The 53,893-nt window shown below is 60.7% G+C and carries 49 protein-coding genes and 1 pseudogene (1 of these 50 cut by a window edge); 26 read left to right on the top strand and 24 right to left on the bottom strand.

The genetic code is table 11. The annotated features are described in order from the left end of the window. Both BACI9J_RS22270 and aztD read right to left on the bottom strand, forming a co-directional pair. Positions 1–101, bottom strand: a pseudogene (locus tag BACI9J_RS22270) (DoxX family membrane protein); the annotation flags it as partial. A gap of 94 nt (positions 102–195) precedes the next feature. After that, on the bottom strand, positions 196–1,509 hold the full coding sequence (gene aztD / locus BACI9J_RS22265) for a zinc metallochaperone AztD (RefSeq protein ID WP_236558819.1): 1,314 nt from the start codon (positions 1,507–1,509) through the stop codon (positions 196–198). A gap of 297 nt (positions 1,510–1,806) precedes the next feature. On the opposite strand from aztD, the gene BACI9J_RS24715 reads away from it, so the two are divergent. The 6 genes from BACI9J_RS24715 to BACI9J_RS22235 all read left to right on the top strand — a co-directional run bounded on the left by BACI9J_RS24715 (position 1,807) and on the right by BACI9J_RS22235 (position 11,708). After that, positions 1,807–6,168, top strand: coding sequence for a rhamnogalacturonan lyase family protein (locus tag BACI9J_RS24715; protein WP_328699817.1), 4,362 nt, complete (start codon positions 1,807–1,809; stop codon positions 6,166–6,168). 101 nt (positions 6,169–6,269) lie between these two features. Beyond that, positions 6,270–6,602, top strand: a complete 333-nt coding sequence (locus BACI9J_RS22255; RefSeq protein ID WP_159736279.1) for a PEP-utilizing enzyme — start codon at positions 6,270–6,272, stop codon at positions 6,600–6,602. After that, positions 6,599–7,162, top strand: coding sequence for a hypothetical protein (locus tag BACI9J_RS22250; protein WP_159736278.1), 564 nt, complete (start codon positions 6,599–6,601; stop codon positions 7,160–7,162). Before BACI9J_RS22255 ends, BACI9J_RS22250 begins: the two co-directional genes overlap by 4 nt. Before the next feature lie 63 nt (positions 7,163–7,225). Beyond that, complete coding sequence (locus tag BACI9J_RS22245; RefSeq protein WP_159736277.1) at positions 7,226–8,200, top strand: acyl-CoA thioesterase; 975 nt, start codon at positions 7,226–7,228, stop codon at positions 8,198–8,200. A gap of 349 nt (positions 8,201–8,549) precedes the next feature. Continuing rightward, positions 8,550–11,078, top strand: a complete 2,529-nt coding sequence (locus BACI9J_RS22240; RefSeq protein ID WP_236558818.1) for a helix-turn-helix domain-containing protein — start codon at positions 8,550–8,552, stop codon at positions 11,076–11,078. Positions 11,079–11,150: 72 nt separating this feature from the next. Beyond that, positions 11,151–11,708: a hypothetical protein gene (locus tag BACI9J_RS22235; protein WP_159736275.1), complete on the top strand. Its 558-nt coding sequence runs from the start codon at positions 11,151–11,153 to the stop codon at positions 11,706–11,708. A 32-nt stretch (positions 11,709–11,740) separates the two neighbouring features. Here BACI9J_RS22235 and BACI9J_RS22230 read toward each other — a convergent pair whose 3' ends face one another. From BACI9J_RS22230 to BACI9J_RS22205, 6 genes are all read right to left on the bottom strand, one after another. After that, complete coding sequence (locus BACI9J_RS22230; protein WP_159736274.1) at positions 11,741–13,120, bottom strand: UDP-glucose dehydrogenase family protein; 1,380 nt, start codon at positions 13,118–13,120, stop codon at positions 11,741–11,743. 69 nt (positions 13,121–13,189) lie between these two features. After that, a complete protein-coding gene (locus BACI9J_RS22225) occupies positions 13,190–14,110 on the bottom strand; it encodes a nucleotidyltransferase family protein (protein WP_159736273.1) in 921 nt (306 codons plus the stop codon). Positions 14,111–14,143: 33 nt separating this feature from the next. Further along, positions 14,144–15,109 carry a GDP-L-fucose synthase family protein gene (locus BACI9J_RS22220; RefSeq protein ID WP_159736272.1) on the bottom strand — a complete coding sequence of 322 codons (966 nt, stop codon included), beginning with the start codon at positions 15,107–15,109 and terminating at the stop codon, positions 14,144–14,146. After that, positions 15,106–16,143 carry a GDP-mannose 4,6-dehydratase gene (gene gmd, locus BACI9J_RS22215; RefSeq protein WP_159736271.1) on the bottom strand — a complete coding sequence of 346 codons (1,038 nt, stop codon included), beginning with the start codon at positions 16,141–16,143 and terminating at the stop codon, positions 15,106–15,108. The genes BACI9J_RS22220 and gmd overlap by 4 nt, the downstream gene beginning before the upstream one ends. A 45-nt stretch (positions 16,144–16,188) precedes the next feature. Then, positions 16,189–17,415, bottom strand: a complete 1,227-nt coding sequence (locus BACI9J_RS22210) for a glycosyltransferase family 4 protein (RefSeq protein WP_159736270.1) — start codon at positions 17,413–17,415, stop codon at positions 16,189–16,191. Between the two features lie 67 nt (positions 17,416–17,482). Further along, the gene (locus BACI9J_RS22205; protein ID WP_159736269.1) at positions 17,483–17,689 is read right to left on the bottom strand and encodes a hypothetical protein; all 207 of its coding nucleotides are present in this window, start codon (positions 17,687–17,689) and stop codon (positions 17,483–17,485) included. 680 nt (positions 17,690–18,369) lie between these two features. Between BACI9J_RS22205 and BACI9J_RS22200 the strand changes: the two genes are divergently transcribed. The 10 genes from BACI9J_RS22200 (at position 18,370) to BACI9J_RS22155 (ending at position 28,154) form a co-directional block, all read left to right on the top strand. Beyond that, positions 18,370–18,936, top strand: a complete 567-nt coding sequence (locus BACI9J_RS22200) for a DapH/DapD/GlmU-related protein (RefSeq protein ID WP_159736268.1) — start codon at positions 18,370–18,372, stop codon at positions 18,934–18,936. Continuing rightward, the gene (locus BACI9J_RS22195) at positions 18,933–19,829 is read left to right on the top strand and encodes a hypothetical protein (RefSeq protein ID WP_159736267.1); all 897 of its coding nucleotides are present in this window, start codon (positions 18,933–18,935) and stop codon (positions 19,827–19,829) included. The genes BACI9J_RS22200 and BACI9J_RS22195 overlap by 4 nt, the downstream gene beginning before the upstream one ends. A 72-nt stretch (positions 19,830–19,901) precedes the next feature. Further along, complete coding sequence (locus BACI9J_RS22190; RefSeq protein WP_159736266.1) at positions 19,902–20,261, top strand: hypothetical protein; 360 nt, start codon at positions 19,902–19,904, stop codon at positions 20,259–20,261. Between the two features lie 8 nt (positions 20,262–20,269). Continuing rightward, entirely contained in the window at positions 20,270–21,622 is a 1,353-nt protein-coding gene (locus tag BACI9J_RS22185) for a lipopolysaccharide biosynthesis protein (protein ID WP_159736265.1), read from the top strand. Then, positions 21,606–22,502, top strand: coding sequence for a hypothetical protein (locus BACI9J_RS22180; protein WP_159736264.1), 897 nt, complete (start codon positions 21,606–21,608; stop codon positions 22,500–22,502). Before BACI9J_RS22185 ends, BACI9J_RS22180 begins: the two co-directional genes overlap by 17 nt. 32 nt (positions 22,503–22,534) lie before the next feature. Further along, on the top strand, positions 22,535–23,782 hold the full coding sequence (locus tag BACI9J_RS22175) for a glycosyltransferase family 4 protein (protein WP_159736263.1): 1,248 nt from the start codon (positions 22,535–22,537) through the stop codon (positions 23,780–23,782). 70 nt (positions 23,783–23,852) lie between these two features. Then, positions 23,853–24,860 (top strand): glycosyltransferase family 4 protein, encoded by a 1,008-nt coding sequence (locus BACI9J_RS22170; protein WP_159736262.1) that lies wholly within the window; start codon positions 23,853–23,855, stop codon positions 24,858–24,860. Between the two features lie 7 nt (positions 24,861–24,867). Then, positions 24,868–25,467, top strand: a complete 600-nt coding sequence (locus BACI9J_RS22165) for a glycosyltransferase (RefSeq protein WP_159736261.1) — start codon at positions 24,868–24,870, stop codon at positions 25,465–25,467. After that, positions 25,460–26,449 (top strand): PqqD family peptide modification chaperone, encoded by a 990-nt coding sequence (locus BACI9J_RS22160; RefSeq protein ID WP_159736260.1) that lies wholly within the window; start codon positions 25,460–25,462, stop codon positions 26,447–26,449. Before BACI9J_RS22165 ends, BACI9J_RS22160 begins: the two co-directional genes overlap by 8 nt. Positions 26,450–26,579: 130 nt before the next feature. Continuing rightward, complete coding sequence (locus BACI9J_RS22155) at positions 26,580–28,154, top strand: polysaccharide biosynthesis tyrosine autokinase (protein ID WP_159736259.1); 1,575 nt, start codon at positions 26,580–26,582, stop codon at positions 28,152–28,154. A gap of 446 nt (positions 28,155–28,600) precedes the next feature. Here the strand turns inward: BACI9J_RS22155 and BACI9J_RS22150 are convergent, their stop codons facing one another. Beyond that, the gene (locus BACI9J_RS22150; RefSeq protein WP_201296645.1) at positions 28,601–30,079 is read right to left on the bottom strand and encodes a sugar transferase; all 1,479 of its coding nucleotides are present in this window, start codon (positions 30,077–30,079) and stop codon (positions 28,601–28,603) included. A gap of 668 nt (positions 30,080–30,747) precedes the next feature. Here BACI9J_RS22150 and BACI9J_RS24520 point away from each other — a divergent pair. Next, the gene (locus tag BACI9J_RS24520) at positions 30,748–31,143 is read left to right on the top strand and encodes a hypothetical protein (RefSeq protein ID WP_236558817.1); all 396 of its coding nucleotides are present in this window, start codon (positions 30,748–30,750) and stop codon (positions 31,141–31,143) included. Between the two features lie 379 nt (positions 31,144–31,522). Here the strand turns inward: BACI9J_RS24520 and BACI9J_RS22140 are convergent, their stop codons facing one another. From BACI9J_RS22140 to BACI9J_RS22115, 6 genes are all read right to left on the bottom strand, one after another. Further along, complete coding sequence (locus tag BACI9J_RS22140) at positions 31,523–32,074, bottom strand: transcriptional initiation protein Tat (protein WP_159736257.1); 552 nt, start codon at positions 32,072–32,074, stop codon at positions 31,523–31,525. A 122-nt stretch (positions 32,075–32,196) separates the two neighbouring features. Then, positions 32,197–33,495, bottom strand: coding sequence for a hypothetical protein (locus BACI9J_RS22135; RefSeq protein ID WP_159736256.1), 1,299 nt, complete (start codon positions 33,493–33,495; stop codon positions 32,197–32,199). 296 nt (positions 33,496–33,791) lie between these two features. Then, positions 33,792–34,448, bottom strand: a complete 657-nt coding sequence (locus BACI9J_RS22130; RefSeq protein ID WP_159736255.1) for a GntR family transcriptional regulator — start codon at positions 34,446–34,448, stop codon at positions 33,792–33,794. A 114-nt stretch (positions 34,449–34,562) separates the two neighbouring features. Then, the gene (locus BACI9J_RS22125; RefSeq protein ID WP_159736254.1) at positions 34,563–35,582 is read right to left on the bottom strand and encodes a transketolase family protein; all 1,020 of its coding nucleotides are present in this window, start codon (positions 35,580–35,582) and stop codon (positions 34,563–34,565) included. Next, positions 35,582–36,481 carry a transketolase gene (locus BACI9J_RS22120; protein ID WP_159736253.1) on the bottom strand — a complete coding sequence of 300 codons (900 nt, stop codon included), beginning with the start codon at positions 36,479–36,481 and terminating at the stop codon, positions 35,582–35,584. The genes BACI9J_RS22125 and BACI9J_RS22120 overlap by 1 nt, the downstream gene beginning before the upstream one ends. 63 nt (positions 36,482–36,544) lie before the next feature. After that, complete coding sequence (locus BACI9J_RS22115; protein WP_159736252.1) at positions 36,545–37,882, bottom strand: MFS transporter; 1,338 nt, start codon at positions 37,880–37,882, stop codon at positions 36,545–36,547. Between the two features lie 205 nt (positions 37,883–38,087). On the opposite strand from BACI9J_RS22115, the gene BACI9J_RS22110 reads away from it, so the two are divergent. The 4 genes from BACI9J_RS22110 to BACI9J_RS22095 are packed head-to-tail and all read left to right on the top strand — an operon-like array spanning position 38,088 to position 41,976. Beyond that, on the top strand, positions 38,088–38,963 hold the full coding sequence (locus BACI9J_RS22110; protein ID WP_159736251.1) for a sugar phosphate isomerase/epimerase family protein: 876 nt from the start codon (positions 38,088–38,090) through the stop codon (positions 38,961–38,963). After that, positions 38,960–39,733 (top strand): SDR family NAD(P)-dependent oxidoreductase, encoded by a 774-nt coding sequence (locus BACI9J_RS22105; protein WP_159736250.1) that lies wholly within the window; start codon positions 38,960–38,962, stop codon positions 39,731–39,733. Before BACI9J_RS22110 ends, BACI9J_RS22105 begins: the two co-directional genes overlap by 4 nt. A gap of 32 nt (positions 39,734–39,765) precedes the next feature. After that, a complete protein-coding gene (locus BACI9J_RS22100; protein WP_159736249.1) occupies positions 39,766–41,508 on the top strand; it encodes a dihydroxyacetone kinase family protein in 1,743 nt (580 codons plus the stop codon). A 9-nt stretch (positions 41,509–41,517) separates the two neighbouring features. Continuing rightward, positions 41,518–41,976, top strand: coding sequence for a ribose-5-phosphate isomerase (locus BACI9J_RS22095; RefSeq protein WP_159736248.1), 459 nt, complete (start codon positions 41,518–41,520; stop codon positions 41,974–41,976). Between the two features lie 162 nt (positions 41,977–42,138). On the opposite strand, the gene BACI9J_RS24515 is transcribed toward BACI9J_RS22095, so the two are convergent. Further along, positions 42,139–42,441 carry a hypothetical protein gene (locus BACI9J_RS24515; RefSeq protein WP_236558816.1) on the bottom strand — a complete coding sequence of 101 codons (303 nt, stop codon included), beginning with the start codon at positions 42,439–42,441 and terminating at the stop codon, positions 42,139–42,141. 282 nt (positions 42,442–42,723) lie between these two features. Beyond that, positions 42,724–44,112, bottom strand: a complete 1,389-nt coding sequence (dnaB, locus tag BACI9J_RS22085; RefSeq protein WP_017197290.1) for a replicative DNA helicase — start codon at positions 44,110–44,112, stop codon at positions 42,724–42,726. 589 nt (positions 44,113–44,701) lie between these two features. Between dnaB and BACI9J_RS22080 the strand changes: the two genes are divergently transcribed. Both BACI9J_RS22080 and BACI9J_RS22075 read left to right on the top strand, forming a co-directional pair. Next, positions 44,702–45,175 (top strand): hypothetical protein, encoded by a 474-nt coding sequence (locus BACI9J_RS22080; protein WP_159736604.1) that lies wholly within the window; start codon positions 44,702–44,704, stop codon positions 45,173–45,175. A gap of 7 nt (positions 45,176–45,182) precedes the next feature. Then, entirely contained in the window at positions 45,183–45,758 is a 576-nt protein-coding gene (locus tag BACI9J_RS22075; RefSeq protein ID WP_159736247.1) for a hypothetical protein, read from the top strand. 3 nt (positions 45,759–45,761) lie between these two features. On the opposite strand, the gene BACI9J_RS22070 is transcribed toward BACI9J_RS22075, so the two are convergent. From BACI9J_RS22070 to BACI9J_RS22050, 5 genes are all read right to left on the bottom strand, one after another. After that, on the bottom strand, positions 45,762–46,118 hold the full coding sequence (locus tag BACI9J_RS22070) for a TFIIB-type zinc ribbon-containing protein (RefSeq protein ID WP_236558815.1): 357 nt from the start codon (positions 46,116–46,118) through the stop codon (positions 45,762–45,764). Between the two features lie 58 nt (positions 46,119–46,176). Next, positions 46,177–46,497 carry a hypothetical protein gene (locus tag BACI9J_RS22065; RefSeq protein ID WP_159736245.1) on the bottom strand — a complete coding sequence of 107 codons (321 nt, stop codon included), beginning with the start codon at positions 46,495–46,497 and terminating at the stop codon, positions 46,177–46,179. A 57-nt stretch (positions 46,498–46,554) separates the two neighbouring features. Beyond that, positions 46,555–47,181, bottom strand: coding sequence for an FMN reductase (locus BACI9J_RS22060; protein WP_159736603.1), 627 nt, complete (start codon positions 47,179–47,181; stop codon positions 46,555–46,557). Between the two features lie 94 nt (positions 47,182–47,275). Beyond that, positions 47,276–48,235: an alpha/beta hydrolase gene (locus BACI9J_RS22055; RefSeq protein WP_159736244.1), complete on the bottom strand. Its 960-nt coding sequence runs from the start codon at positions 48,233–48,235 to the stop codon at positions 47,276–47,278. A gap of 60 nt (positions 48,236–48,295) precedes the next feature. Then, entirely contained in the window at positions 48,296–49,312 is a 1,017-nt protein-coding gene (locus tag BACI9J_RS22050) for an alpha/beta hydrolase (protein ID WP_236558814.1), read from the bottom strand. Positions 49,313–49,707: 395 nt separating this feature from the next. On the opposite strand from BACI9J_RS22050, the gene BACI9J_RS22045 reads away from it, so the two are divergent. Both BACI9J_RS22045 and BACI9J_RS22040 read left to right on the top strand, forming a co-directional pair. Then, positions 49,708–50,958: a CaiB/BaiF CoA transferase family protein gene (locus BACI9J_RS22045; protein ID WP_159736242.1), complete on the top strand. Its 1,251-nt coding sequence runs from the start codon at positions 49,708–49,710 to the stop codon at positions 50,956–50,958. Next, positions 50,955–51,908, top strand: a complete 954-nt coding sequence (locus BACI9J_RS22040; protein ID WP_159736241.1) for a hydroxymethylglutaryl-CoA lyase — start codon at positions 50,955–50,957, stop codon at positions 51,906–51,908. Before BACI9J_RS22045 ends, BACI9J_RS22040 begins: the two co-directional genes overlap by 4 nt. Here the strand turns inward: BACI9J_RS22040 and BACI9J_RS22035 are convergent. Continuing rightward, positions 51,905–52,354, bottom strand: coding sequence for an SRPBCC family protein (locus tag BACI9J_RS22035; RefSeq protein ID WP_159736240.1), 450 nt, complete (start codon positions 52,352–52,354; stop codon positions 51,905–51,907). The two genes, BACI9J_RS22040 and BACI9J_RS22035, sit on opposite strands and share 4 nt — an antisense overlap. A gap of 154 nt (positions 52,355–52,508) precedes the next feature. Here BACI9J_RS22035 and BACI9J_RS22030 point away from each other — a divergent pair, with 154 nt between their 5' ends. Beyond that, the gene (locus BACI9J_RS22030) at positions 52,509–53,414 is read left to right on the top strand and encodes a hypothetical protein (protein WP_236558813.1); all 906 of its coding nucleotides are present in this window, start codon (positions 52,509–52,511) and stop codon (positions 53,412–53,414) included. Between the two features lie 6 nt (positions 53,415–53,420). Here the strand turns inward: BACI9J_RS22030 and BACI9J_RS22025 are convergent, their stop codons facing one another. Continuing rightward, positions 53,421–53,893: the 3' portion of a diacylglycerol/lipid kinase family protein gene (locus BACI9J_RS22025; protein WP_159736239.1), read on the bottom strand. It continues 427 nt past the right edge of the window; only the last 473 of its 900 coding nucleotides appear in the window; the start codon falls outside the window, past its right edge — the gene reads right to left on this strand; its stop codon occupies positions 53,421–53,423.

Here is a 53,893-nt window from a genome sequence, read left to right as displayed (position 1 = left end):
GCGAAAACGCGGGTCAGGAAGCCGATGATCAGCGCAATGCCGCCCACCAGTTCAAGGGTTGCCACTACCGGGGCAACTGCGGAAGCGCCGGGCACGCCCATCAGATGACTAGCCCTTCAGCCTGACGCTCTATCACTCTCTTGAGGAAAGTGATAGAGCGTCCGGCTTTAAGGGCGCGGGATGTGAGAGAACGTTCTAGCCCGCGACGCCGGTCAGTTCGTTCGGCACATGCTCCAGCTGAGCGGACTTCTTCACTTTGCCCGCTTTCAAGTCCACCGCGTGAATGGTGCTGGTGGCAGGTTCGGTGACAAACGCCGTCGAGCCTTGAACGAAGAGCGTGGGCCGCGGGTCCTGCCAAGTGAGGGATTCTTCCCATGCACCCACCACAGGAATGGTGGAGGTGATCGCACCGGAGATCGGATCAATTACGCGAAGTCCGCCATCGGTGCCGAGCACCAGCGCCTCACCTGAAGGCCCGCGCCCCAACGACCGGAAGGAGTAGCTGGCGCCGATGTCCACCAGCTTTAACGTGGCCGTCTCAGTGTTCACGAGCGAGATCCGGGTAGGCCGCTCAAGCTCAGCGGCCTTGTCCACCTTGTAGTCGGCCAAAATCACGGGCGACTCTTCAGAGCCCGCCTGATTGCCCATCCGGCCATACGCATCCGGGCTGGGCACCTTGGTAATGGCGCCGTCCTTGTAGATCAGCATTCCGTCTTCGCATCCGACCGCCACGGCCTCGTGCGCGGCAACAGCCTCGCCATGCACCCCCGGGCATTCCTCGTTGCGCAACACTTCCTTGCGATCCTGGCCCTTGCCTTCGGAAAGGACTGCGATTCCCGAGCGCCTTTCGTCATTGCCGAGGGTCACCAGCAGCTTTCCATCTTCAAGCCCCACAGCCACTCCGTGATGCGCTTCCGGCGTCACATAAGTGTCTGTTTCCGGCAGCTTTCCGTCGTCCACCGCTGGACCCAGAGCCGAGGTTGCAAAGCTCTCCACCTTGCCCGAACCGTCGTTGAACAGCACGGTCTTGTCTGCGTGAAGCACTACGTGACCGGCCTTATCAGCAGGAAACGCCAAAGCTGTCAGCTCGGGCTCGGAGGTGTAGTGGTGGCCGTGATCACCGTGCGGCTCGGTCCAAGCTCCGGCGTCAAAGAGGCGGAAGGCATCTCCCGTGGACACGAAGACATGCCGACCGTCCCCCGCCGGGTTCAGACGGCTAAAACCGGACATTTCCACACTTCCAACGCTCTCAAGCGTGGCGGCATCCAGAACCCCGATCCCGGCGTCATGGGTGTAAACGAGGCGGGGCGTACGGGCACCCGCTTCTTGGGCACTGGGTTTTGGCGATGCCGAGGCCGGCGCCTCCGCGGCATTTCCGGCAGAGCCGCCGGGCGCTGCGCAGGAAGTCAATAACAGAGCAGAGAGCCCGACGGCGGCTATCGGTCGGGCGCGGAACCCGCGCTTGCGAGTGGTGAGGACGGGGGACATGAGGGTGAGTGAATGAGGCATTCCTTAATGATATTGATTCTCATTTATGCAGCAAATTCACCCTGAAGTGAAGTTGTCATACTTCACGACTGTGAACACAAAACAACAAATTCTCCCGTCAAATCCTTGACTCGCGTTTTCGAAGACTGGTAGACATGTCCCACCGGGAAGCGTTTTCCAGCCGCTCCACTCACACTCCCCCCGACGGCAATCCATTGAGCCAAAAACCCTTCTGGATCCCTCTCCCGGCTGATGAAACGATACAAATTTAGACCGTGTGGTTGGTACCCACCCCACGCACCATCAAAGGAGATGTTCGTGAAGCACCCACCTCAAAGCGCGCTCAGAACGGGCGCTACAGCCCTGACTGCAGCCGTCGCCTCGGCTGCCCTGGCCTTAACCGGGCTTCCTGCAGCCCACGCCGAGACGTCACTTCCCCCAACCGGAAGCGGCTTCAAGTTCGATTTCGGACCTGGCGCTGTAGCCGACGGCTACACGCAAGTGACCGCAGCCAGCGCCTATACCGCCGCCACAAAGTTCGGTTTCACGGACACCGCCGTCACCTCCGGCACTGACAGGGGCACCGCGGACGCCCTCCGCAGCGACTTCATCCAAGCCCAGGGCAGCTCCTTCCAAGTAGACCTCCCTAATGGCGACTACACGGTAAAGCTCATTGCGGGAGACACAACGGAAGCCACGAACATCGCCATCACGGCCGAGAAGATGGCCAAGGTCCAGCCCACCGACAAGCCGGCCGGCCAGTTCCTCGAGATGGAGTTCCCCATCTCCTTGGTTGATGGCCAGCTCAACCTGGACATCACCGGCACCGCCGCCAAAATCAACTCACTGGTCATCGCAGCCCGTGCTCCCCGCACCGCAACAACGGACCCTGGCGTCTACCTGGCAGGCGACTCCACCGTCCAGACTTACGACCCCGGCTACGCTCCGCAGGCGGGTTGGGGCCAGATGATCGACCGTTACCTGGACGACAAAGTTCCCGTCTACAACCACGCAATCGGCGGCCGCAGTTCCAAGAACTTCATCAGCCAAGGGCGCCTTGACGAGATCCTCCGCGTGATCAACCCCGGCGATTACCTCATGGTCCAGTTCGGCCACAACGACGCAACCATCGGCGTCGATGACCGCTACGCGTCCCCCGCCGACTACAAGGAGTACCTCCGGACTTACGTCCACGGTGCCCGCCAGCGCGGTGCCACTCCCATCCTGGTGACCCCGGTGGGACGCCGGGACTTCGACGCCGCCACCGGCAAGTTCCGCGTCAGCTTCCCCGAATACGTGGACAAGATGAAGGAACTCGCCGCGGAAGAGAACGTGGCCCTGGTGGATCTGTCCGCCCTGAGCCGTGGCTATTACGACCAAATCGGTCCGGAAGAAACCAAGTCGGTCTTCCTCCACGTCGACGCCGGCGTGTACCCGGGTCGACCGGACGGCACCGTTGATGACACCCACTTCCAGGAATACGGTGCCATCCAGATTGCCCGCCTGCTGGCCGGAGGCATGAAGCAGCTCAGCGTTCCGCTGGCTTCGCGTATCCAGGAGGTCACGCCGCCGTCGAACGTTCCTGCCAAGCCGCAAGGCCTGGTGGCCGGCAGCGTCTCCAACGCCGGCGCCCTGCTCAAGTGGCAGCAAGTAGAGGGGGCGGACATCTACAAGATCTACCGCAAGCTGGCTACGGAACCGGACAGCGCCTACAAGCTGGCCACCACCTCCACCATTCCCACCACCAACCTCAACGGTCTGGCGGAAGGCACCGCCTACAACGTCCGCGTGGCAGCGATGAACGCCAAAGGCCTTTCCGAGTACAGCGACGCCTTGGCGTTGACCACCAAGCAGGCCACGTACAAGTTCGACTTCGGACCCATCGGCGCCCCTGTGGAAGCAGGCTACACCGAGGTCAACCGGACCATGGCCTACGCTGCCGAGCGCGGTTACGGCTTCAAGGACACCACGGTCCTGAGTGATCGCGACCGCGGCGCCACCACCACCAACTTGCTCCGGGACTTCGTCCTCAGCGGCGCAAGCTTCGAATTCCAGCTGGATGTTCCCAACGGCACCTACGCCCTGAAGACGTACCACAGCGACTGGATCGGCTCCACGCGGACTGACATCGCCGTGGAAGGCAAGGGCTTCGGCACCGTCACCTCCGGCAAGGCTGCGTCCGCCACAAAGGTCATCAACGAGGTCCTGGTAACGGACGGCCAGCTCAACCTGAGCATCAGCGGATCCGGCCAGCGCCTCAACGGGCTCGAGGTCACTCCCCTCCTGGTCGGCCCAAGCAACCTCAAAACCACGTCCGTAGACGCGGCCGCCCAGCCGCCCGTCGTCGGGCTTTCCTGGGACGTTGTTGGCGATGCAGCCAGCTACCGCGTATTCCGTCAGGCACCGTTCGAGACGTCGGCGCAGCTGATCGCGGAGAACGTTACCGAGCCGGCGTATTCGGATACCACCGCCGCCGCGGGCCTGCCCTACAAGTATTACGTCACCGCCGTAGACCGCACCGGGCTGGAGTCCGTCCCGTCCAACACTTTGGACGTGCCGCTGATCGACCCCTCAACCCCAGCGCCCGCCGCACCTGAAAAGCTGAAGACCAAGAAGGTGGAAAAGACCAGCGTTTCGCTTCAGTGGGGTGAGGTTAAGGGCTCGACGGCGTACCTCGTCTACCGCTCGACGGCACCTGACGGGGCATTCACCTATGTGGGTAAAACCGATGACAAGAAGTTCACCGACACCACCGTCCTGACCACGATCAAGTACTACTACCAGGTCACGGCACTGAACGCCGGCGGAGAATCGGCCCCATCGGAGACCGTCGGAACCGAGGACGTAGTAGTCCTGGACCGTCAGATGGAGAAGCTGGACCGGGCCCCTGTAGCCATTCCAACCGCTGAGGGCATCCGGATCGGCTGGCGGATGCTCGGCCTCGATGAAGACAAGATCGGCTTCGACGTCTTCCGCGACGGCAAGAAGATCACGTCCTCGCCCATCACCAACAGCACCAGCTACCTGGACACCACCGGGACCGCTACCTCAAAGTATGTGATCAAAGTAGCCGGCGGTGGAAACAGCGGCGAGAAGGAGACCAAGGAATTCAGCCCCCTGGCGCAGGACTACCTGGCCATCAAGCTGGATAAGCCGGCTGACGACTACACCAAGGACGGGCAGCCCTACAGCTACTCGGCCGGTGACGCCACAGTAGCCGACCTTGACGGCGACGGACGCTACGAGATCATCCAGATGTGGTCTCCGTCCAACGCCAAGGACAACTCTCAGGCCGGCTACACGGGCACCGTTTATGTGGACGCGTACACCATGGAAGGCACCAAGCTTTGGCGGATCAACCTTGGACCGAACATCCGGGCCGGTGCACACTACACACAGGTTCTGGCCTACGACTTCGACGGTGACGGCAAGGCTGAAGTGGCCATGAAGACCGCCGATGGGACCCGGGATGCCGCAGGGACTGTAATCGGCAATGCCAACGCGGATTACCGCAACAGCAGCGGCTACGTCCTCACCGGTCCGGAGTTCCTCACTGTCTTCCACGGACAGACAGGAACCATCATGGACACCGTGGCTTATGACCCGCCGCGGGGCGACGTGGGCGCCTGGGGTGACACCTACGGCAACCGCGTGGACCGCTTCCTGGGCGCTGTTGCCTACCTCGATGGCGAGCACCCGTCCATGATGTTCAGCCGTGGCTATTACACCCGCGCAGTCCTGGCCACCTATGACCTGGTGGACGGAAAAATCGTGAAGCGCTGGGTGTTCGACTCCAACGTCTCCGGCGATCAGTACCGGAGCATGGGCAACCACAACCTGTCCGTGGCTGACGTCGACGCCGACGGCAAGGACGAGTTCATCTTCGGCTCCATGACCATCGATGACAATGGCCAGCCGCTCTACACCACCGGGCTCGGCCATGGAGATGCCATCCACACCAGCGACTTGGACCCATCCCGTCCCGGCCTGGAAACCTTCGCAGTTCACGAAGACATGGCCTCCAGTGGCAACCTCGGAGCCACCTTCCGCGACTCCTCTACCGGTGAGGTGCTCTGGAGCATCCCGGCGGCCAGGGATACAGGCCGCGGCGCCGCAGGCGACATCGACCCCCGCTATCTGGGAGCTGAGGCCTGGGCCGTCGGCGGTGACGCTGCCTGGAATTCCCCGGTAGGCGAACTCCGCTCGGCCAAGGGAGAGCTGCTCTCCACCAAAATCCCGGCAGCGAACTTCCTGGCGTGGTGGGACGGCGATTTGCTCCGCGAAATCGTGGACCACGATTGGGACGTTGCTGCCAACAGCGGCACACCGAGCATCAGCAAGTGGAACTGGAACACCCAAAGCAGTGACCGCCTGCTGACTGCGTCCGGCGCTCTCAGCAACAACGGCACCAAGGGGAACCCGGCCATCCAAGCCGACCTCCTGGGTGACTGGCGGGAAGAAATTGCCTGGCGTTCGGCAGACAGCACGGAACTCCGCATCTACACCACCACATCCGGCACTGATGTCCGGCTGCGGACGCTGATGCACGATCCCGTGTACCGGCTCTCAGTTGCGCGCGAGAATATCGCCTACAACCAGCCGCCGCACCCGGGCTTCTATATCGGCGTGGGCATGGACGCGCCTTCTATGCCGAATATTGCATATACGGGCGCTAAGTAGTCCTTTCAAGAGTTCGTCCCTGAAAGCACGGCCCCGGTACCTTGTGGTGCCGGGGCCGCGCTTTTACATCCCCGGAGCTTTCAGGTGGTAGAAATAGCCAGATGATGACCATGCTTACCGGCGTCGGCGCCAGCAGCGGAACTGCCCAAGGCACAGCCAGGCTCATCCACGGTCCGGACGAGTTCACTCGCTTCGAGACCGGCGATGTCCTGGTGTGCCGCACCACCGACCCCGCGTGGACACCCCTCTTGGGCATGGCATCTGCGGTGGTCACTGAGACCGGCGGGATGTTGTCGCACGCTGCGATCGTCGCCCGCGAGTTCGGGATCCCTGCCGTGCTGGGTGTTCGGGGTGCTTTGGAGTTGCTTGCCGACGGAGAGCCCCTTGCCATTGATGGCGCACAGGGCACTGTCACCCTGATGGACAGCGAATGACCCTCCTCACCTTGCACGCCGTTCGCCTCCTTGGTTTCGCAGATACGAGCGCGGTGGCCGCCCGGTTCTCCAGAGATCCGGGTTTGGTGGAGTCCCAGCTCATCGACGCCGGAGTGAACGGCTTGGTTTCGCACAGCACCTTCGCGGGGACCAGCGGTTGGTCCCTGTCTGGTTTGGGGAGAACTGAGAACGAGCGGTTGCTGGCCGAGGAACTGGACCGGGCCGGGGCCCGCGACCCGGTCCTGGCCATTCATGACGATTTCGCGGACCTTAACACCGGCGTCGTGGAGGCCTGCAGTGCCATCCAGCTGCAAATCCCTGCCAGTGAAGAGGCCATGGACGTCCTGATAGGGGCCTTGGCTTCGTGGCGTCCACTCGAAAGTCAGCTCACCGGCATGCTGCCCCGCTTCCAGGGCTACTCGGAGCGCCTGCTGGGCGCACTCAAGCACGCTGTCCAGGACAAAGCATGGCTCACGGCCACGGATCGCGACTCCTTCCACAAGGTCTGGTTCGAACTCCACGAGGATCTCATCGCAACCCTCGGCATCCAGAGACGGTAGCCAGGCCGTCCGTGGCCAGACTTAGTCACGTAACAGAAACCTGGCGACAGTAAGATTCCAACCATGAGCGATGATGCCGCCAACTCAGTGACCCTCCGCTTCCTCGCGGCACCAATGGACGTCGGACACAGCGGATCTGTCGACGCCGGAACGGTCCTCGAGTGGGTGGACAAGGCAGCGTATGCGGCAGCGGTTGGCTGGGCCAAGGCATATTGCGTCACGGCGTATGTGGGCAACATCCACTTCAGGGATCCCGTGAACAGCGGAGACATGGTGGAAGTGACATCCACCATCGTTTACACGGGGCGCTCCTCCATGCACATCCACACCGTTGTCAGCTCCCGGGATCCCAAAGGCGGCCCGGAGACCATGCACAGCCAATGCATGGTCATCTTCGTCGCCGTCGGTCCGGACGGCAAGCCGGTTCCCGTACCCCAATTTGAGCCGTCCACGCCCGCGGAAATCGAGCAGCGGGACCACGCCTTGGCACGCATCGAGGTCCGGGAACAGATCGTCAACGCGATGAACGCGCAGGAATATACCGACGCCGGGACCGCCGAGCGCGTCGTCCTGAGGTTCATGGCGTCCCCCACTGATGTGAACTGGGGCGGAAAAGTCCATGGCGGCATCGTGATGAAGTGGATTGATGAAGCCGCCTATGTTTGCGCCTCCCGCTACTGCGGCATGGACACTGTTGCTGTGTTCTCCGGTGGTGTCCGCTTTTACCGGCCCCTGCTGATCGGGCACGTTGTAGAAGTGGAGGCGCGCTTGGTTTATACCGGCGCCAAAGGCATGCACATCGCCGTTCATGTCCGCTCGGGTGACCCCAAGACCCGGATCATGAACCTGACCACCTATTGCCTCACCGTGATGGTTGCGCGCGATGAAACGGGCACGGCTGTCCCCGTACCGGCCTGGATACCTGTCTCGGGTGAGGACAAGAAGCTGCATGCACACGCCCGCGAACTGTTGGAGATCCGGGGCCGGGCGCCAGGAAACCGGCTGCCGGACCATCTCCGGAATCTGGCTGGAAGCTAGAGCGGACTTTCACTTCTCCTTTTAACTGCCACCGTAGAGGTGCCGGGGTGTATTCGGCGTGCCCTTAACTGACATTCGAAAGTACTAAGGAACGTCACCATTCCACGACACGAATCAAGTCATTGGTCCACTTGAGACTTGAGTAATAGGGGAATGGGACAAAGGTATGGCCCTGGAAGGGCCGGTATTTTCCTTTCTTTCTTCGATGACTCTCGGACAAACAGGTAGGTCGAACAGAAGCAGGCTTTTGGCAGCGTCAAGTGGTCAAGGAGCCGCTTCCATAAGGGGTCAGCAGTTGTATAAACGGAAGATCACGAGCGTCCTGGACTATGTCGCCAAAGGTCTGGGCGTGAGAATCGTCGGGGCACCCGGTAGTGGCCGAACCAGTCTCCTCAAGAGCGTCGTTACCAAACTGGAAGAAGACGGCGCCACGGTCTACACCATGTTCGCTGCGCCGGCACTTGCTGCCGTGCCATTCGCCGGCGTGCTCTCACTGGGCCTGGATCTTCGTTCCAGGACAATCGGAATTCTTGGCATCGTAGACCTCCTCTCGGTCCAAATGGCCAGGTCCGGGATGCATCTGATAGCGATCGACGATCTGGAGAACCTGGACCGCGAGTCCTTGGCAGTAGTGGACGTTTTGCGGAGAAGGACCAACGTTCCGCTGATTACAACCACGAATGACCGGCCGTTCCACCCCAGAAGCTCCGGCTATCTGGGAAGCATTCCCGAAGCGACGGTCTCACTTGCGCCCCTCGAATACGAACAAATAAGCAAACTCATCGTGGAAACACTTGGCCATCCGGCCGAAGTGGATGTGGTGGCTAACGTGCTGACCAAATCCGGCGGCAACCTACGCTTGGCGATCCGAATCATCCAGACTTCGGCCCTTAGCGGCCGCGTGATCCTCAAGGACGGCCGTTGGTGCATGAACGGCACCGAGTTGATCAACGAACATCTTCACGGGACGGTGGAAGCCCTGCTCCAGGGTTTGCGGCCGGAGGAAGTCCGCGCGTTGAACAAGATGTCGCTTCTTGGTCCCAGCCCCGTAGACCTTCTGGTGGCAGCTGTCGGTGAGGACATCCTGGACAACCTTGAATACAACGGGTTGATCTCGGTTATTGAAGGCCCGGATGGAGCGCTCCTTGCTGCTGTCTTTCCGCCGATAGTAGACGACTACCTTCGTGCCCACACCTTGAGCTCACGGAGGATCCTACGGAGCGCAGTAACGGATCATCTCGTTGCAGAGCCTGTACATCACGCCGTGCAGGCGGCCACAGATGACATGTTGTCCGCTTCGATCTCCGTCCTTCGCAGGGAAATGGGAAGCAACCACGCCGCTGCTAGCCGGTACTTCCAGCAGCGCCGTGATGCTTTCGAAGAGTTGTGCTACCAGAGGTGGCAAAGCGACCACAGCCTGTCCAATGCTGTCGCCATCCTGAGGGTCTATTGGGGGGCGCCTGCAAACCCTCATCGAATCCAGGAGGTGCTGCTTCAAACACACACCGATGGCGGTGAACCCGGAGACCTCTTCCTTTTCACCATGTCCGTGGCTTGCTGGCAGTTCTCACATGAGAAGAACCTGCCCGGCGCGATTGCCACCCTGGAGGCTCTGTCTGCCAAAGAACCGGGTCTGCGGCACGAAGCCGAAGCGGTCACCGCATTCCTTCGCGCATCGCACGGCAGCTTCCCCGGCACCATGGATCCCCTTCTTGGTGATACCCCCGGGCCCGGGTCACCGGACGGCATTGGAGCAACCATCAAATCAATGCTGGAGCTTTATCGTCTCAGCCCCCAGAAGGCTCAAGAGACCATGGACGCAGCCGGGGGAACCCCCGTTCACCCGCCTTTCGAGTCTTTCATCCGCGGAATGGCTATGCTCTCCAGCGGTCGGGAAGAAGCGGCCCTTGTGATGGCACTCGAATGCCGGGAAAAGGCTTTGCAGAATGCCGATCAGCTTGCCTTCGTCAGTCAAAGTTACGTAGCTGCCCTTTCCCTCCTTCATCACGGCCTATTTGACGAAGCTGAATACCTCATGGGCCGGGCTTTTTCCCTGGGAAAACCCGGGTTTCTGGTCGAGTCGTTGCATCTGGCCATGTTGCGCCTATCCTCACTGCGGGACGCTGTTCCAGCAACTTCCCTGGGAGTGACGGCCGGTTCCGGCGGCACGGAAAATGGTCCGTTTCCGGGTTTAGGAACGGGTTTGCACGATCTCGCCGCCAGCCGCCCCGCGAGCGCCAAAGCCTTCGACGAACGAGCCAGCCGAATCATCGAAAAGTCCCTTGCGAGCGGTTTCGCCCTCGAAGCCATGCACACGGGGCTTTTCGCTTTGGGGCTCCTCCCGGGTCCCCGCGTCCGCGGTCTCCTGCAAAAGATGCTGGAGGACCGCGGCATGACAGTGCACCATCAACTCCTGGAGGTGGCGGGCGCTGCCATCGAGATGGATCTTCCCCGCCTGCGCCGTTTGCTGGACTCTTACGTGCTGGACGGAGACACCTTCCAGGTGTCCATGCTCCTTCGCGGGGCAGAGCAGAGGTGCCAACTCAGTGGTGAGCCTGCTGTTGCGAGCGAGATCAGGAAGGCGGCCAAGAGTTTCGTTGCCCGTTTCGGCGTGGTGGGGACGTTGCTTGATTTCAGGTCGGAGCCACCCGGATCTTCTTTGACCTTGAGAGAAATAGAAGTTGCACTCGTCGCGGGGCAACAGAGCAACCAGGACATCGCTGAGCAATTCGGCATCAGCATCCGGACTGTGGAGAGCCACATATCCAACGCTTTGCGAAAAACGGATACGACCACCCGAAAACAACTCGCAGATCTCATTCGTAATGCGCCTAAATCCCTGACATCGGGGGCCGTAGCGGCTTCACAAGTCATTTGATGACGCAGTTGCGAGAACTTTTTGATCCACCAAAACAGGAGTACAGAGTTGCCCCAGATTTTAGTTGTCAGCATGCATCGGCAATTCACGGCGTTGATCCATTGGGCCACCCATTCGCTGCATTCAGTGTCTTCAGGCAAAGTAGCTGTGGTTGACGGGACGTTGCCTGAACTTGAAGTCGATGTGGTGGACTTGGTCAATGACAGCTATAGGGTGCTTGTCTACGGCGGCGTGCTTCATAGCTCACGGGTCTTACGACTGATGGATCTTGGCGTACGCGGCTACGTGCCTGAAACAGCCACGCTCCCCGTCCTGCTGGCCGCGGTCAAGAGCATTGCCGCCGACGGCACGCATCTGCCCTTTGATCCTGCTTCCGGGCGGAATTATGTACCTCTGACCACTGCTGAAGAAGTAGCGGCAGATGCTTACTTCCTCAATGACGAGGAACTTCCTCGAATTGAAGTGGCGAAGAGACTGGGTATTGCTGACTCCACTTTGCGTAACCAACTGGCCTCGGTCCGACGAAAACTGGGAATCCCCCCGCAGGCCAGCCGCACGGCAGTGAGCCGACGGTACCGCGCTACCGTGAGGCAGGCAGTACCGTCGAGGCAGTCGGTCCAGTCCCCCTAAGGGGCGCAGTTCCCCTAAGAGGCGCAGTTCCCTTAAGGGGCAGGGCTGGAACTCATCTGCAGTTGCTCACTGGGAGTCCCCTCAATCGCTTGATCCGCTACATAGCGCCGGCCGAGCGAACCAACGGACCATCCCGAGTCTGCCCATACTTGGGGGCGCAGAATGTTGCGCCCGTCAATTATTTTCCGGGTTCCCGTCTGCACGGAAAGTCCTTCTGGGGTCAGGGCTTTGAACTCGTCCCACTCGGTGAGAAGAAGAATAAGGTCCGCTTCCCTTACCGCATCCTCTGTGGAGGATACGTAGTGATGTTGGGGCGACCGCCGGGAGGCGTTGAGGTTGCCTGCCGGGTCAAAGATCGACACCTCCGCGCCTTCGTCAAACAGCCTGTTGGCGATGTCCAGGGCCGGTGAGTCACGGACATCGTCGCTGTTGGGCTTGAACGCAACGCCCAGGATGGCGATCCTGCTTTGCGAAAGCGAACCAAGCATCTCACGGGCCAGATCAACAGTGCGCTCCCGGCGCCTCAAGTTGATCCCGTCCATCTCGTCGAGGAATCGCATGCTGTGATCCACACCGAGCTCTGCTGCGCGTGCCTGAAGCGCACGTATGTCCTTGGGCAGGCACCCACCACCGAACCCAATTCCTGCGTTCAGGAAGCGACGCCCGATTCGCGCATCGAGGCCGATGGCATCGGCCAGTGTGGTGATATCCCCACCGATGACTTCCGTTACCTCGGAGAAGGCATTGATGAAGGATATTTTTGTGGCAAGGAAAGCGTTGGCAGCCACCTTGACCAGTTCGGCGGTTTCAAAATCGGTGCTGATCAGGGGCACGCCACCTGCAAGGGCTGTCGCATAGACCTTTCGCAGGACTGCCTCGTCCTCAGGGGAATCGACGCCAATGACCAGCCGGTCAGGTGTCAGGGTGTCCACTACGGCGAAGCCTTCTCTGAGGAATTCCGGGTTCCAGGCAACGTTCACTTTGACGCCGGGGCGCTTGTTGTCACGAACCAGGTTTTTCAACCGCCTCGTGGTTCCCACTGGAACGGTCGACTTTCCCACAATGAGAGCGTCCTTGGTGATGTTCCTTGCAAGGGAAATGGTGGCCGAATCAACGTATGACATGTCGGCGGCACCTTCTCCGGCACGCTGTGGGGTTCCCACGCCAATGAAGTGCACGTCCCCCCAGGCTCCCGCTTCCTGGTAGGACGTGGTGAAGCGAAGGCGTCCACTCTTCACATGCTTTTGAAGAAGAGCCGGCAGGTCGGGCTCGTGGAACGGCAATAGTCCCTCGGAAAGGGACGCTACCCTCGTGGGGTCTATATCGAGTCCAAGCACTTCAAAGCCGAGTTCGGCCATACAGGCGGCGTGGGTAGCACCTAGATAGCCGGTGCCTATGACGGTGATACGCATGAGTTCTCGCTTTTCGGAGTGACAAGGATGATCGAAACTATGGGGGCCGCAAGGGGCGGCGGGGTCCGTCTATTTCTGCAGGCGCGCACGGATTTCGCGTACTTCCTTCACGGTTTGGACGCCTTCGGTCAAACTCCGCCATAGTCGGCGGAATCGGAAAGAAGTCTGTCGCCAGCGCTTCATGTCGCGTAGTTCCAGGTCATGCCAGCTGATCGACTCACGGGAGGGAACCAGCGCTTGCCACAGCGCCGCGGGCTTCCTGGACCAAGGGATCTCCATGAGGTGGAAGAGGCGGAGCGTTGCAGACCTTTGCGCGGTGGTCCGTAGAACCCAATCAAAGGGCGGCTCACCAAGATCAAAGGCCCGTGTTTCCGGCAACGACGCAAAAAACGGCCCCAGAGGACCAATCGCCCCCAGCTCCAAGGCCCGGTCATAGTGCACTTGCGGGGATGACCTTATTTTGTTTAGACAGAATGTAACGTCGTCGTGGAGGACACCCTTGGCTGGACTTCGCAATGCATGCAGGAGGGTGACCAGCAGGGCGTCGTTGTGCGACAACGTCCACACCGGACGACCGCCGAGCTCGACGCTTTCCCTGGCAGTCCATAGACGTTCGAAAACCACGGACTCCTTCTCGTAAAACCCCGGGAACCGCCAGTGAACGTCAATATCCGAGGGCCAGCCCGGATTGATGAGGGTGGTGGAGTGCTCAGGGAACGCCTCAGAGACCTCCGGGATCCTGGCCGCCCACCCCCGCTGTTCAAGGGCAGCCAGCAGAGCCTTCAAGTCCGAGCGCTGGAGGAGGACGTCGATGTCCAGGGATGGTCTTACGGGGCGGGCACCTACCAAGGTGGCCGCTGGCCCCTTGATGAGCAGAACCCGGATGTTGCAGTCCGCCGCGACATGGGAAATCAACGCAGCAGAGAGCACGATCGACTCATTGATCCTGAGAACTTCGCCCGGCGGTATTGCCGGGGCCGACGGTCTCATGACCGCCAGCAGATGTTGAAGCGGCGCCACAAGCTAGTCCCTGAGGCCGTTTCGGTTCGCCTTGAACCAGGCGTAGGTGGACTCGATCCCGTCCTTCAAGGGGATGCGGGCGGTCCATCCGAGCGACTCCAACTTTCCCACGTCCATCAGCTTGCGGGGAGTGCCATCGGGTTTGGTTGAGTCCCACTCAATTGCCCCCTGATAGCCGACCGTGGCTGCGACCAAGCCTGCGAGTTCTTTGATGGTCATATCCGCCCCTACGCCAACATTGACGTGTTGCGGACCGTCGTAGTTTTCCAGCAGGTGCAAGCAGGCATCAGCCAAATCATCCACGTGAAGAAACTCACGACGGGGTGCGCCTGTTCCCCAGTTGGTTACCGACTCATCTTCCCGAACCCGGGCCTCGTCCAAGCGGCGGATCAGGGCCGGCAAAACATAGGAACCCTGGGCAGAGAAATTGTCTCCGGGGCCGTACAGATTGGTGGGCATAGCTGAAATCCACGGTAAACCGTACTGCTGTCGAACAGCCTGGACCTGCATGATTCCCGAGATTTTGGCTATGGCATAAGCGTCGTTGGTCTCCTCCAACGGACCCGTCAGAAGGTACTCCTCCTTGAGGGGCTGGGGTGCCAGCTTGGGGTAGATGCAGGATGACCCCAGGAACAGCAGCCGTTCCACCCCGTATTCCAAGGCTGCATCCATAACATTTACCTGAATTCGGATGTTTTCGCTGAGGAAATCAACGGGGTAGGTCTTGTTCGCCAGAATGCCGCCAACCTTGGCGGCGGCGAGCGCCACATAACGGGGCCTCTCCTTTTCGAAGAACGCGAAAACAGCGGCACGATCCTTGAGGTCCAGCTCCTTTGACGTTCGGCCTATAGTGTTCGTGAACCCCTCCGTCGAGAGTTTCCGCCAAAGGGCAGATCCCACCAAACCCCCGTGCCCTGCGACATAGAAGGGGGAGGATCGGTCAAGCTTCCCGGGAGTGAAGTCTGTCATCTGGCCAGAGCCTTCCAGGTCTCCAGGTCAACGGCATCGATCCACGGGTTTCCACCGTGCTGCAATGCCTCTATGTCGGCGTCCACCATGAGGCGAGCCAGTTCAGGTGTTCTGACTGTCGGTTCCCAGTCCAGCTTTTCCTTGGCCTTGGAGTAGTCGCCAATGAGGGCTTCAACTTCTGTGGGGCGAAGGTAGCGCTCATCAAAGCGGACGTAGTTTTCCCAGTTCAAGCCGGCGTGCTCGAAGGCATTTTCAAGAAAGTCCTTGACGGTATAGCCCACGTTTGTCGCCAGAACGTAGTCGTCAGGCTCATCCACCTGAAGCATGCGCCACATGCCTTCTACGTATTCCGCGGCATAACCCCAGTCGCGAACAGCCTCCAGGTTGCCCATGTACAGCTCGGACTGTTTTCCTGCTTTGATGGCGGCCACAGCACGGGTGATTTTTCGGGTCACAAACGTCTCGCCTCGGCGGGGTGATTCGTGATTGAAAAGGATGCCGTTAACGGCGAACATGCCGTAGGCCTCCCGGTAGTTCTTGGTCATCCAGTAGCTGTAGACCTTGGCCGCGCCGTAGGGGGAACGGGGATAGAAAGGAGTGGCCTCGTCCTGCGGCGGCGGGGTGGCGCCAAACATCTCGGAGGAGGACGCCTGGTAGAACCGGGTTTCGATTCCGGCCATGCGTACAGCTTCCAGAAGCCGGGTTGTACCAATTCCAGTGGTGTTGCCCGTGTGTTCGGGCTCGTCAAAGGAGACCCTGACATGGGACTGGGCCCCAAGGTTATAGACCTCGTCGGGACGGATATCAGCCAGCAGCGTCACCAGCCGGGCCCCGTCGGAGAGGTCACCGTAGTGGAGGAAAAGGCGTGCTTCGCTGTTGTGCGGGTCCACGTAGAGGTGGTCGATGCGGGAGGTGTTAAAGGAGGAAGAGCGGCGGATCAATCCGTGCACCTCATAGCCTTTGGAGAGCAGGAGTTCGGCAAGGTACGAGCCGTCCTGCCCCGTGATTCCTGTGATTAACGCTTTCTTGGCCAAAGTTTTTTCCTTCTCGTCGTACAGATAAATGTGGCAAATCCCGTATCAGCGCTGGCGTTTTCGCGATGCCAGATCGCTCAACCACCGGACGTAGCTGTCTACAGCCACATCTTCGGTAAGGACCCTGTCGCTGTACTGCCGCCCCGCAGCTCCGAAGTCCTTGGCGGAGTCAGGATCCTTGCGCAAACGTTCGATGGCGGCCACCAGGTCCCCCGGTGATCCGGACTCAGCCCGTATGCCGGCCCCTGCAGCCGATAATTCGTGTGCCGTTGCGCTGCCTGCCTCGGTGGCGGCAATGATCGGAAGACCCGTCACGAAGTAACTTGTCAGCTTGCTCGGCACAGACATCTCTTTGACTCCCGGACGCTCGTTGACGAGCAGGACATCGGCCGATCGGAGGGCCTCGGAATAGTCACGGTCAGGAAGCGGCTCCAGAAATTGCAGCCTGTCGATGCCCACAGCCTTGGATTCGAGGGAGCGCCGCTGATTGCCGTTGCCCAGCAAGACAAAACGAACGTCACTTCCGCTGTGCCCTGCCAGGCGGGCGGTATCAATGACGTTCTCCAACCCCTGTTTGACCCCCATATTGCCCGCATGGAGTGCCACGAAATCCGTTGCCGCCCAACCGAGTCGTTTGCGGGCGGCCGATCTGTCAAAGGAATGATGGTGTTGAACGTGAGTCCAGTTTCGAATCACCCGGACACGGTGCGCGGGAACCCCCAGGTCATTGATCACGTGCTCGCGAAATCGTTCGTGAATCACGTTTACTCCGTCCGCGGCGTTAAGGATCGCGGATTCAAGTCGCTTCATGAGCGAAGCCAACGGGGAACGCGCATTGCCCGTTTCCTCGATGCCCTTGCTGTAGAGATCCTGGACCCAGATGCCAACGGGAATACGGAAAAGGCGAGCCCGAAGAATGGCGAATGCTGCGGAGAACAGGGCGGGACTCACTACCAAAACCACGTCGGGGCGGTCCCAGCGCGCAAGCATTGTGCGGACTCCGAAGGTTATCTCCATGAGTAGACGGCCCAGTCCGTTGGGGCGTTTCGGGACGCTTGACCTTAGTCGAGTGACGGGCACGCCCGAAAGGTTCTCGTCCATGGAGAGGCCGGTGTAGCCGTCCCTGATCTTCCATTCGGGATAGTGGGGGTAGCCGGTCAGAACTTTGACCGAAACCCCGCGCCGCGCCAGCCCTTGGGACAGTTTGGTGGTGTACGGAGCGTTGCCGCTTGGTTCCGGGGCATAGTTCAGCCCCACGATCAGCGCTTTCACCAACTCTTACCGTTCAAATGAAATCCGATGGCACGGGCCTTTGTCCGGTGCGGAGCAGTTTTGTACGTCACAGGGGTGCCAGCGGCCAGCGGCCAAGCAGCTGCGGCCCAAACAGGGTCACTGCATGCCCCATGACGATGCCCGCAATCAATGCAATCCGCCGCCCCTTGCCCTTCATCCCTGAAGAGGGTTCAGTCAGGATTTCCCGTTCAGTATGAATAGCCAGGGTTGCAGCCACCGATTGATGTTCCAGGGCATGGGTGTTGCCCGTCATTGATGCTGAACATGCAGGCGCCCTCGTCGTGGTGTCCATTTGTCCTCAGCCTTCTGTCATTCGTTTACCACTCGATTGTGGTTGCGGGCTGACACCCCCTAGAGCGGCGGGGCGCCGGTTTCTCAGTGGAAACCGGCCGCGGTTCCTTCCGGTAGACGGCAGAGCGCCAGCAGAACTTCCCGCACCTTCGCTTTTCTCCGTGGAGATCCGCCCCGCATTAGGTATGGCCGCCGAAGACATCTGCGTGTAGTGGAAGAAGACTGCTCGCGATCGAGGCAACCCATGCCGCTCTGGTGGTCGTCAAAGCCGAGGCTGGGTGGACGCAACCTCGGCGCCTCGCCAGGCGCCGCCCGTCAAGGGCCGTTCCCTGACACGCAGGTGACCTGTGCTTCTATACGCAATACCCCTCCACCTCCACGGAGGTTCGGGAGGGCAGCGGCGATGCAACCTCGTGGTTGAGGCACAGAATCCCGCCTCCGGCTGTCCCTAAAGGTGACCCGGCGGATGGTCTCACCACTGAGAAAGTGAGGCCGTACCGCTCTAAGGGGGCGCGCACCGCAACAACAATCGGGGAGTACCCGAATGACAGAAGGCCGAGGACACATGGACACCATGACAAGGGCGTTGGCATGCTCAGCAACAACCGCGGGCCACGCCCATGCCCTGGAACACCACCGAGGATGAGCCGCTTGGATCTGGCCGGGTTCACCGGCGCCGGCTACCACAAGGGCCGTGGACTACTTTGGCAAGCGGCCTGGTTTTCCGTTCAAAATCTGGTCTTCAGTTCGTGGTGGTGTCCGTCGTCGTTACGTGTGCGCATACTTAGGGCCTTTGGCGCTTCCATTGGACGGGGAGTGAAGATCCGGCACGGTGTCAAAATCCATTGGCCTTGGAAGCTGACGCTGGGTAACAACGTGTGGATCGGCGTCGACGCCTGGGTCCTCAACCTTGAGCCGGTCACCATAGGTTCCGATTGCTGCATCTCCCAAGGAGCGTTCATTTGTACCGGCAGCCATTCATACGACTCCCCTACCTTCGAGTTCGATAACGCTCCGATTGTGGTTGGTGACGGTAGCTGGATAGGTGCCCGGGCAATAGTGCTGCGCGGCGTGAACGTCGGCGCTTCGTGCCTGGTAGGGGCCGGCGCTTTGGTAGTGAAGGACGTACCGGACGGAACGCGCGTGCTGGCATCGACGGGCACCACGTGGTCGGCACGGGTGGGCAGGGCAGGCGGAGAGCCGCGTTGAGCACTCTGATCGTCTGGTTGGGACTCTGCCTGGTTCTCAACGTCGTCTTCGTACGTCGCATGCACATAGTTTTAGCTGTTGTCATCGTGGTGCGGATCCTGGTCCCAGGTGTGGTTCAAAACGAAGTCATGCCCGGGCTGCATCCATCCACGTACCTGTTTCTCTGCTTCATGGTTGTCCAGCTCGCATTCGCTCCAAGCACCTTCGGACGTGCGCTCCGTTCTGCAGGTGTTTGGCCCCAGGCAATCATCGGCGGCATCGCGGCAGTCATGATGACCGACGTCGGAAACCCCGGCAGCGCTGGACTGCTGGACACTGCGATGTTCGTGTTCGGAATCGTCTGGGCGCCTTATTACGCCTTCGTGTTCATGCGATATTCAATCCGCTCCATACCGGGGGCAGGAAGAGTATTCCTGGTGACGTTTACGCTTCTGGCACTCGCCGAAGCAGTGCTATCGCAGTTTCAAGTGGCTACTGGTAAGCCCATAGTTTGGGAAAGCGATTTCTCCAGGATCTGGCTGTCTGGCACGGTTTCCGAACTTGGTGCCGCAATCGGAACCTTCGGGCACGGAATCCAAGTCGGGGTCTTTTTTGCAGCCGTCATGCCGCTTCTTGCCCTGATCAGATCGATGCTGCTGCGCTTCGCATTGGCCGCAGTACTCCTCGTCACTGTGCCGCTTGCCTATGGCCGCATGGGTCTTGTTCTCACCGTGGTGGGGTTCGTTTTCCTGGTGATCATCGGAGGGCGGAAAGTCCTTCGAAGCATTCTCTTCGCCGCCGTTGTACTCGTTGCCCTTGTTGTCAGCATTCAAGGTGTGGCCGGCGAGAAGCTCCTGCGGAAGTTCGAAGATGACAATGGTTCCGCCGCGCTTAGGGTGGCGGCTTTCGACTAGTTTTGGGAACATACCGCGGAGTTTTTCGCTGGCGGTTATCCGGGTAGCCGGGACCTCAAGGGTGTGGGCACCTTGGGCTCCAGCCTTGAGAATGGTTACTTCATGCTGGCTCTCATGTTCGGAATCCTCGCCGTGATTGCGTTCATCATCTTCATGGTGTGCCTCCTTTTAAGCCAGATCGACATCAGGAAAAGGGACAGCTGGCCCGGCGTCGCAGCAGCAGCTTTGATCATGGTTGCGATCAACGGCTACAGCTCCATTGGCGCGAATTCCATAGACGTTCATCTCTTCTGGTTCGTGCTCGCCATGGCGAGCTACCGATCCACCCGCACTCCTCAGGTGAAGGAGGACCCCCTAAAGACCTCCTCAGATCGGTTTCCGAATCCGGCCGATTCATCGGTCTTTCCTGCAGGGCGGGTACTGGCTACATGAAGGCTCGAATGCTCCGCAAGAGGAGCACGGACGCTGCTCAGGGGGAAAGTCATGGAAGCCGCATTTTCTATGCTGTAGCCGGCTCAGCCGTCACCCCTCTGATGTCCCTGGCTACGGCTCCTATCCTGGCTCAGTCACTTGGTGTCAGCGGCCGGGGCGAGCTTGCTGCCGGAGCGGCTCCCATGCTGTTCGCTGTGGCAATTGGAGCGCTGGGCATACCCGAAGCGTTGACGTTCTATATTGCAAGGCAGGCAAGGGGCGCCCGCAGGGCAGTGCTGCGGGCGTTCGGCATTCTGACGTTGCTTGGCGCCATTGCAGGTGTCTTTGTGGCCTTAAGTGCCCCGATCCTCGCCGATGGCAACACTGCGGTAGAGCAGCTCATCATGATGACGGCGATACTGACTATCCCCACATTTTGGGCTTCCGTTCCCAACAGCGTCCTTGCCGGTACACATGCATGGAAGCAGTCAGCTCTGATGGATTTCGCTCTCTCCATATTTCGGCTGCTACTCCTATCCGTTCTGGCCATGTCCGGTCACTTGATCCCCCTGACAGCAATGATCGTCATGCTTGGGCTTCCTTTGCTTAAAGGTCTCCTGACTTTGCCGTATCTCATCGAATACCGGCGAGGATCCACGAACGCCACCGCAAAGAGAGTCCGGCTGTTCCACTATGGGAGTCGACTATGGGTTGGCTCCTTGGCGGGCGTCGTGCTGCTGCGGCTGGATCAACTACTGATGATTCCACTGGCGGGCCCGGTGCAGCTGGGACTCTATGCGGTTGCAGTCAGTGTTGGCGAGGTTCCAGCAGCGCTGGCGGGAGCAGTACGCAATGTCGTATTTTCCGCAGATGCGGGAAGCTCCCACGATCGCGAGGACATGCGCCGCCTTCAACAGACAGCCCGTCTAACTTCAGCCGCCGCGGGCTTGGCGAGTATCGGAATTGGTGTGCTCCTGCCATGGGCAATTCCAATGTTTTTCGGAGCATCTTTTGTGAGCGCGGTCGCTGTCACCTGGGTGATCCTGACGGCGGTCACTTTGGGGACCCCCGGCTCAGTAGCCGGCGCTGGGTTGAGTGCCCGCGGGCGTCCCGGCCTCCGGAGTTGGGGAATGGTGATCGGAGCAGTAGCCAACACGGCAGTCCTCTTCATTACGGTACCAACGATGGGTGCAATGGGAGCAGCCCTGTCCACTCTGGTGGGCAGCATCGTTGCGGGGACCATGAATATTGTCTGGCTGCGCGCACACTTCGGGATGGGCATCCAAGGCTTCTACGGGCTTAGGTCCCAAGACATTCAGCTGGTCTTGAAAACGTTAACAAGAACAATAAGAAAGAAGAAAGTACATGCGCTTTCCAACTAGTCCAGGACGTCATCTCACGCTGGACATTGCGCTACCCAGGGTGCCTCGGCTGCTCTACAAGTCAGCGCTGATCTCCGGGCTACGGCTCCGTAACCGCTTCTCCCGACGACTAGTCACCGGTACGGCCGGAGTCGCCGTAAGCATGACCTCGTATGGGCGCCGACTGGGAATCGTGGCCCATGCGTTGGAATCCATTGCGGCCGGCTCGATCCGCCCATCCCGCTTGATTCTCTGGGTCGACGAGCCTGACTTCGACGTGTCCGCATATCCCATGCTCCAGCGTCTGGAAAATAGAGGACTTGAAATTCTCCATTGCGAAAAGCTTGGGCCGCACAATAAGTACTTCCCGTACTGCCGCGATTTCGCTGACCAAGGCTTGTCGCTCGCTGTAGCCGATGACGACATCATGTATCCGCACCATTGGCTTGAGGGCCTCATGAACGCCGCTGGACAGGAACAGATTCCGGGTTACCGGGCACACAGAATCACCACCGATTCCACTTCCGAAGGCATAACGCCCTACAACACGTGGCAACCGGCACCAGTAGATTCAATTAGCCACGCCAATTTCATGACCGGAGTCGGAGGAATGCTTCTTCCACCCCGGTTTCAGACCGTGTTGAGAGATTGCGGCACTTCGTTCATGGCAGTGACTCCTCGAGCGGATGACATCTGGCTGAATGCCCTGGCGATCCGCAACGGTTATCGACGCCATGTAATTGGCGCGGCCGGGCAACACCTCACGATTTACCCGCGATCACAGGAACAAGCCCTGCACAACGAGAACGTGAGCGAAGGCAAGAACGACACCCAATTGGCTGCGGTCTTTGGTCCGGATGACATCGCATCGGTGGCCGCAGACCTGGCCAACACACCATAATGGGAAGCACGCCAAGTACATATATCGACGCCATGAGGACGGTCCTTGTACACCCCTTTGGCAACGAAAACGTCCGGCAGACCCTGACGGCGCTAAGCGAACACGGCCAGTTGTCTGCTTTTGTCACCGCGATCGGCTGGACAGATTCGGAGGCATTGCCTTGGCTTCGGTCCGCAAGGTCTCTGGTTGAACGCCGGCTGTTTCCCATGATCGAAGACCATCAGCTGCACGTCACGCCGGCGAGTGAGCTGGTCCGCAATCTTCTTCTGCGTGCGCAGCCGCCAGCCATCCGGCGGCTTGGATCAGGATCAGGTCCTCTTTCCGCCCACTGGGTCGCAGAGCAGGTGCAGACCAAGGCGGTCCAGTCGCTCGGTCGCCTGAATCAGCCCACAGCGGTCTACGGATACTCAACCTTCGCTTCAAGGGTGTTCAAAGCGGCCAGGGAACGCGACATGGAAACCATCCTGGAAGTTCCGCACGTTCACTGGGCCACCACCAGGAGCTGGGCCGCTCAACTCGAAAGCCGGGCACCCGGCTGGGCGGTCACGGCACGCCAGGACCTGGTCCGGAACAAGGTCCACGCTATGGAAGACCTCGAGCTTTCGTTGGCGACCCGGCTGATCTCACCGTCCGCCCAAGTAACCAAGAGCTTGCGTGCGGCTGGGGTGAACAGTCACATCGTGGAGATACCTTACGGCTGTCCTGATGTTAGCCCCGGGCAAACCCCGCTGAACTGGGACGGCAAGGGGCCTCTGAAGGTGTTGTTCGTGGGCCGGATCGTAGGCATGAAGGGGATCGCGGACGTGGTGTCTGCGGCCAAGGCCCTTTCTTCTGCCGTGCACGTTACTGCCATTGGCCAGTTGCCTGGCGAGACGTTCCCTGCCCTTGAGGACATGCTGGGAGCGGTGGATTACCGCGGGACGATGCCCAGGAGCGAGATTCTCCAGGAAATGCGCAGGCATCACGTGCTGTTGCTACCGAGCCTTGTTGAAGGCCGTTCCCTTGCAGCGTTGGAAGGATTGAGCCAAGGACTGCCGGAGGTGGTTACAGCAGGAAGCGGAGTAGAGGACCTGGTGGCCCAAGGTGCGGGAACTGTAGTGGAACGCTTCGCGCCTGAGCAGATCATTGCCGAACTCCACCGCTTCCTGGACGATCCCGGACTGGTTGAAGAGCGAAGTGCCAAAGCGCTGGAAATTGCCAGAGCATCCGGGTGGGGGCCTTTCCGCGAGGGAACAGCGCAATTTCTCCAACAGATTGGGGGTGGCGTACGTGGCCAATGAGCTGAAAACCGGCCAGCGACCACCGCGAATCGTCTTGGTGGCGCATGTGTTCCATCCGAGCGTCGGAGGAGTGGAAATTACGTCCGACATCCTTGCGCGTGGATTCATGCGGCACGGGGCTGAAGTAACCGTCATCACCAATACACCGGAAGACCGCCCTACACGGGTTTTCCCTTACGACGTCTTCAGGCGGCCATCCCCATGGCGCCTGTTGGCGTTGGTGCGCAGGGCCGACGTCGTTTTCCATAACAACCCGGCCATCTCCTTGTGGTGGCCGCTGGTGCTGATCCGAAAGCCCTGGATGGTCACCCTCAGAATGTGGGTGACCATGCCGGGTGAAAAACTGTCCCGCTTCCAACGGCTGAAGTATGCCGCCAAGTATCGGATCATCGAGCGGGCGGATGTCCTTGTGGCAAACAGCAAGGTGCTGGCAAATCACGTAAAAGGTGACGTTGAAGTCATCCCGAACAGCTATCGGGACGAGTTCTTCTCCGTCCTCGACGACGAGGTGCGCGCTCCGCTGGGAATCGTGTACTTGGGTCGTCTGAGCCAAGACAAGGGCGTTGACCTGTTAATCCAGGCAACAGCTGAGCTCGTAGGAGAAATAGATGGCTTCACACTGACAATCGTGGGTGATGGCACCGAACGTGAGGCGCTTGAAACCCTCGCCGAAAAGAGCGGTTTGGGCGGCGCGGTGAAATTCCTGGGCTCTTTGGGACCTGAGGAGGCCAACCGCATTCTGAACCGGAATTCCATCGTCGTCATACCAAGCCGGATGCCTGAACCTTTCGGAACCGTGGCTCTGGAAGCGGCCGCCGCGGGCTGCGTGGTGGTTTATGCGAATCATGGCGGGCTGCCTGATGCCGCCGGAGAGCAAGCAATTGCCTTCACACCACTCGACCCGGCATCGTTGAGCAGCCACCTCCGGACACTGCTCAGCAATCCGGAGAACGTCGCTGCCCGGCGGAAAGACGCCTTAGCCCACGCTGACCGACATAAAGAAAGCGTCATGGTGGAGCGCTACTATGCGGCGATCGAACGCACTCTAGCGGAGACCGGTCATGGCAGGAATCACTAGGAACCCCATGAAAATTGTTCAGGTAGTAACCCTGGTAAGTCCGGATGGAGCCTACGGCGGCCCCGTTCGGGTTGCGCAAAACCAGGCGACGGAACTTTCAAAGCGTGGACACCAGGTCCAGATATTCGCTGGTGCACGCGGGGACGTGGACGGGGCGTACTTTGGTCCGGAGGTGCGAACCCGGCTTTTCAGGGCCCTGCGCATCATTCCCGGTACCGGGTTCGCCGGACTCTGCGCTCCGGCAATGCTGCCGTCGCTGTGGCGGACACTGAAGAACGCAGACGTCGTCCACCTCCACCTTGCACGTGACTTGGTAGTGCTTCCGGCGGCCCTCCTTTGCCTGGTTCGAGGCACACCCTTTGTAGTCCAAACCCATGGCATGATCGACGAATCGGAGAAGATGCTGGCAAAGATCCTGGACAGGCTGCTTACTCTTCGAGTGCTGCGGGCCAGTCGACGGTGCTTTTGGCTGACGCCCGAAGAGCAGACATCCTTGGGCGAACTTCTGGGCGATAGTCCCCAAACACTCGAACGGCTCGTCAACGGAGTGCCCTTGGCCAAGGTCATGTTGAACGATGTGGCAGCGGTTGAGGGTCACCGTGGATAAGGAGACGAAGTCCATCCAATTTCTTTACCTGGCCCGGCTGCACAGTCGAAAACGGCCGGCTGTTCTTGTCGACGCGGCTGCCATGCTGGCCAAAACAATTGACAAGCCCGTGGAGGTGGCTTTTGTGGGGCCGGACGAAGGCGAAGTTTCCAAAGTGCGGGGGCTGATTCAGTCCACGGAAACTTCGGACTGGATCCGGATTGAAGGGCCGTTGGCACCCGGCAGCACTCTTGACCGTATGCGACAAGCGTCCGTGTATGTGCTGCCCTCAGTTGATGAGCCATTTCCCATGAGCGTCCTTGAAGCCATGTCCGTGGGAGTCCCTGTTATCGTGACCGACAGCTGCGGGCTGGCGCCCTTTATTGCCGAGTCCGGCGCGGGGATTGTGGTCGACTCAAGCGTGGAGGCTCTTTCCGCAGCCATGCGCCGCTTTGTGGTAGAACCAGGGCTGCGAGCTTCCTCCGCCCAGGCCGCCCTCGCACTGGCAAGGGACAGATTCTCAATGTACGCGGTCACCAGTCAGCTCGAGGGCGTTTATCAGAGTCTTACCGGCCCCGCCGGGGAACGGCCGCATTCCTCCATGGAGCGTCTGATGGGGAGAAAGGGGGATCCCCCAAAAGCTACTGACAAAGCGGGAGGCGACTACGCAGAACCACCTCGGCCACAACACGGATGCGATGATGCGAATGGGTTCTGGCACAGGATGAAAGCCGTGGCTGAAGTCCCGGCCTTCGGTGAAGACCGCTTGGTCGTCCTAAATCTGGAGCGCGGCTCGCCCCTCGTCCTTTTGGGGTCCGCGACAGCGATCTGGGAACTCATTGACGGAACACACACTGAAGCGGACATTCTCAACGAGCTGCTGAGCGCCTATTCGGGAGCGGATGAACCGTCCATGGCAGAGCAAGTGAGCAGCTTCCTGACCGGACTCTCATTCCATGGCCTCGCTGAGAGAAGCAGTACTCCCTCTGCAGAAAATACTTAGTCGCAACACTTTCGGGGTTCTCAGTGCCCTAAGGCAGTACCGAGACTGACACTACAAGTCTTGGAATAGTACGCACCTGGCATGCATGGAGAGGACCACACAATTGCTGCAGGACGATAAACCTCAAGGGATGTCAGGCAATGACCTCCTTTCCGTAGTCCGCTCACGTTGGCTCGGGATCCTTATCATCACAGTGCTCATGGTGGGAGGATCCTTGGGATGGTACATCCTCCAGCCCAAGGTCTACTCCGCTGAATCAAGCGGCATAGTGGTAACAGCAGGGGCCGAAAACCTTGGCATGTCCCTCGCCGGAGACAACCTGGCCAAGTCCAAAGCCAAGGGCTATCAGTCTGTTGGCGAGTCCATTTTGGTAGCTGAAAGCGTGATCAGGACGTTGGGGTTGAAGGAATCCGCCCCGGACATCACCAGATCGATCAGCGTCAGTGTCCCCCTCGATTCAGTGGAAATCAGGGTCAGCGCACGATCATCTGATCCGCAGACCGCCCAGAATGTGGCGGATGCGTGGGTGACTGCCTTGGCCTTGCAGGTCTACGAACTGGACAAAGGAAACTCGAGCCCCGGCACAGAGCCTGTCACCAAGATCGTCCCGCTGGCCAAGGCGAGCCTGCCCTCGGCCCCCGTTTCACCGCTTCTCACGGCAACGCTTGGGATTGGACTGGCCGCAGGATTGCTCATCGGTCTTGGTTACGCACTCGCACGGAACCACCTGGACCGTAGGATTCGCGCGGCCAGCGAGATTGAGCGACTATTCGGCCTGGCAGTCGTGGGTACGTTGCCTCTGGACAAACGGCTTAACGAAAAGTCGAGCGTACTGGAAAATACTGCGGAACATAACCGGGTTCCAGGCGGCCATGCCATGGCTGAAGCGTTGAGGGAACTGCGCACTAACTTGGACTTCATTGATGTAGACAACCCTCCACGAATCCTGCTGATTACCAGTTCGCTACCTTCCGAGGGCAAGAGCACAGTTACCAGCAATCTGGCCGCCACCATCGCCGCTGCAGGCAGGGATGTCATTGTTGTGGATGCTGACCTTCGCCGGCCCACAGTTCACCAGGTCTTCGGTGTCTTGCCGGATGTCGGCGTGACAGACATCCTCTCAGGCCGGGCGGCAATCGATGACGTACTTCAGGAATGGGGTCCGAATCCCCACCTCCGGATCCTCACCGCGGGTCGCATCCCCCCAAATCCGTCAGAGCTCCTTGGTTCCCGGGCCATGGAACACCTTCTTAATGAACTTTCGCAGAGAGCAATTGTGCTCATTGATGCGCCGCCGCTGCTACCTGTCACGGATGCAGCTGTGCTTTCCCGCGTCGCAGACGGCACACTTGTGGTTGCGAGGGCACGCAAGACAACGCGGGACACCCTGTACCGGGCTCTCGGCAACCTCAGTCGGGTTCGCGGACGAGTGCTGGGTGTCATCCTCAACTGCGTGGCCACCAACGGACCCGGAGACGTCAACTACGGCTACTACGGAGCGTATGGCAGCGTAACTGACCCCCAGGACCCCAATCCTCTGGTGCCGGTCGCCACCCCTGTGTCAGCGGCGGCCGGTGCTTCGAAGGAACACTCCGTGAGTCCCTTGCCTGAACCACGGGAAGCTACGACGTTTCTGGATCCCGCAAGCCGATGGCGCGCTCCCCAGGATGGGTCCCGGGGCAGGCGTTCAGCACCTCCCAACTAGGTTGTCCTGCCAGCCCAAAGCTACCGGCAGACCCCTGCCTGCTCCCGAGTCGAGCTACCCCCAGGCTGTACCTTGCGTATGATCCGGTTCCAACCCGGTCCAGGCGCTGTAAGGTCAGCCCGGGGGTGCTCGGCTTTCTGCCGTGCAGCCCAGGCGTACTCGGCTTTCTGCCGTCAGTTCCAAGGGCAAGGGGCACCTCGTCGCCTTCGTACCCTTCCGGGCTGGAACTTGTCTTTCCCGGGGGCTGTGTGATCCGCTGGGCGGTACTGAGGGAGCTGGGGTTGCTGAGTCTGCTGCACCGGCCATGGCTAGCCACCCACGGCAATTTGCTGCTTGGAAGCGGTTGATCATGAGCGCAGGACGTGACTCGCGCTGGACTCCTGAGTCGTCCTGGCCGCGGCCTCCGCGTACTACCGCCCCTGTCGCGTGGCGGTGAGGCGACTTCTTTAGTAGGCCCCGTCTTTGGCAAAAACTGCTTTGACGGTTCGCAGGAGATAGATCATGTCCTGGAACATGGACCAGTTCTCCACGTAGTAGAGGTCCAAACGAATGGAATCGTCCCAGGAGAGATCGCTGCGCCCGCTTACCTGCCAAGGGCCCGTCAGGCCGGGCTTAACCAAGAGCCGGCGGTGGGCAAAGTCGTCATAGGTCTCCACTTCCACTGGAAGCGGAGGACGGGGACCCACCAAACTCATATCGCCCAGGAGGACGTTGAAGAGTTGGGGCAGCTCGTCAATGGAATACCGGCGGATGAACCGGCCCACCTTGGTGACGCGGGGATCTTCCTTCAACTTGAAGAGGACGCCATTGCCCTCGTTGAGTTCGGCGAGCCGGGACAGTTGCTGCTCGGCATCGACCACCATGGATCTGAACTTAAGCATGCTGAAGACCTCACCGGAGCGACCGATGCGCGTCTGGCGGAACATCGCGGGGCCAGAGCTGTCGAGCTTTACCAAAAGGGCAACGAAGCACATGGGGACGGCCAGAATCATGAGTAAGACCAGTGACGCACACATATCGAATCCACGCTTGGCTAAGGCCTTGAGGCCCTCAAGGTTGGGCGTAGTCACGTGGATCAGCGGCAAGCCTGACAAGGGCTGCATGTGAATACGTGGACCTGCAACGTCTGTTAAAGCCGGTGCCATGAACATGCCGATGTCGCGGGCAGTCAGAGTCCACCCCAGCTGACGCAATGTGGGAGGGTCAACATCCGCGCCGGATATAGCCACAGAGTCCGCCTCTGCGGCTTCCACCGCCGACAAAATCCCTTCCAGGTCCTTGCCCCTGCCGATGACCGGCAACTCCAGGCCCTCCGGCCAAGGTCCGCTGGCGCCGGCGGTAGTCAAGTACGCTGCCACAGGCTGGTAGCCCGCCTCTGGGTGAGCGCGAAGTTGCCGGGCCAGGTGGGCTGCACTCGGCGCCCCTCCGATGACAAGAACACGGCGCAGATGCTGCCCGGACTTCCGCCGGAGGATCAAGTCTCTCCGCAAGGCCCAACGGCCGATGAGCAGGCTGACGGTGCCCAATGGCAAAGCCACCGCTACGTAGCCTCGAGCGGTGTCGAGCTGGAACACGTAAGAGAAGATGGCTATTCCGCCGAATAGCCATAGCGAGGCAGTTGCGACCCGCCGGTACTCATCCGTGCCGAAGCCTTGGATTCGAGGCTCACGTGTTCCCAGGGCTCCCAAGGTGATCAACCACAGGACGTCGAGAACCAGGCTCACCAGAGGGTAGGGCGTCTGAACGGTCCCTATGCCCAAGGATGGTCGCTCCAGACCAAAACGAAGGAGCTCGGCGAACGCAACAGCCCACGTGATGCAGAGGAAATCAACCAGGAGGACCTTTATCCGGCCGTCGTGCTCGAGCATGTCCAGCTTGCCATTTGTCTGCCGTGAGTTGCTGGCACTTTGGGTGGGTTTATTCATCAATGTCAACACCAAAAAATCCCATGTGGCTAGCTGATGGTTCCGGAAGGAGTGGGGTCGGAGATCCCGTTTGAATGGCCGGAACAGGCAAGGAATGTTGGCATCGAGGCCTCTCGTGTTCGGTCATATCTTTGTCATTCCCGACAGAAAGCGGAGTTGCTCCGCCTGTCTGATTATGAAAGGGCCCGTGACACAGCCCCATCTGACTGCTCCCAAAGTACTAGGGCGGACCGGACCTCGCGGGTACACCCTGTTATCCGGCCGTGCTCTCCGGCACTGACTCCCTGCAGGAAAGGCCACTGATGGGGCACAGTCGTCGGGCTAATTTACTCATGTGTCAGATCGACATTTACTTATGGCTGACGCGGGACTGGCTTCGGCTTGTTCATCGATCGGAGGGCAAATTGGGAACTATTGCATACACCTTTGATGTCGATTTCATTCATAGGAATCCGGTGCTCAACAGCGCAGTAATGTCTGAATGGGCAGGCAGCGCTAAAGCAACAACACTAGGTAAGACCTACAATTCGTGGGCTTCCTTTTCGCAGGATCATCCAAGAGCTGCCCACTGGATAGCATTGGACGCCTTTTTTGATGATGAAATTCCTCTTCCGCTCAAGGTCCGCACTATTGCGGCAACCGGCCGACGCTGCATTGTGTTGGGAAGCGTGAGTCCAGCTCAGCGGTCTGCACTGGCCGCAGAGGGCGCTGTTGCAATTCTGGAGGCTGACTCCACAGCTGCGGAGCTTCCCCGCCTCATTGAAGCGGTGGTGATCGGCGCGGCCCCCACGCTTCCACCACAGCCAAGCGTGGGCACCAGGCTCACGGACCGTGAAATCCAGGTTCTGGAACTCTTCGCACAACGCCGCGCACTAACAGCGTCCTCCTTGGCTGCAGGGCTTGGACTGCGTACCACCACCGTGCGGGGCCACCTCTTCCGTGGCCGCCGGAAGCTCGCTGCCGCAGGATTCAAATGTGCTACACGCGGGGAGCTGGCCAATGCGCTTCAGGAGATCGGATACAGCCACACTGACGCTCAATGGCATGCCGCGGGGCGATGGTGAATTGTTCCAGGGGGGGCATCCGCCACGTACGGGTCCGGGATTCACCACTGAGATCAACGGACCAGGAATGAGCCACTCCGGGTGGCGGAGCAGCGGAGTAGAGCCGGCGGTATCACCGCCGGTGAGCACTGACATGCGTGGCGTAAAGGGCGCGGTGCGGAGGGTTTTACGGAGCGGTCCCCGAAACAGAGAAGAGCCCCAGGCGCTGACGCCGAGGCTCTATCCAAAAATTGTGGAACACGGCCTACGGGCTCGACGAACAGGGTCGAACCCGTAGGCTGCGCTCTTTTCGGGCTGGGCTCAAACACCCACCGCCCGGTAAGACCGGCACTGCAAACGCGGCCACCGTCCATAAGCGCGGCAGCCGACGTTTGGACTACTAGTCTGATTCGGTCAAAACAACCTGAATGACGGACACCGTAGAGACGCCGTTGTAGGTCACCGTCACAGTCATCGTGGCATAAGACGGCCGCTCGCTGGAACTCAGGTTCTGTGTATTGACGGCAAAGAAAGCAACGCCATCAGCACCTGTGACAAGGGTGGCGCTCGGCGAGGGATCCGACTCAGGGCCACCATTGTCCGGTGCCGGGTACGCGTAGACACCCAGGACGTCGCCGTCGTCGTTTTGTCCGGATACGGTGACGGTGACGGTAGCACCGACAACCGGGTTACCGTTCACATCCTTGACGGTGACGGGGAAGTCATAGGACCTTTGGTCCAAATCGTCTTCCAAGCTCCCGTAGTGGTGGTCGCCCTTCCAGTTGCTGATGACTGATCCGGTTCCCGGCGTCACAACGACGGGCGGGACTGAAGTTGCCAGCGCCGGAGTTGCGGCAGCTATGGCAATTGCGGGAATGCTCCATGCCGTACCAATAACCACCTTGCGCCGGTCAATGGTCGAACTTTTTGCTTTACCTTTATCCAAGGTCATGGTTTGCTCCTTCAAGCCAGTCAGCGCGCTAGCTGACTGAAGTAAATCTTTCGTGGAAATATCGATGCAATCGGAACTTATCATCGCGCTCATTTGCCACATTTTTTGCTGCATGGGATGTACTATGCAAGATTGACTGGTTCCAATGACGAGGAGTCCAGCAGAATTCCGTGCGACTTAAGATCGTCCACACTGCTCAGCAAAAGGGATTCGTAGCCAGCCGGAAGACCGATGTGAGGTGCGATCCGGTGGGCAATGGTGTTCAGGTCACCAGGAGTGTCCAGTGCGTGCCAGATCGCAGGCCCGATGCCGGTTAGCCGCACTACGCCCTGACCTGTCATGACGACGAGTTCGGTGCTTTGTCCGCTTGGCAGCGGAATCTCTACGGCGTCGAGGAGATCGGCTCTCCTGAGAACCGAGGATCGTGCGGCATCGGAACTTTGATGGGCTTCAGACGGCCACGTCCCCTCACCCAGGACTGACGTCCACGTCTTTGGGATGGCCGGTCTTCCAAGGAGGGCCGGAAGAACGTCGGCCAGGTCTCCTGCCTCGCGGTAGGTCACCCGGACGGCACCACCGGTGGCATCAAGAATCCCGCAAAGGCGGGTCAGTGGCAGGGGGAGCTCACCCAGCGAGGACGTATGAGGTGCCAGATCAATAATCGCCTCGGCATGGGGAAGCGGAGTGACTATGGGGCCGGCTGCGTCCGGTTTTCGGTCCAGCAGGACGATCAACGCCAGAGTAGTCGCAGGCGGCGCCACCATTAATCCGAGGTCATCCGGGCCGTTCTGGTGCTTGGGCATTTCAGGACCGTCAACTATCAGGGATAGTGGCTTTGCGTAGGGGACGATGCTGCCCGAACCGTCAACGGCAACAGTCTCATCAGTGACATAACCCAGACCAGTCCCGAGAAGTCTCGTTGCGGTGGTCTTACCCATACCCGAACGGCCTACAAGGGCCACTGCCCTGCCGGATTTTTCATCCGCCAGCGCGGCGGCGTGCAACATGACCAGGTTCCCGCGGCCGGCGGTGATGCCCGCCAGGGTGATGGCGCTTGTCAGGTCCGATGCGAATTCCCTGAAAGTGCGGCCGGTGACCAGGGCCGTGCCAACCACCGAGGAGACTGTGGCCTGAAAGGGCCGTTCTTCCAAAGGAACCGCTGGGGTTACGGGGGTAGTCCCCTCACGCGGCTCCAACTCTCCCGGCTGACCGGCCTCCCCGTGCCGGTCAAGGCAGCGTAACCATGCCCGCCGCAGCTCCGCGTGAAGGTCCGGAGTCACTCCCGCGTGCAGCACCACTGAGACAGCTGCACCCAGAACACGGAGTTTTAATTCGCGCGGTCCCTCAAATTTTACTGATTCTTCCGCAAACCCAAGCCCTTTGGTCCCTCCATGAACGCTCGCCGCCGACCCTGTGGTCATGGTTGTGCTCCTCTTCCTGAACGTGGTCCTTGCCGAAGTTCTCAGCCCAAGAGACCACTGATTGCGCCGGGGCCGGCGTGGCCAAATGGCACATCGACGTCCTTGTTTGTTTGCAATCAATATCACTAAATGCTGCCGGCCATGTGGAGCCACTGATCAATGGCAATATCTTTCACCACGTAGACGCGGAAGAAGATGACCACTGACATCGGGCCGGGAAAACATATAGTCAGGTTCTGGATTCACCGACGCAGAAAGGGAATTCAGTCTTTCTTTTCAGCTGAAAGGAAAAGTACTTAGCCCACCAGGTTTTCGGCGGCGACGTCCATGTGAGCAATTATTGTCTCCCGCGCTTTCGCGGCATTCCCGGTTTCGATGGCAGCCACAATGTCGTGGTGCCGCCCGACGCTCATGTTCCGGGTGGCGCGTTCCAGCCCGGCGAACATAATGGACATGCGAATGGAACCTTCCAGGGACTCCCAGGAATGGAGCAGCGTTTCGTTGCCGGACAGGCGGCAAAGGGTGCGGTGGAACTCGAGGTCGGATTCGATCCGCTCCTCCAGCGAAGACTTCGAGGCTTTGTCCATAGCGTCGACGGCGGCGCGCAGCTCTGCGAGCGCGGCCTCCTTGTCAGGCATGTCGCTCAGGGTTCGGGCCGCGAGGGACTCCAGGACTCCACGCACGGCAAAGATGTCCCGAATTTCCTTGACGTCCAGGTGCCGCACGGACATGCGGCCGCGTGCCCCGGCAGAGATCAGGCCTTCCTGCTCCAACTGCCTGAGGGCCTCGCGGAGGGTGCCCCGGCTGATCTGGAGCATCTCGGAAAGTTCGGTTTCAACGAGGTGCCTGCCTGGCTCGAGTTCGCCGCTGGTGATCGCACTGCGCAGGGCTGCCAGCGCTTGTTCACGCAGGCTTTTCTTCTCCAAGCCCAGCAGGGAGGCGGTGATAGCCATGGGTGTGTCCTCGGTTCTTAGGGCGACTGCTGACAGTCCGGTGTTAACTGTTGATACTACGGGCATGACTACGGGACCGGCAGCAAGTGCCGGCCCCGCACCCGAAACCATACGTCAGCTAAGTTCCGCCAACACCTTGGCCACAATCCGGTCCACGGACAGTCCGTACCGTTCGTGCAGAGTTGGCAGGGCACCGGCGTCGAGGAATTGGTCCGGCAGCGCAATGGGAACCACGCGCTTGCCCAGACCTGAGGTGACGACGGCGGAGGCAACAGTTTCGAACAGGCCGCCAACAACGGTGTGGTTTTCAAGCGTCACGGCGAGGCGGTCGGTATTCAGCTCTGCGAGCACGGTGGCGGCGTCGAACGGCTTGATGGTGGGAGTGTGCACTACGGCTACATCAACGTTGTGTTTCGCCAAGGCATCGGCAGCCTGCAGCGCACGCATGGTCATCAAACCTGAGGAAACGAACACCACATCGTTGCCGCCGCGCAGGACTTTCGCCTTACCGAGTTCGAACGTGTAGTCATACTCGTCCAGAACAGTAGGCACATTGCCGCGCAGCAGGCGCAGGTATGTGGGTCCCTCCGAGGCAGCAAGCTGCGGAACGGCTTGCTCGATGTCCACGGAGTCGCACGGGTCAACGATTGTCAGGTTTGGCATTCCGCGGAAGATCGCCATGTCCTCCGTTGCCTGGTGGCTGGGACCGTATCCGGTGGTCAAGCCCGGAAGGCCGCCAATGATGTTGACGTTCAAGTTCGGCTCGGCAATGTCCAGGCAGAGGAAGTCGTAGGCGCGGCGGGCGGCGAAAACCGAGTATGTGGAAGCGAAGGGAATCAAACCTGTTTCAGCCATGCCGGCGGCAGCGCCGAACAGAAGTTGCTCGGCCATGCCCATCTGGAAGAACCGTTCCGGGAAGGCCTTGGCGAAGATGTGCATGTCCGTGTACTTCCCAAGGTCGGCGGTCAAGCCAACAATGCGGGAATCAGCCTCGGCGGCTTTAACCAATGCGTGGCCAAACGGGGCCGACGCGGTCTTCTGCCCGGGATCCGCGAAGGACGCGATCATGGCCGAAGTCTTGAGTTTAGGCTTCACGGCGGTGGTGGTTTCGGGGGCCTCAGTGGTGGCGCTCATCAGGCAGCCCTCCCTTCGTATCCTGCGGTCAGCTGTTCGCGGCAGATCTGCCACTCGTGTTCTTCGATGCGCATGAAGTGCGCCTTTTCGCGGGTTTCCAGGAGCGGCACACCGCGCCCGACCTTGGTGTCGCAAAGGATCACCGAGGGCCGTCCGACTGGCGCCGCGACGGCGGCGATGTTGTCGAACGCTGCCAGCAGCGCACCGACGTCGTTCCCGTCTACGCGTTGGGTGTACCAGCCGAACGATTCCCACTTTTCCGTGACCGGTTCGGTGCGGAGCACGGTGTCCGTGGCGCCATCTGCTTGAAGGGCGTTGATGTCCACCAACGCCGTCAGCTTGCCCAGTTGATGGTGGTGCGCGCCCATGGCCGCCTCCCAGGTGGAGCCCTCGTCCAGCTCGCCATCCGAGAGGAAGTTGATCACACGGTTGGGCAAGCCCTGCGCCCGGAGTCCCAGCGCCATTCCGACGGCGATAGTGAGGCCATGGCCCAGCGAGCCACCGGAGATTTCCATGCCCGGGGTGTAGGTGGACATGCCTGACATGGGAAGCCGGGAATCGTCGGAACCGTAGGTCTCAAGTTCAGAGACGGGCACAATTCCCGCTTCGGCCAGGGCTGCGTAATGGCCGATTGCGTAGTGGCCGGTGGAGAGCAGGAAACGGTCGCGGCCTTCCCAGTGCGGGTCATCAGCGCGGTACGTCAACTGGTCGGCATAAACGGCGGCGAGCATGTCCGCTGCGCCGAGAGCCTGGCCGACGTAGCCTTGGCCCTGGACTTCGCCCATGTTCAGGGCGTGGTGGCGGATGCGGTACGCGGCAGCGCGGATGCTGTCCACGCGCTCGGGCTCCGGGTGAGAGGGAACAGAAGCGGGTTTGGCTTCGGTGGATGAGAGAGTCACAGCTTTCCTTCCGGTGCCGGGCGCGTACCGATGGGGAGAACGCGCCCGACGTCGATGGGTACTTTAGGCGTTTACCGACTGGGGTGTTTTGCTGGCGGCTTCTTCGGCGAAAGCACGCTCACGCTTGCCCCAGGTTTCCTTGGTGATCAGCGCGGCCCACAGGCCGATGGCTGCGTAGATGCTGAAGAGCAGTGCCGGCCCCATCCAGCCCATGCTGACGAACAGCAGCGTGGTGATGAAGGGCGTGAAGCCGGACACCATGGCGGAGATTTGGTAGGACAGCGAAGCGCCGGAGGAGCGGGTCTTGGCTTGGAACAGTTCCGGGAACCATGCGCCCTGGGCCCCGGCGAGGGAGTTCTGGCATACAGCGTAGGCGATCACGATCGTGGCGATGATCAGGAAGAACAGGCCGGTGTTGACCAGCATGAACATCGGAACTCCGAAGAGCACTGCGAACGCTGTGGACCAGATATAGACGGGCCGGCGGCCAACGCGGTCGGTCAGTTTGCCCCAGAAGTAGGTGGCAAAGATACCGATTCCTGCTGCGACACACAGAGCCACCAAAGTCTCGGTCTTGTCCGCGAGCTTGTTGGTATGCAGGTAGGAGATCATGTACGTCACGGAAACTGCGTAGCCGGCCGTTTCAGCGATGCGGAGGCCGATTCCCCGGACAATGTTGCGCCAGTCGGTCTTGATGACCTCCACGATGGGGGATTTGACGATGTCGCCCTTGGACTTGACGTCCTCAAACACCGGGGACTCAGGGACCTTTGAACGGATGATGAGGCCAACAGCCACCAGGATGATGCTGGCGAGGAACGGTACACGCCAGGCCCATTCGCTGCCGAGGCCAACGCTGCTGAGGAAGACAAGGTTTGCGAGCAGGAGGCCAACGGGGAAGCCGGCCTGCACGATTCCCGTGAACTGACCCTTCTTCCGCCATGGGGCGTGCTCATAGCTCATCAGAATGGCACCGCCCCATTCCGCGCCGAACGCAAGGCCCTGGATAACACGGACCAGCACAAGGAGCGCCGGGGCCAGGAGGCCCACTTGCTGGTAGGTGGGGAGCAGGCCGATTGCGAACGTGGCCAGGCCCATGAGGATCAGTGATGCCACCAGAACGGGTTTGCGTCCCAATTTGTCGCCGAGGTGCCCTCCGATGATGCCGCCCAGGGGACGGGCGGCGAAGCCGACGCCGAGGGTCGCGAAGGAGGCCAGAGTGCCTGTCACCGGGTCAGCGCCCGGGAAGAACGCGGTGCCGAAGTACAGTGCGGCCGCCGTGCCGAAACCGATGAAGTCATAGGTTTCGATGACTGCGCCAACGCCTGAGCCGACGGCGACGCGCTTTGCTTCCTTGGTTCCGTGAACCGGACCACGCATGGTCAGAGCTTCATTGCTCATCTGTCTTTTTCCCTTTCGAAGAGTGCGGCGCTTCTTCGGCGACCTCACTGTCGACAGTCAACATAATACGACAACTGTGACGCAGAGCACCAGCAATGTCAACAGTCGACTTAGAAGGTTGACTGTTGACAGTTAACGCATCTAAAGTGGCTTGCATCACTAGAAGTCCTCACCGATGAGGCTTCGATGTAGAGGATCAACGACCATGTTTCATCAACGACTGGGCTGTTCGTCCATCAGCTTCCGCCATCAGGAACTGGGCGCTGCACTCCACACCATGCAAGGGCTCGGCTTCGAGGAAATCGATCTCGGCGCGCTCCCGGGCGTCTGCGACCATGTTCCGTACGTACTGGACGCCGAGGCAGTGGAGGCGGTTGCCGCCGTCGTGCGTGAATCAGGCTTGCGGGTTCGCTCGGTCAATGGCGACGTCGGCGATCTGAACGCAACGCTCGACGCCGACGCTCAGGACCAGCGCGAAAGGCACCTTGAGATGCTGCTCGCCTTGGCGGCCAAAACCAGTGCGCAAGCCTTGGTTCTACCCTGCGGCGCCATCGATGACGATCCCGTCCGGAGCCTCGAAGAGGACGTGGACCTGGTTGCAGCCCAGCTGATCCACGCCGCCGGACGCGCGGCGGAGTTCGGCGTTGAGCTCTGGACCGAGTCCCTGCACTACTACCGGCTGTGCCGGGACACGGAACGCGCGCAGTTGCTCGCCGACCGCCTGGCCGGTTCCGACGTCGGAATCGTCATGGACTTCAGCCACATCATTGCCTCCGGCGGCGATCCGGTGGACTTCGTTAACCGCTTCGCATCACGGGTCAAGCACGTCCATCTGCGGGACGCCCTCCCAGCCACGGAAACCGAACCCGGAAACATCAACCTCAGCATCGGCAGCGGCAAGGCCGACTTCGCAGCCGGTTTAGCGGCACTGCGGGGCGCCGGTTACACCGGCCACTTTTCCCTCGAACTCGAAACCCGGGACGTCACGCATGACGAACGCCCCGCGGCTGCCGCCAAGGCGGCCAGCTTCATCACGGACCTCATCCAAACCGCATCACCTCATATTCAAGGAGCACCATGACCACCATCCAGCGCACCGCCGTCCTTACCGGAGCTACCTCCGATCGCGGCATCGGCCTCACCACCGCCCGCCGCTACGCCAACCAGGGCTGGGGCGTCGTTATCCTGGACCTCGACGGCGAGAAGTCCGCCAAAGTTGCTGCCGAAATCGCCAACGAATTCAACGTTCCGGCCTTTGGCTACGAAATCGACGTGGCCAACGAAGCTTCCGTCACTGCAGCCCAGGCCGCCGTCGCCGCTGAAGTTGCCGCCGGAAACCTTCCGCCCGTCGGCGCCCTGGCCAACATCGCGGGCATCACCTCCCCCGTTCCGTTCCTGGAAACCACTCTTGAGTTGTGGCACAAGGTCATGGACGTCAATGCCACGGGCACCTACCTGGTCACCAGAGCCTTCCTGCCGGACATGATTGCCAATGGCTGGGGCCGCATCGTGAACATGTCATCTGTCTCTGCCCAGCGCGGCGGCGGCGTGTTCGGTAAGGTCCCCTACTCGGCAGCCAAGGCAGCCATCCTCGGCTTCACCAAGGCACTCGCCCGCGAAATCGGGGATACGGGCGTGACGGTCAATGCCATCACCCCCGGCGCCGTGGACACCAACATCCGCGTAGGCAGCACCGAAGAGCAGGAAGCCGCCATCAACGCAGGCATCCCCCTGGGCCGTAACGCCACCACGGAGGAAGTGGCCGCTGTGATCACGTTCCTCTCCTCCGAGGACTCCGCTTACCTCACCGGCACCACCATCGACATCAACGGCGGCAGCCACATCCACTAATTCGAGCTGCTCGAAGGAAACCCGGGACCCTCATGACCAGAATCTTCAACGACCCCGCCGACTTCGCCGACGAAGCCCTTGCCGGTTTCTGCGACGCCCACTCCGGCCTTGTCCGCCGGGTGGAGGGTGGCGCTGTCCGCCGCAGCCGCCCGGCAATGCCGAAGGTGGCCGTCATTACGGGCGGCGGCTCCGGGCACTACCCGGCCTTCGCCGGCATCATCGGGCCGGGCTTCGCTGACGGTGCCGTGGTGGGCAATATCTTCACCTCCCCCTCGGCGCAGCAGGCGTACTCCGTGGCCAAAGCCGCCAACTCCGGAGCAGGAGTGGTGTTCACCTACGGCAACTACGCGGGCGATGTCATGAACTTCGGCATGGCCAGCGAACGGCTGACCGCCGAGGGCATCCCGACGGAGAACGTGCTGGTCACTGACGACATTGCCAGCGCATCCCCGTCCCAGGCTGAGAAGCGCCGGGGCATTGCAGGGGACTTCGTGGTGTTCAAAGTCATGGGAGCCGCTGCCGAGGCCGGCCTGGACCTCGACTCCGTGGTTCGCCTGGGACGCAAGGCCAACAGCCTCACGAAAACAATCGGGACGGCCTTCAGCGGTTGCACGTTCCCCGGCGCCGACCAGCCCTTGTTCCGTCTTCCCGAGGGACAGATGGGCCTGGGCCTGGGTATCCACGGCGAGCCTGGATTGTTCGATACTGAGCTGCCCTCCGCCGTCGAACTTGGCAAAGAGCTGGTCCGACGCGTGCTGGCTGAGACGCCTTCTTCCACGTCGAAGCGGCTGGCCGTTATCCTCAACGGCCTGGGCTCCACCAAGCACGAGGAACTGTTCGTCCTCTGGCGCACCATCGCTCCACTGCTCCGCGAGGCCGGATACACCCTGGTGATGCCCGAGGTGGGCGAGCTGGTCACCAGCCTGGACATGGCCGGGGCATCGTTGACACTGACCTGGCTGGACGAGGAGCTGGAGCAGTACTGGACAGCACCCGCCCTGACACCGGCGTACCGTCGGGGTGCCGGTGGGTTCGACGTTCCTACTTCAACCGCAACGGAGGCGGAGTTGGAGGCCGTCACTGCGGCCGAGTACTCCTCCACGGAAAACTCCCGGTCCTACGCCGCACAGTGCCTCAAAGCTTTGGACACCACCGCGGCCTTGCTGCGGACCTCCGAGGCGATGCTGGGCGACATGGATGCAATCGCAGGCGACGGCGATCACGGCCGCGGCATGGTTCGCGGATCCGCTGCGGCCCAGCACGCCGCATCCCTTGCTTTTGAACGTGGCGCGGGTGCCGGGTCACTGCTCGCCGCCGCCGGGGACGCGTGGGCAGACAAAGCCGGCGGCACCTCAGGTGTCCTTTGGGGTGCCGGACTTCGCGCCTTTGGTGAGCGGTTGGGTGACGCGGAAACCCCGACGCCGGATGTCCTCGCCGAGTCTGTTCGCGCCTTCGCGGACCGAATCGCAAGCCTGGGAAAGGCCGAGATCGGCGACAAAACAATGATGGACGCGCTGTTGCCGTTCGCCTCCTCGCTTGAGGAACACGTCGCTTCCGGTACTCACCTGGAACAGGCCTGGCTTGCCGCGGCTGCCGACGCTACCTCAGCCGCTGCTTCCACCGCAGGTCTTCGCCCCCTCAAGGGACGCGCCAGGCCGTTGGCCGAGAAGAGCCTTGGCACGCCGGATCCCGGGGCGACGTCGCTCGCGATGGTGTTCGCCGCCGTCGGGCCTCATTTCACCGCTGTTCCCGTTCCCGCCGCAGCAAGTAACTAGGAGAATTTCATGCGCATCATTGTGGGCGCCGACGAAGCCGGTGTTGATTACAAAGACCGGATCCTGGCCGACCTCAAGGTTGACTCCCGCATCACGGAGGTCATAGATATAGGCGTGAACCGGGCGGACGAGGACTTCACCCGGCCGTACCCCTACGTAGGGATTGCGGCCGGTGAGATGATCCGCGACGGCAAAGCCGACCGTGCCATCCTGTTCTGCGGCACAGGAATCGGGGTGGCCATTGCTGCCAACAAGGTACCGGGGATCAGGGCCACAGCTGCGCACGACTCGTTCTCCGTAGAGCGGTCAATCCTGTCCAACGACTGCCAGGTTTTGACCATGGGTCAGCGAGTAGTGGGCGTGGAGTTGGCCCGCCGGCTGGCCAAGGAGTGGATCGGCTACGCGTTCGATCCCTCGTCCGGATCAGCAGCGAAAGTGAAGGTGCTCAGCGACTTCGAGGGCTGCTGAACCCATCAGCACAAACACGGATTCGCAGGAGTACGTTACGTCCCTCACAGGCAGTATTCCGAATCTTCTCTTTGCGGTAGGCTCAGTGATGCAAAGGGCAATAGTCCTGAGAAGTGGGCCTGGCAGTCTTCCGGATGGTATGACGAGCCGGGTCTGCGCTGTTTAACGCTCGCAGAAAACGATCTTCTGAACCAGCGGAGACGCTTTCCGTATCCAGTCGCCACCTTTTTGGTGACACCAGGCCACGGCATCGCTGACCCAGAGCAGGGGCTCCTCGTGGGCTTTGCAATGCATGTATTGAAAGCCGTCCGCGCCGCCGAGCGCCTTTAGGTGCTGAGCGATGAGTCGGCGGTCTGACTGTTGTAGTGATTCGTCGCTTTCGAGCACAAGTTTGCTCGCTCCTCCGGCCACCAAATCCTCCAACAAGCGCTCCAGACACAAAGGGCGGGCCTTCTTGTCCGGCATGTTTCGAGCAACGTACAGCGTTGTGGAGAGTCCGAGCCGCGCAGCGCCATTGAGAAATGCGTTCCTGGAGCTATCGCTTTCGCTTTTGAAATGGACTCTCCGTTGTCCTGGTCGGCGAAGGGCCAAGATCGACCGCCGAGCGCCTGCAAGGTCCGCCGGCGCTATCACCGATGCGGCAACGTAATAGGCCTTGGACTTGGACTCGTCGACGAAAACGTGTGCGCCGGGCGGAATCAAGGTATTCAGGTGCTGAGCTCCTCTGGAGTTGCTGGCCCTCCGCGGCTAGAAGCCGCCGCCACCGGCACCCGTTTCACCGGCCATGTTGGCAAAGCGTGAGTAGTGGCCCTGGAAGGCAACCACAATGTCCTTGGTGGGACCGTTACGGTGCTTGGCAATGAGGATGTCGGCCTCGCCGGCGCGCGGCGATTCCTTGTCATACACGTCTTCACGGTGGAGCAGGATGACCATGTCCGCGTCCTGCTCGATGGAGCCGGATTCACGGAGGTCTGAGACCATGGGGCGCTTGTCCTGGCGCTGTTCGGAACCACGGTTCAGCTGCGACAGTGCGATGACGGGAACCTGCAGTTCCTTGGCAAGCAGCTTGAGGGCACGGGAAAACTCGGAAACTTCCTGCTGGCGGGACTCAACTTTTTTACCGGAGCTCATGAGCTGGAGGTAGTCGAGGATCACCAGCTTGAGGTCGTGCTGCTGCTTCAGGCGGCGGCACTTGGCACGGATTTCCATGAGGGACATATTGGGGCTGTCGTCAATGAACAGCGGAGCATCGTTCATGCGGCCCATGGTGGTGGCGATCTTGGACCACTGCTCGTCCTTGATGGTTCCCTTGCGGAGATCCTGCAGGCCAATGGTCGCTTCTGCGGAGAGAAGACGCATGGCGATCTCGTTCCGGCCCATTTCCAAGGAGAACATGACTGTAGCCAGGTTGTTCTTGATGGCCGCGGAACGGGCAAAGTCCAGTGCGAACGTGGACTTACCCACGGCAGGACGGGCGGCGATAACGATCATCTGGCCCGGGTGGAGTCCGTGCGTCAGTTCGTCCAGTTCATAGAAGCCCGTGGGGACGCCGGTCATGCCTTCACCGCGGTGACCGGAAGCTTCGATCTCATCCACGGTGGATTCCATGACGTCCTTCAACGCCACGTAGTCCTCGGCAGTACGCTTTTCAGCCACTGCGTACACCTCGGCTTGGGCCTGGTTGACGAGGTCTTCCACTTCGCCGTCCTGGCCGTAGCCCATCTGGACAATTTTGGTACCGGCATTCACAAGGCGGCGCAGCACCGCACGCTCCGCAACGATCTCAGCGTAATAGCCGGCGTTGGCCGCGGTGGGCACCGTCTGAATGAGCTCGTGGAGATAGGCGGGGCCACCGATCCGGTTGATCTCACCGCGCTTTGTCAGCTCATCCGAGACAGTGACGGCGTCCGCGGGTTCGCCCCGGCCGTAGAGGTCAATGATGGACTCGTAGATGGTCTCGTGCGCGGGACGGTAGAAGTCGTGTCCACGAACGATCTCCACGACGTCGGCAATGGCGTCCTTGGACAGCATCATGCCGCCGAGCACGGACTGCTCAGCGGGGATGTCCTGGGGAGGTTTGCGGCTCGAGTCCGAAGCGCGTGAGCCCTCGATTGAGTCCAAGTGCGTAACTGACAAAGCCGTCCTCCATTTGTGTGCCGCTGCAGGGATGTATTCCCTGGCGGCCCGTAAAGCGCGGTGCGTGGCTACGGGTCCGCCTGATGCATCCCACGATGTCAGGCGGGTCCGACAGAATAGCCGTATCCACAAGTTATCCACAGACGATTCCGTGAACCCGTCACAAGCGGTGACTTTTTGGGAGCCAAGAAACACGTCGCGGGATATTCGTGTCCAAAATGGACACTTCAGACACGTTACAGCAGGTGCCAAATAGCCCCTGTGGATAACCTGTGGAATACCAGCCGTACGTTGTGCACAGACTGTGCGTTACCCTGTGGATAGAGAAATTCTTTTATCGGAAATCATGCTCTGACGTGGGAAAACGCTCTTCACATCCTGTGGAGGGAAGAAAGTTTTGGAAGCGATTAATCCACAGACAACGCCGCCTCCAAGGTCTCTGACCACACGAAAACTTCGCTGTACATGCCCAAAATGTGATGCATCTTACAAAAGCTGGCTTAATTTGACAGAGGTCTCTCAGAAGCCTATGCCGGAAGTGGAATGTGCTGTGGATAACCAAGTTCTGGCATAAGCTCTAAGCATGGGGATGAACTTTGGTGACGTACTGACGATTGTCCTTCCGCTTCTTGTCCTCGTAGGCCTTCTATGGGCGCTCACAGCGGCCTTCAAGCCGCGCGATACCGGCATGTCTGATGCTGAGAGGTATCAGCGCGAACTGGCGGCACGTTCCGCGGCCCATCAAGCGTCCCAAGTCCGGGAAGCACTGGCCCTTCGCGCCCGGATCGACGCCACCACCAAGCCGAGCCAAAACGAGGCCAGCCACAGGGAACAGGCGGAGAACAGCAGGACGGCCATTCAGGCACAAGTTGCCCGGTCTCAGGCTGCCGGCCAGACGGGACACCAGCCCGCCGTGCTGCCCAATGGTCAGCTGAACCCGCAACTGGCCTTCGAGTTACAGAACCTGGTCCGTAGCGGGAAAAAGATCGAAGCGATCAAGGTCCTTCGCCAAGCCACCCACTCAGATTTGCTTACTGCCAAGAACTACGTAGATCGGCTCTGACGACGCCATGGATTCCATCCTCATCCCGCTCCTGATCCTCGTTGCGGTCATCGCGGGCGTGCTCCTGCTTATTCGTTCCTTCACCAAACGCTCGGCCGAGAGCAAAGCCGATTTCGCGGCGGCGAATGCACCCAAGGACCCGGTGGAGTTGGCGAAAGAATCGGCAGCCAAGCTCAACCAAGAGCAGCACAGGCAGCTCTACTCCCTCATTGCCCAAGGACAGGGCATGGCGGCCATCAAACTTTACCTGCAGGCGACGGGAGAGGGCCTGCGGGCATCGCGTAACGCCGTCGGTGCACTGGCTGCGCATCCCCAGCCGTTCACGCCGGAAGCACCTCCCAGGGACTTGCTGGCTGACGATGATGACGAGCCCGAACGTTTCCCCTACAGGTACAGGGCAATCGTGAGCAAGGGTGACGTCACCAGGGAAGTGAGCAGCAATATGCTCAACGACGAGATTTACGGACGGATCCGCACCCTAGCCAAAAGCGGCGACGTTGAAGGCGCGGCACTTGCTTTGACGCGCCACTCAGACATCAACATCAAGCAGGCCCGGGAGTTCATCGAACTCCTGGACGACTAAAGACTAGAAGTCGAACAAGTCGCCCAGAAAGCCTTCCTTCTTCTTGCGCTTACGTCCGTACTGCTCGCGATCGTAACCGTCGCGGCGATCATTGTCCCTGCGGTCGTAGTCGCGCCTGTCCCTGTCGTCATAGCGCGGCTGCTGGGGCCGTGACTCGAAGGGGTTGTAGATGGGTGGCGGCGCGATGGGCGGCTGGGGCGGTGCGGCGGCAGGCCTGGCAGGGGCGGGAACAGTTTCGACCGCGACGCGGTCAATGATCTTGTCCAGCTCCCCACGGTCCAGCCACACACCTCTGCACTGCGGGCAGTAGTCGATCTCCACACCGCTTCGTTCGCTCATCACCAGGTCAATGGAATCCACAGGACATTTCATGCTTGGCCCAACGATCAGCCCCGCCAATTAGTTCGTTAAGCCCGCATCAAGAAATGCGCCGGACCGCCGTACCGTCTGCCTTGAGATGCCTCCGCGCCCGGCGAAGAAAGCTGTCCAGCGCCTCTGTCTCCGACTCCGTGCGGAGGATGCAGTGATCCATGATCCCGGCGCGCTCATCGGTCTCCCACACCCGCCAGCCCGTGCCCTCGCGTTCGATCCATGCCGACCTTTCTGCGCGGCCGGTCCGACCAAACCAATTGGCGGTGGCCAAGCGATGCGTGGCGAGATATACCGAAATCCTCGCCACAGTCAGGGACTCGCCATCCTCCAGCAACTCGTCCAGGTGGTGCAGCGTTGCAATGTCCATGCCCCCATTGTCCATGGCCGATTGGCGAGGATCCCGCAGGCAAGGGAGGCGGGAGGGCTACCTGCCCGCTGAAATGCCAGCCAGGAGCTGTTCAAAAGGCAGCGACTCCAGAACCGGAGCCTTACGCCCGGGCTGGGATCCGCTCAAAAGCTGCACGAGTTCACCTGCGGCCCGGTCAACGCGCACCGAGAGGGGTGATCCGCCGTCGTCAGTGTTTCCCCAGTCCTGAGGCCCCGCGAAGACTCCGGTGGCAGCAATCCTGGTGCGCAAGTAGCTGAACAGGGGACGCATGGCGTAGTCGAGGACCATCTGGTGGCGGTCGGTGCCGCCTGTGGCGCCCAGCAGTACCGCCTTTCCGTCCAGCGATTTGGGGTCCAGGACGTCAATGAACGATTTGAACAAGCCGCTGTAAGAGGCGCTGAAGACGGGGCTGACCGCGATGATGGCGTCAGAATCCTCGACGCCGGCAATCACGTCCGCGAGGCGCGGCGCCGCATAGCCGGTGACGAAGTTGTTGGCGATATCCACCGCGAGGTCGCGCAGTTCGACGACGTCGATCTTCGCTTCGTAGCCTGCCGCGCGTAGTTGTCGTTCGGCGGAGGCGGCCAGCTGGTCGGCCAGCAAGCGGCTCGACGACGGGACACCGAGTCCGGCGGAAAGTACGGTGATGCGGCGGGTTTCCATGGCATTCTCCTGTTGCTCGTTCATCCAGCTTACATGCATTTGCATCTATTTCAATGAACAGGGAGCCGTGCGGAAGTATTCCCGGGAGTCCCGACTACCCCTTGAGTTGCGTCAGAAACGCCACAGTTGCCTCAGAGATCTGCTCCTGGGCAACGCCGCGATCCACGGAGGGTTCGCCGTCGCCGGGCTGCACACCATAGTTTCCGAAGAAGGCATGGTTCCCGCCCTGGATCTCGACGAAGGCGGCATCAGCGGGCAGGAGCTCGCGGGAGGCGTCAATCTTGGCAGGCGTGCTGAGTCCGTCTTCCGAGCCCGAGACGGACAGGACCTGAAGCCCTGACCGGTCGCGCAGGGAGTCCAAAGGGTAGGAGGCGTAAAGCAACAGTCCGTCGACGTCCCGGTTTCCTAGGGCAAAAGAGCTCGCACTGACTCCGCCCAGAGAGTGGCCGCCAACGGTCCACGTGGAGATCCCGGGATGCTCAGCCATGGCGCCGCGGGCCTGGTTTCCGTCCAGGAGGCTGATATTCAAGGGTGTCTTGAGGATCACCACCAGGACCCCGGCATCCGCTGCCGGGCTAAGGATGTCCGCATACGCCCGCGCTTCCACGCGAGCGCCCGGGTAGAAAATCAGCCCTCTGGTGGGAGTTGCCCCCGCCGGCTTCATAGTGATGGACGTCGGCGAATCTGCCAAGGTAAACCCCGCGCCCGATCCCGCCTCAGCCGTGCCGGACGCCTGGTAGGCGAAGGGATTCAGCCACACCAGCATGGCAACCAGCGCCAATACGGCCACCCTCGCCGTCCATGCGCCAACAGCCCTGGCTACGGCCCGCTTCACGGACCTATCGCGTCGACGCCACAGCAGGACGCCCCAAAGAAGTCCGACGACGGCGGCTGTCACCAGCAGGACCGGCAAAAGCGGGTGCCCGCGGAGGACTGCCGGGTTCCCCAGCAACATCCACAGGGGAACAAGGACCAATGCGACTGCACATACTCCCGAAACCCAGAAGAGAACGGGACGGCGCTTATGCGCGCTTACCGGCGCAGAGGAAGTCATACCCCAATAATAGTTCCATCATGGAGATAAATTGTATTCCCGGGTTTCCCAATGCCAGCCTTACCGCCTCGGAGCGTGAGCGGCCAGGAAGTCGAAGGTCTTGTCCCGCGCCTCACGAGCCTCGGCAAAGTTCAGGTGGAACTGGTACTCATGAGGGAGTTCGGGGTCATGGGTGGCTGGCCAGAACAGCTCGGTCACGGGAACGCCCGCGTCCTTTAGCCGGTTGCTGTAGGGAACAGACTGGAGCCACGTGAGCCCGTCGCCATTGCCGCCGCTGATGAAGGTGGGAGGGAAGTCATCGGTCACAAAGTCGATAGTGGACATGGTGGCCCCGGCGTAGGTAGCGGACCAGTCCTTGGTGCCCGTATAGGCCCACAGGGATGTCTTGAAGCCCCAGGCCACGATTCCGCTGAGATCTGCCATGGCCCGGAGGTCGTACACGCCGCAATGCAGAATGGTGGCCACCAAATCAGACTTCTGGAGCGCGGGCTCAATTCCCATTAAGTTGGCGTATTCGGGGTTCACAGTGAGCGTTGTCATCTGGCTGGCGAGCTGCGCGCCGGCGGAGTCACCGGCCAGGACGATCCGGCTGGTGTCCACGTTCAACTCCGCGGCATGGGCCTTGATGTAGCCGAGAGCTTCGTTGATGTCCCGCACTGCGGTGGGGTACGTGGCCTCGGGGGCAATGGGGTAACTCATGCCGATGGTGGTGTAGCCCTCTGCGGCGATGATCTTCAGATAAGGATTGACATCGCGTTGGGCCCCTGAGATCCACGCACCTCCATGGATCCACACCACAGTTGGAAGCGGGGCTGTGGTGCCTGCAGGGCTGAACACATCAAAAGTGGAACCCGGCTTGTACACCACGCCCTCCTGCGTCAGCAGCGGAGTATCCGGGACGTACGGCGTCATTTCATCGATTGTTGCCTGCGCCCCGCGCTCAAAAACACTACGGATCAGCATGGCAGAGGGCCACGGCGTGGCAGACAGTGCCAGCGCGACCACCAGCACCAGCAGGATCGCCAGCTCAAGCTTCCGCTCCCGCGTAGTCCGCTTTCGCGGGGCCTTGGCAGACAAACCCCTTTGGGCTGGGTCGCTCTGCTTCGTGCTGGCTTGGATTGATTCCAACGGCCCCATCACACACTCCCCCGGTTAGGCGCATCTCTGGACCATGCTATGGCGGAAGGGCGTCCGCGGCGATCAGGACAGCAGCCGTGCCGCCTTCAGCAGGACCCCTCGCCGCCGTCGAAAACCCGCCGCATGGCGGCACTTCCGAGGTAGTGCCCGGGCGAATCGCCAACGTCATCTTCTGAGCCTAATTTCGGATAGGGCTTGCACCATGAGTTACAACTCATAACATGGCGGCAGTGGCCATCGCCGCTGTGTTCCCTTGGCGATTGGGTCTGTAACTTTGTCCGTCATTCTGTTCGGACGGTCCCGCCAACCGCCCACCCCACGCACGAAAGAAGACCATGACACACCAAACAATCTCCCCACTGGACGGCGTCCGGGTCCTGGAACTCGGCAACTACATTGCCGCTCCCACGGCCGGCAGGCTCCTGGCGGACTTCGGTGCAGAGGTTATCAAGGTGGAGCGGCCGGGGACCGGCGACGAACTGCGTAACTGGCGCCTGCATAAGGGCAACACCTCCATGCTGTACCGCACGTTGAACCGCAATAAGAAGTCCGTGGTCCTGGATCTGCGCACGGATGCCGGCAAACAGGCGGTGCTGGAGCTCGTGGCCAAGTGCGACATCCTGCTGGAGAACTTCCGCCCGGGCACGCTGGAAAAGTGGGGCCTTGGCCCGGAAGTCCTCAACCAAGCCAACCCGGACCTGATCGTCACGCGCATTTCTGCCTTCGGACAGACGGGTCCACTGTCCGAGCGGCCCGGTTTCGCCGCCGTCGCCGAAGCCTACGGCGGGTTCCGCAATCTGGTGGGTGACCCGGACCGTGCACCCGTTCGCGTTGGCGTCTCCATTGGAGACTCGATCGCAGGCCTCTACGCCGCCTTCGGCTCCGTGATGAGCCTCTACCAACGTGAAGCACGACGCCGGGACTCGGCGGGCGCTGTTCCGCTCAGCGAGCGGATCATTGACGTCGCGCTGAACGAAGCCATGTTCTCCATGATGGAATCGCTGATTCCTGACTACCAGGCGTACGGCGTGGACCGGCAGCGCGTGGGTGGCCGGATGGAAGGCATTGCCCCATCGAACGCCTACGTGTGCAAGGACGGCGCGAGCATTGTGGTGGCCGGAAACGGCGACTCGATCTACCAGCGGTATATGCACACCATCGGGCGTCCGGACCTCGCGGAGGACCCATTCCTCCAATCGAATGCCGGGCGTTGGGCACAGCGGGAAGAACTTGATCAGGCAATCGGCGAATGGTCAGCGACGCTTTCAGCTGCCGACGCCCTCGCAGCCCTTGAAGCCGCAGGTGTTCCCGCCGGTCCTATTTACACCGCGGCTGACATCAGCACGGACAGCCAATACGCTGCCCGCAACATGATCCAGAAGTTCGACGTTTCCACAGGCGAGGAAATCCTCCATGGCGTAGGTTTCCCGGGCATTGTTCCGGTGATCGGGGACCAGTCCTTACCCATCCGAAACCTCGGCCCGGATTTAGGCGAGAACACGCAAGAAATCCTTGGCGGACTGCTGAACATGGACGCCGCACAGATCAATGCGGCTTCCGGCCGCGAGGAGGCCCACCGATCATGACCCGCTTTGAAAGCCCCCTGGCCGCAACCCTCGGCAGCGTCATCCTCAGGGACGTCACGCTGCGCGACGGGCTCCAACTCACTGGAAAACTCCTGCCCGCAGAGCAGAAAATTGAGACCGTGCGGGAGCTGCTGCGGCTGGGTGTGCCAGCCATTGAGCTGGGCTCCATGGCGCGCGCGGACCTGGTCCCAACCATGGCCAACACCCTGGAAGTGGTCCGGGCCCTTACACCAGAGGAACTGGAGAAGTGCTGGATCTGGGTAGCAACACCTGGCCACGTCGCCAAAGCTTCCGCCGCTGGTGCACGGAATTTCCAATACTGCTTGTCAGCCTCGGATTCACATAACAAGGCCAACATCGGGCGGACCACAGATGAGAGCCTGGCCGCTTTGCCCGAGGCCATTGAGTACGCGCGAGCAGTGAACGGACAAATCCAGCTCTGCATAGCAACGTCCTTCACTTGTCCCTTTGAGGGCTACGTTCCTGAGGAGCGCATCCTCGCCATTGCCAACGATCCCCGGGCGGAAGGCACCACGGACATCGTCATCTGCGACACCCTGGGCCAGGCAATTCCCGCGCAGGTCTCCCGGCTGATCACCCGTGTACGGGACGAATCCCCGGCTCGGCGAATCGTCTATCACGGCCACGACACCTGGGGTTTGGGTGTGGCAAACACCCTCGCCGCCATCCAGGCCGGTGCTGCCATGGTGGACGGTGCCCTCGGCGGGCTGGGCGGATGTCCGTTCGCACCCGGCGCCAGCGGCAACACCTCCAGCGAGGACATCCTCTTCGCCACCCGCCCTCAATGGCTCACTCCGGGTATCTTCGGGGAACTCGTTGCGCTTTCTGAAAAGTTGCTGGCCGAACTGGGTGAGCCGAACCGCTCCAAGGCAGCTCAGGGAGCGCGGTCCAAAGCCGAAGCTTTTGAGTGGGTCATGCCTGGCGCCTAGTTTTTGCGTCCGGCTCCGCCCGCAGCCATGAGTTCCAGTCGCCTCAAGGTCTCACGGTTCCGGACGGAAATCATGGGATCCCGCAGGGCTTTGGGCACTACTTTTCCCGGCCCACGTACGGCGTCCTCTGAAATGGAGACCCTGCATTGGGAGCCGCCGAGGTCCTCCAGCGTGATCAATACCTTGGCTTCGCCCAGCGGCCAGCCCCTGGCGAGGAGCTCCAGTTTTTGGCCGGGTTCCATGCTTGTCACACGGGTGCTGTCGTCAATGAGGAAAGGCCAGGAGCCAACGGAATGGTGCAGCTTCGCACCAACTTGTGGCCATTGTTGGTCCACGTCGCGGATTCTGGAGGCACCCACCACCCAGCCGGAATAGAGCCAACCATCTTCGATGACCTTCCAGACGTCAGCGGCAGGGGACTTGAACAGTTGCGTCATAGTGGACATGGTGTTCCTCTCTGCATGCACTCGGAAGTGGGCTTGACACTAAGCTAAGCATGCTTAGTGTTGGCCCGCCACCATTGCATCAGGGCGTTGGCTTGCTATCGGCTGAACGCGCCAGCTCATGCCGCGCATAGGCCCTGCACCCTACACTGATCGCATGATGAGCAGGACGTGGCATTCGTTGGTGGCTGGCATGGCCCTGGTTGTAACGCTCCCGCTTGTGGCCGCCTGTAACTCCAGCGGGACCGGCCCCTCCGAAGCCTCCAGCTCGCCGGCCAACAGCGGAACTTCGAGCCCCATCACCCTTGAGGTCAACCAATCCCGAGACCAATACGGCAAACAAGCCATCCTGCTCCAGCTCACCAACACCACGGACTCACCAGTAACCGTGACGGGCGCACGGCTGCATTCCGCGCTGTTCCAAGGGGACATTTCCTGGGAACCATCCGGGGGCAGCCTTGAGTTGCCACCCCGTCAGCCTAAAAGCCTTCCCGCTGCTTTGCCCGCGGCCGCCTGTAAAACAACAGACAAAGCCTCACCCGAACCCAATGCCAGGATCAACTACTCGGCATCGGATAAGTCTCCTGTTGAGGAGAGTGCCAGTGCTTCCGATCCCTTCGGCGTCCTCCCCCGAAACGCTGACGAGCTGTGCATCGCAGCGGAAGCGGCCGCCGTCGCAAGCTTGGCCTTGGATCCTGGACTTGAGGTGGCCGCGGACGGGGGCACCGCCGTCGTACGCCTTGTCATTAAGCCGGCCACGCCGGGAAACCACCCGGAAAGCTTCACCATCGAATCGTTCGAGGAGACTACGTTGCTGGCTCAATCTCCCGCAGCTCCATGGCCCCAAAATGTCACCGTAGGCTCAGCCCCTCAGGAACTCCCACTGACCATCCGACCTGCCCGTTGCGATCCGCATGCTGTTGCCGAAGACAAGGTGGGCACCCTCTTACCGCTGAGGGTGGGAGTCGGCGACCGGAAGGGTTTGCTGAAGATTGCGGCGCCGAATGAACTGCGTGGCCGGATTTACGACTTTGTCACGGCCGCCTGCGCTCCGGCGGGCTAGACGTTCCTAGCCGAGGGTGGCCAAGGCTTGGGGGGCACACTCCACCCGCACCTTGACGTTGGCCTCCACGGACTTCACTTCGCCGTCCATTTGATACGGCAGCGGCTTGAGCGTGGTGAATTCGTAGCTGCTCACGCTCGGCTGATCGCCCAAACCCTGCGTGGTGGCCTTCAGCGCTGTCAGGAGCGTGCGCCACTTGGGCATGTGAGGGAAAACGATCACCTCGAACTTCCCATCCGACGGGTGATCCTCAGCTTCGCTCAACGTGGCGTACTTGGCCATTTCCTTGATGTTGGCGAAGACAAGGCTGTCGAACTTGCGGCGCTTCCCATCTGCCATGCGAATGCCAAAGGGCTCGAATTTAGAGAAGGTCTGAATCACGGTGACCATCTCTTTGAGGGCTCCCTTGCTCCCCTTTTCGAGTTCGGTTGCCACCACCGGAGTGAGGCCGAACCCGATGTAGGAATGCGCGTACTCCA

Origin of the sequence: Arthrobacter sp. 9V, assembly GCF_902506065.1 — a bacterium.
Lineage (GTDB): Bacteria > Actinomycetota > Actinomycetes > Actinomycetales > Micrococcaceae > Arthrobacter.
This window is presented reverse-complemented; position numbering and strand designations above follow the sequence as displayed.

Bases quoted from the DNA above. Each gene is read 5' to 3' on its own strand.
- BACI9J_RS22060 (WP_159736603.1), bottom strand. From the start codon at position 47,181: ATGGAAACCCGCCGCATCACCGTACTTTCCGCCGGACTCGGTGTCCCG.
- BACI9J_RS22255 (WP_159736279.1), top strand. From the start codon at position 6,270: ATGATGACCATGCTTACCGGCGTCGGCGCCAGCAGCGGAACTGCCCAA.
- BACI9J_RS22105 (WP_159736250.1), top strand. From the start codon at position 38,960: ATGACCACCATCCAGCGCACCGCCGTCCTTACCGGAGCTACCTCCGAT.
- BACI9J_RS22165 (WP_159736261.1), top strand. From the start codon at position 24,868: ATGAAAATTGTTCAGGTAGTAACCCTGGTAAGTCCGGATGGAGCCTAC.
- BACI9J_RS22080 (WP_159736604.1), top strand. From the start codon at position 44,702: ATGAACTTTGGTGACGTACTGACGATTGTCCTTCCGCTTCTTGTCCTC.
- BACI9J_RS22220 (WP_159736272.1), bottom strand. From the start codon at position 15,109: ATGACAGACTTCACTCCCGGGAAGCTTGACCGATCCTCCCCCTTCTAT.
- BACI9J_RS22100 (WP_159736249.1), top strand. From the start codon at position 39,766: ATGACCAGAATCTTCAACGACCCCGCCGACTTCGCCGACGAAGCCCTT.
- BACI9J_RS22035 (WP_159736240.1), bottom strand. From the start codon at position 52,354: ATGTCCACTATGACGCAACTGTTCAAGTCCCCTGCCGCTGACGTCTGG.
- BACI9J_RS22140 (WP_159736257.1), bottom strand. From the start codon at position 32,074: ATGACCTTGGATAAAGGTAAAGCAAAAAGTTCGACCATTGACCGGCGC.
- BACI9J_RS22175 (WP_159736263.1), top strand. From the start codon at position 22,535: ATGAGGACGGTCCTTGTACACCCCTTTGGCAACGAAAACGTCCGGCAG.
- BACI9J_RS22205 (WP_159736269.1), bottom strand. From the start codon at position 17,689: ATGACGGGCAACACCCATGCCCTGGAACATCAATCGGTGGCTGCAACC.
- BACI9J_RS22055 (WP_159736244.1), bottom strand. From the start codon at position 48,235: ATGACTTCCTCTGCGCCGGTAAGCGCGCATAAGCGCCGTCCCGTTCTC.
- BACI9J_RS22225 (WP_159736273.1), bottom strand. From the start codon at position 14,110: ATGAGACCGTCGGCCCCGGCAATACCGCCGGGCGAAGTTCTCAGGATC.
- aztD (WP_236558819.1), bottom strand. From the start codon at position 1,509: ATGCCTCATTCACTCACCCTCATGTCCCCCGTCCTCACCACTCGCAAG.
- BACI9J_RS22110 (WP_159736251.1), top strand. From the start codon at position 38,088: ATGTTTCATCAACGACTGGGCTGTTCGTCCATCAGCTTCCGCCATCAG.
- BACI9J_RS22125 (WP_159736254.1), bottom strand. From the start codon at position 35,582: ATGAGCGCCACCACTGAGGCCCCCGAAACCACCACCGCCGTGAAGCCT.
- BACI9J_RS22235 (WP_159736275.1), top strand. From the start codon at position 11,151: ATGCATCGGCAATTCACGGCGTTGATCCATTGGGCCACCCATTCGCTG.
- BACI9J_RS22245 (WP_159736277.1), top strand. From the start codon at position 7,226: ATGAGCGATGATGCCGCCAACTCAGTGACCCTCCGCTTCCTCGCGGCA.
- BACI9J_RS22200 (WP_159736268.1), top strand. From the start codon at position 18,370: ATGAGCCGCTTGGATCTGGCCGGGTTCACCGGCGCCGGCTACCACAAG.
- BACI9J_RS22135 (WP_159736256.1), bottom strand. From the start codon at position 33,495: ATGACCACAGGGTCGGCGGCGAGCGTTCATGGAGGGACCAAAGGGCTT.
- BACI9J_RS22095 (WP_159736248.1), top strand. From the start codon at position 41,518: ATGCGCATCATTGTGGGCGCCGACGAAGCCGGTGTTGATTACAAAGAC.
- BACI9J_RS22150 (WP_201296645.1), bottom strand. From the start codon at position 30,079: ATGAATAAACCCACCCAAAGTGCCAGCAACTCACGGCAGACAAATGGC.
- BACI9J_RS24515 (WP_236558816.1), bottom strand. From the start codon at position 42,441: ATGCCGGACAAGAAGGCCCGCCCTTTGTGTCTGGAGCGCTTGTTGGAG.
- BACI9J_RS22045 (WP_159736242.1), top strand. From the start codon at position 49,708: ATGACACACCAAACAATCTCCCCACTGGACGGCGTCCGGGTCCTGGAA.
- BACI9J_RS22250 (WP_159736278.1), top strand. From the start codon at position 6,599: ATGACCCTCCTCACCTTGCACGCCGTTCGCCTCCTTGGTTTCGCAGAT.
- BACI9J_RS22155 (WP_159736259.1), top strand. From the start codon at position 26,580: ATGTCAGGCAATGACCTCCTTTCCGTAGTCCGCTCACGTTGGCTCGGG.
- BACI9J_RS22185 (WP_159736265.1), top strand. From the start codon at position 20,270: ATGCTCCGCAAGAGGAGCACGGACGCTGCTCAGGGGGAAAGTCATGGA.
- BACI9J_RS22180 (WP_159736264.1), top strand. From the start codon at position 21,606: ATGCGCTTTCCAACTAGTCCAGGACGTCATCTCACGCTGGACATTGCG.
- BACI9J_RS22040 (WP_159736241.1), top strand. From the start codon at position 50,955: ATGACCCGCTTTGAAAGCCCCCTGGCCGCAACCCTCGGCAGCGTCATC.
- BACI9J_RS22030 (WP_236558813.1), top strand. From the start codon at position 52,509: ATGATGAGCAGGACGTGGCATTCGTTGGTGGCTGGCATGGCCCTGGTT.
- BACI9J_RS22230 (WP_159736274.1), bottom strand. From the start codon at position 13,120: ATGCGTATCACCGTCATAGGCACCGGCTATCTAGGTGCTACCCACGCC.
- BACI9J_RS22115 (WP_159736252.1), bottom strand. From the start codon at position 37,882: ATGAGCAATGAAGCTCTGACCATGCGTGGTCCGGTTCACGGAACCAAG.
- BACI9J_RS22075 (WP_159736247.1), top strand. From the start codon at position 45,183: ATGGATTCCATCCTCATCCCGCTCCTGATCCTCGTTGCGGTCATCGCG.
- BACI9J_RS22130 (WP_159736255.1), bottom strand. From the start codon at position 34,448: ATGGCTATCACCGCCTCCCTGCTGGGCTTGGAGAAGAAAAGCCTGCGT.
- BACI9J_RS22065 (WP_159736245.1), bottom strand. From the start codon at position 46,497: ATGGACATTGCAACGCTGCACCACCTGGACGAGTTGCTGGAGGATGGC.